This is a genomic window from Microbispora sp. H10885, from assembly GCF_014161415.1.
GTDB classification, from domain to species: Bacteria; Actinomycetota; Actinomycetes; order Streptosporangiales; family Streptosporangiaceae; genus Microbispora; species Microbispora triticiradicis.
Genome location: NZ_JABBWY010000005.1, coordinates 56,918 through 113,765, shown reverse-complemented (window position 1 = coordinate 113,765; position 56,848 = coordinate 56,918). Strand labels below are relative to the sequence as shown.

Sequence of the window (56,848 nt, the reverse complement as noted above, 5' to 3'; positions counted from 1 at the left end):
ATCTCGACGCGTCCACTGATTCTGAGATCGACCATGTGGAGAAGTGGCCTGCCATACGTGCTGCCGTGCTAGACCTTTGCATCAATGAATATCACTCCGTTGTGTGCTTTCTGATGCGGTGCGGAGCAAGTAGGGACGACGCCGAAGATGCGACACAGGAAGTTTTTCTGCAGGCATGGGTCTTGGCACAGCGTCCAGGAGCATGGGAGAAAATACAAGACCCCCGCGGATGGATCCGTGCAGTCGCGCTAAATCTCTACCGTCGACCGCCAGGACCAAGAAAACTACTACCTACATCTCCGCTAACTGACCTTTCGGACGTGCCGGTAGTCGAACTCGACCATGCAGAGTTGACGGTCCAGACAAAATTCGTTCTACAACTACTGCAGGGCTTAGAGTGGGATGCCCAAGCGGTAATGGCGTTCCACTTGGACGGCTTTCCGACTGCCGCGATCGCTCGTCATCTGTGCGTGAGCGATCAGAAGGTACGAGATCTTCTAAAGAAGGCACGTAGAAACCTGACTGCCCGCCTCGTTCAGGCTAAAGAGGAGAAAGGGGTAGTGGGTCGATGAGCAGTTCCGAGCGGAAAGATCCCGCCCGTCAGCTGACCGACGAGGAACTGGACGCCATCCTGCTAGACGCAGATGCTGAACTGCTAGAATTCGTTCGGTGCACGACTAGCCCAACTGGTCTTCTGACTGAGATCATGGCCAGCAATGAGGCAGGCAAGAAGGACCTTCCCCGAGGCGGATGGCCGAAGCCGGCTGACATCTCGGAACCAGATCACGCGATCACAGTGATCATGACTCGCGATCTCGCCCATGATGTCGCCCGCGATATCGACCTTGCCCGTGAAATCGCCACCGGGCTAGATCATGGTCGTGAATGGGATGACGGTCTCGACCTTGCTCATATTCTCGATCTCGCTCTCGACCATGCCCGCGCCCTCACCCGCGCCCTCGCTTCAAAAGGCCCTAATGCTGGGGATCTGTGGCGTGCAGTTGGCTTAGCGGCAAGGCTCACTGCTGCCATCGATCGCGAACGGGATCACGCTCGCGTCTTCGCCCATGCCTCCGGCCTCGCTGCAAGCCTCGCGAGCATTAAGGTTGATAGCTTGATCGAGCACTTAAATTCCATAGAGGTCTACGTGAGCGATACTGACCTGTCTTTTTTGGATTTGAATGATATCGATGTGCTCAATGGTGTCGTATGGACTCAGTTTACAATCTGGCCTCCTAGCTTAATCGAGGAGATTCGTAGGCGCTCGCATGAGATTGGTCCCGGCCTTTATCAGATTGGATGGCGAAGCGAGGACCCTGCCCCGCTGACGCTTGTGTAGAAGTTGACCGCAGGGCGGAGGTGTCCAATTCGAACACCGATTTCCTCGGGTGCTGAGGTGGAGTGGGGGCCAGTCGGTCAGGGGTCTCGGTCAGACTGCACCCCTCAGTATGATGGGAAGGGTCGGGATCATTCCGGTAAGACGGCGAATGCGCTTGCCGGCCTGAAGAAACGTGGACAAGGTTATTTCGGGTATGTTCCGGGTGTGGCCGCCTGGGGCTGCATCCAGTGGTCTCCGGCTGCATCCTCGGCGATAGGCCGATCATAAGAAAACCCGAGGCTGGGAGAGGGGCGCGCCCTGAGGGATTCGAACCCCCGACCGTCGGATTAGAAGTCCGATGCTCTATCCAGCTGAGCTAAGGGCGCCAGTTTTTTGGGGATGACCTGCAAGGTTGGTTACCTTGGCCTAAGGTAGCATAGCCGCACACCGATGAAACAGCATCGGATTTGGAGCTTTCCCCATGGGTAGATCCCCACTCCTGCGAGACCTGGTCCCGTCGTGGCAGCTGGCACTCGAAGGTGAGAAGCTCGCACCCGGCACGATCACGAGCTACCTCCACTCAGCGCGTCTCCTGATCGAGTACCTGGACAAGCATGACATGCCCGGGCAGCTGGAAAAGATCCGTGCTCAGCACGTGCGGGCCTTCTTCTCCGCCCGCCTGCACGGCTGCTGGCTCGACGACGGGCAGACCCGGCCGTGTCCCTGTGGCGAGACGCGGTCACGTAGCGCCGGTGACGCCCACAAGCACTTCCGCAACCTCCGTGTCCTGTTCAAGTGGCTGGTCGACGAGGACGAGCTCGACGCCTCGCCGATGGCCGGAGTCGCCGCGCCGGCCGTCGTGACCCGGCCCGTCGAGCCCCTCACCGAGGACGAACTGCGGCTCATGCTCAAGACGTGCTCGGGCACCGCCTTCAAGGATCGGCGCGATACGGCGATCATGCGGGTGCTGCTCGACAACGGCATGCGCGGATCCGGACTGGCCGGGCTGCGCTACCACCCCGACGACCCCGAACTGTCCGACGTGTTCCTGTCCCAGCATGTCCTGCGCATCCGCCTCAAGGGCGGGCGGACACACCTGGCTCCCATCGGCCGGAAGACCGCCGCGGCGATCGACCGTTATCTCCGTGCGCGGGCGCGGCACGGTCACGCCGGCAGCCCGTGGCTGTGGCTGCCCGAGCGCGGCCGTACGGCGGCCGGCGGGGACCGGCGGCTCACGACGACCGGCATTCTGCAGATGCTGAAACGCCGGGCCGACGAGGCCGGCATCCCCGGTGTCCACACGCACCGCTTCCGTACGACGATGGCGACGTCCTTCCTGGACGCGGGCGGCGATCCACTCGATCTGATGCGCGTGGGGGGCTGGAACTCCCTGGCGATGGTCCAGCGGTACACCGCGGCCACGGCGGAGCGCCGGGCACGCGAGGCGCACGCCCGGCTCTCGCCGGGCGACCGGATCTGACGGAGGAGCGGGCGAACCGCCCGGGGCACACGCGGCCCTTGACGCCCGGTTGGGAGAACACGGAGGTCGCCGCGTCGTTCGTGGTGGTGACATGACGTTCACTCGATCGGCCGCTGTTCGACCCGTGGGTACCGTGAAGACGCTGCCCTGCGGAAGTGGAGGTGTGATGTCTACCTTCTGGGACCTCAAGCACCGGCTGGCCGAAGCGATCAACGCTCACGACATACCGGGAATCCTTTCCTGCTACAGCCCGGACGCCGTATACGTGGCACCGTCGGGTATGGCCGAGGGACATGACCAGATCGCGTGGATATATGAGCAGTTCTTCACGGGGTTCCCGGACTTTCACGCGATGGCCTGGTTCGAGCTCGGCGACTGCGACAACCCGGCCGTCACCGAGTGGACCTATACCGGCACTCACACGGGACCTCTCCTCCTGCCTGACGGGCAGGAGATAGGCGGCACGGGTCACCGCGTCACGCTCCGCGCCACCTGCTCGTCCTTCGTCGAGCGCGACAAGATCCAGACGCATCGTGAGTACTTCGATCAGCTGGAGCTCTACAGCCAGCTCGGCTTCGGGTTGACGAGGCTCCGACCCGGCGCGCGCGACCATTCCGCCGAGAAGCACGGGCCGCCACGGACGGAAGAAATCCGGCGGCTTTCCCCTCGCAACGGAAATGTGGTGGTTAAACTGCGTCGGCATGGCCGTACGTGAGATCCCACTCGTCGGAGACGTCTCCGAGGGACTCGTACGGGTAGGGGCGACGGTACGGCGGCCGATGCGGCCCTCGTCGCCGTCCGTCCACGCGCTGTTGCGGCATCTGGAGGCCGCCGGGTTCGACCGGGCGCCCCGGTTCCTCGGGATCGACGAGCGGGGCAGGGCGATCCTCACCTACATCGAGGGCATGGTGCCCGCGCGCCCGCTTCCGGCGTACGCGGTGAGCGAGGCGGCGCTGACCGCGCTGGCCCTGCTGCTGCGGCGCCTGCACGATGCGGCGGCGTCGTTCGGCCCGCCTCCCGGCGCGACCTGGGAGGAAGGCTCGGAGCCCGAGGGCTCGCCCGAACTCGTGGGCCACTGCGACGTGACCCCGGCCAACGTGGTCTTCCGTGACCGGCCCGGCGCGGGGCCCGTGCCGTACGCGCTGATCGACTTCGACATGGCCAGGCCGACGACGCGGTTGTTCGACGTGGTGACGACGCTGCGGCACTGGGCTCCGCTCGCCGACCCGGTCGACCGGGACCCCGCGCAGCGGTCCCTGGACGCCGCGGCCCGGGTGCGGCTGTTCTGCGACGCGTACGGCCTGCCGGCGCACGACCGGCTGAGGCTGGTGGAGACGGCGCGGACGCGGTTCGGCCGGTCGTACGCGCTGATGCGGGACCGGGCCCGCACGCGGGGCGGCGGCTGGGCGCGCATGTGGGCCGACGGCGCGGGCGGCCGGATCAGGCGCGCCGCCGCCTGGCTGGACGCCAACGAGGAGGCGCTCCAGGACCACCTCCTCGGCGACGCGGAGATCCCGGGTCCGGCCGCCGAACCAGCGTCCTGAGCGCGCCCCACACGCCCGCGTCCTGACCGCCCCAGATGCCCGCGTCCTGAGCGCACCCCGCACACCCGCGTCCTGAACCGCGCCCGGATGCCCGCGTCCTGAAGGCCCCGCACGACGAGGCCCGCCACCCGGCCGCGCGACACACCACCTCGCCGTTCACACCGAGGATCACTCCGGAAGCACGCCGGCCCTGACCCCCGCGCCCCGGCGGGGGCGGAGCGCGAGGGCTGCGGAAGAATGCGTGCGTGATCCGGATCATGGACGGTGCCACGGCGGCGGGGCTGCTGGCCGGGACGGCGATCGACGCCCTCCTCGGCGACCCCCGGCGGGGTCACCCGGTGGCGGTGTTCGGCAGCCGGGCCGCCGCCCTCGAAAAGCTCATATATCGGGATTCGCGGGTGGCGGGGGTCGCTTACACGACCATCTGCGTCGGGGCCGCGACGGCCATCGGAGTGATCGCGGACCGGGCGACCCGGACGAGCCCGGTCGCGCGGGCCGCCGTCACCGCCGCCGCCACCTGGGCGGTCCTCGGCGGCACGACCCTCGCGAAGGAGGGCGCGCTGATGGCCCGCTCGCTGGAGGACGGCGACCTGGCCGCCGCCCGCGCCCGCCTTCCGCACCTGTGCGGGCGCGACCCGTCCGGTCTCGACGCCGCCGAACTGGCGCGGGGCACCGTCGAGTCGATCGCGGAGAACACCTCGGACGCCGTCGTCGCGCCGCTCGTGTGGGGCGCCGTCCTCGGCGTGCCCGGCCTGCTCGGCTACCGCGCGGTGAACACGCTCGACGCGATGGTGGGCCACCGGTCGCCGCGCTACGCGCGGTTCGGCTGGGCCTCGGCCCGGCTGGACGACGTGGCCAACTACCTGCCCGCCCGGCTGACCGCGCTGCTCACCACCGGTCTCGCCGGTCTGGTGGGCGGCTCCCCGCGCCGCGCGGCCGCCGTGCTCCGACGGGACGGGCACCGCCACCCCAGCCCCAACTCCGGGCACTGCGAGGCCGCCTTCGCCGGCGCCCTCGGCGTACGGCTCGGCGGGGCGAACGACTACGGTGGCAGGGTGGAGCACCGCCCGGAGCTGGGCGACGGTCCCCGCCCCGCCGTCGCCGACATCCCCCGGTCCGTACGGCTGGCGCGCGCGGTGTCGTACGCCTCGGCAGGCCTGGCCGTCGCCGCGCGCCTGGCCCGCGCACGGGCCGGTCGAAGGGGCCGGCGATGACGCTGCTCGTCCTGCTGCTGGTCTTCGCGGTCGTCTTCAGCGTCGCGGTCGCGGTGATCGTGGTCGCCGTGCTGGCGGTGCGCGCGTCGCGGCGGCCCGCGCCGCCGCCACCACGCGACCGGAATGATCCGTCCCAGGATTGGTAGGTTCGATCGCATGGGCGGAGAAAGCGGAGACAACCGCATCCTGCTGGTCTTCGACGGCGACTGCGCCTTCTGTCAGACGTGCGTGAACGCCGGGCACCGGTTCCTGCCCTACATGCCCGCCGTACGGGCGTGGCAGGGTCTCGACCTCGGCGCGGCGGGGCTGACCCGCGAGGAGGTCATGACGTCCGTGCAGCTCCTGGGCCCGGGAGGGCTGCGTGCGCACGGCGCGCGGGCCATCGGGGTGATGCTCGCGGTGCAGCCGCACGCCGCTTGGCGCGCGCTCGGCCGCGTGCTGCTCGCGCCTCCGGTGAGCTGGGCGGCCGAGGCGGGCTACCAGCTGGTGTCGCGCTACCGCCACCTCCTGCCCGGCTCCACGACCTGTGGCGTGCCGCACGTCTGACCGTCCTCTGATCGGCGTCGTTGCCGAAGCCGGGAAGGGACGAGATCGCCAGGTGTCCGGAAGAGGGCATACCCCGGCGCCGGGCCGGAGGTCCACCATTGCGGCATGACAGCAGTGGTGGAGACCGAAGGACTGACGAAGTTCTACGGTACGAGACGGGGCCTGGAGGATCTCACCCTCGACATCCGTCCGGGTGAGGTGTTCGGCTACCTGGGCCCGAACGGCGCCGGGAAGACGACGACGATCCGGCTGCTCCTGGACGTGATCCGGCCGACGTCGGGCCGGGCCACGGTCTTCGGCGCGAGCACCAGGGACCCGCGGGTCCGCGCCCGGATCGGTTACCTGCCCGGCGAGCTGGCGCTGGAGGGCGGGGAACGGGCCCGCGACTACCTGCGGTTCCTCGCGGGCGTACGCGGAGGGGTGAGCCGGGGCAGGATCGACGACCTGGCCGAGCGGCTGGACGCCGACCTGTCGGTCAGGATGGGCCGGCTCTCCAAGGGCAACAAGCAGAAGGTCGGGCTCATCCAGGCGTTCATGCACGAGCCCGAGCTGCTCATCCTGGACGAGCCGACGAGCGGCCTCGACCCGCTGGTGCAGCAGGAGTTCCTGGCGATGGTCCGGGAGGCGCGGACGGCGGGCCGCACGATCCTCATGTCGTCGCACGTGCTCGCCGAGGTGGAGCACGTCGCCGACCGGGTGGGCATCGTCCGCGCCGGGCGCCTCGTCGCGGTCGAGGACATCGCCGCGCTGCGCGAGCGGGCCGTACGGCACGTGGAGCTCCACTTCGACGCGCCGGTCCCCAGGGAGGACTTCGAAGGGCTCCCCGGCGTACGGGACGTGACCGTGCAGGGCGCGAGCCTGCGGTGCACGATCGACGGCCGGCCCGACGCGCTGGTCAAGGCGGCGGCCCGCCACACGGTCGTCCACCTGGTCAGCGCGGAGCCGGACCTGGAGGAGATCTTCCTGACCTACTACAGCGAGGAGGAGGCCCGGCATGCCCACGCTGGTGCGTAAGACCCTGGGGGAGTACCGCCGCGCCCTCATCGGGTGGACGGTCGGGCTGTGCGCGTTCCTCGGGATGTACATCTCGATCTACGCGAGCATGATGAAGGACCCCGACACGTTCACCAAGCAGGCGATCGCCAAGTATCCCGGCGCGCTCCGGGACCTGATGGGCGGCTTGTCCGACATCGCGACCGGCACCGGCTACCTGCAGGCGATCGCCTACCAGTTGCTGGGCCCGCTGCTGTTCACCATGTGCGCCGTGATCCTCGGCAACCGGGCCCTGGCCGGCCCCGAAGAGGCCAAGACGCTGGAGCTCACGCTGACGCTGCCGATCGACCGCCGGCGGCTGCTCCTGGAGCGCTGGTCGGCCCTGGCGCTCGGCCTGCTCGGCGTGGCGCTGGTGACGCTGGTGGTCGCCGCCGGGGCCTCGTCCGCCGCCGGCATGGGCGTGCCGTTCGGCCGCATACTCGCCGCCCACACGGGACTGTTCCTGCTCGTGCTGTTCTTCGGGACGCTCACCCTGTGCGTCGGAGCGGCGTTCGGCCGCAAGCAGGTCGCGCTCGCCGTGGCCGGGGTCTGGGGCGTCGCCGGGTACATCGTGGAGACCATGGGCCGGAGCGTCGACGCCCTCGCCTGGCTGCGCTGGCTCACGCCCGTCCACTACTACCTCGATGGCCGCCCCCTTTACCAGGGCTGGCCGTACGGGGACTACCTTGTCCTGCTGGGCGCGACGGCCGTGCTGCTCATGACGGCGCTGCTCGCCTTCGAACGGCGCGACGTAGGGGTCTGATGGACAGCGTTCTCGCTCGCGTGAGCGAGGCGACCGGGGTGCCCGCCGACCTGCTCGGCGGGTTCCTGTCGGTCCTGGCGGCGTCGGCCGCCACCGGCAGGCTGCCCGGCCGCGCCGACATGGACGACCTGCGCGAGTGCGGCGCCCTCGCCGCCGAGCGCGGCATCCCCCTGCGCGTGCTCGCCGACGCCTGCCTGCACGCCGCCGAGATGACCTCCGGTGGCGCCTTCGGCGCCGTACGACGGGGCATTTCCGCCTACATCGACGGATACGAGGAGGCGCAGCGTGCCGCCGTACGGCGGGAGGAGGAGGCGCGCCGCCTGTTCATCGACGACCTGCTGCAGGGCCGGGCCGACGCGGAACGCGCCGAGCACTTCGGCCTGCGTCTGGCCGGCGCGTACGCCGTGAGCGTGGCCAAGCCGGGCACGCCGCTGGAGGCGGGCGACCCGCTGGCCGGGAAGATCGAGCAGGCGCTCGTCGCCAGGTTCGGCTCGCACAACATCCTGGTCGCCGCCCGCGACGGCCTGCTGGTGTGCGCCTTCCCGGCCGGGCTGACCGCGGCGAGCGGGGAGTTCACCCACCACGTGCGGTCCGCGCTCACGACGTGGCGGGTGGGGATCGGCCGCCCGCACCAGGGGCCGGGCGGGATCGTCACCTCCTACCGGGAGGCGGCGGGCGCGATCGACCTCGGCGAGCGGCTCGGCCTGCGGGCCCAGGTGCTGAAGGCGGCCGACCTGCTGGTCTTCCCGGTGCTGCTGCGGGACAGGGACGCGATCGTGGACCTGGTCTCCACCGTGCTCGGCCCGCTGACCTCCGCCCGGGGCGGGCCGGAGCCGCTGCTGGAGACGCTGGAGGCGGTCTTCGCCGCGCAGGGCAACCACACCGCCGCGGCGCGCAGGCTCGGCGTCAGCACGCGGGCGATCACCTACCGGCTGGAGCGGATCCGGAGGCTGACCGGCTTCTCGCCCAGCGACCCCACGCAGCGCTTCACCCTGGAGACGGCCGTGCTCGGCGCCCGCCTCCTGGAGTGGCCCGCCCACCCGCTGAGCTGATCGGAGCGGACGGCCGGGGGCCGCCACTTTCAACGTATAGGGCATGGGGGGACTTGCGGCAAGACCCCGGTGACGGCGCAGAATCGGGGGCCGTGAGCCGGGCCGGTCCAGGCCCGACGCCGTCCGTAAGCATGGACGCGCTCGCGTTTGCCGTGCGGCCGTTCGGCCGTCACCCATGCCCTCACAGAGTCGTCACAGGGGAGTGCCATGCGCGTGCTTCTGTCCACCATCGGAACCCGCGGGGACGTCCAGCCCATGGTGGCGCTGGCCCTGGCGTTGCGGGACCTCGGGCAGGAGGCGCGCCTGTGCGTGCCGCCCGACTTCCGCGAGTGGATCGAGGGGCTCGGCTTCCCCGTCGTGCCGATCGGTCCCGAGTTGCGGCAGACCGCGTCGGCTGCCCCTCGTGTTCAGGCCCCGCCCACGCCCGAGCAGCGCCGGCGGATGCTCGACGGCACGGTCGCCGTCCAGTTCGCCACGATCCCGGCGGCGGCCGAGGGCTGCGACGTCGTCGTGGCGGGCGGAGCCCTGTCGATCGCCGCGCACTCGGTGGCGGAGCGGATGGGGCTCGGCTACGTCTACGCGAGCTACTGCCCGGTCACCCTGCCGTCCCCGCACCACGCGCCGGTGCCCGTCTGGGGGCAGGCGCCGCCGGACGGAACGGCGGGCAACGCCGCGCTCTGGGACGAGGACGCGCGGCGCTGGAACGACAGCGTCGGCGCCGCGCTGAACTCCCACCGGGCCTCGATGGGCCTGGCTCCGGTCGCCGACGCGCGACGGCACATGTTCACCGACCGGCCCTGGCTGGCCGCCGACCCGGCGCTCGGGCCCTGGCCCGATCCCGCCGGACAAGAAGTGGTGCAGACGGGCGCCTGGGTCCTGCCGGACCGGCGCCCGCTGCCTCCGGAACTCGAGAAGTTCCTCGACGACGGCGAACCGCCCGTCTGCGTCGGCTTCGGCAGCATCCGGGCTCCCCAGGGCGTCGCCCAGGCGGCCGTCGACGCGGCCCGCGCGCTCGGACGCCGCGTGATCGTGATGCGCGGCTGGGCCGGCCTGTCCCCGGAGGACGACGGTCCCGACTGCCTCTCGATCGGCGAGGTCAACCAGCGGGCGCTCTTTCCCCGGGTCGCGGCCGTCGTCCACCACGGCGGCGCGGGCACCACGACCACCGCGGCGCTCGCCGGGGCGCCACAGGTCGTCGTGCCGCAGCAGTACGACCAGCACTACTGGGCGCGGCGCGTCGGCGATCTCGGCATCGGGGCGGCGCACCCGCCCGCCGCGCCTACCGCCGGGTCGCTGACGGCGGCTCTCGGCGAGGTCCTCCGGCCCGGCGTGCGGGACCGGGCCGAAGCCGTCGCGGGCGAGGTGCGCGACGACGGTGCCATGGTCGCCGCGCGGCGTCTGATCGGCACACCGGCCGGAGAAGCGCCGCCGCGGTAGAGGAGCGCCCCCCGGGGTCAGGGGACCAGCAGCAGCTTGCCGGTCGTACGGCGGCCTTCGAGGTCGTCGTGCGCCCGGCGGGCCTCGGCCAGCGGGTAGCGCTCGGAGACGCGCACCTTCAGTGCGCCGGAGGCGACCCAGCCGAGCACGTCGTCCGCCCGGGACAGCAACTCCTCCCGGGTGGCCGTGTAGTGCCCGAGTGTGGGCCGGGTGAGGAACAGCGAACCGCCCGCGTTGAGCCGCTGGGGGTCGAAGGACGGGACCGGCCCGCTGGCCGCGCCGTACAGCGCCATCATGCCGCGCGGGCGGAGCGACGCGAGCGACCCCTCGAAGGTTGCGGCCCCCACCCCGTCGTAGACGACGTGCACGCCCGAGCCGGTGATCTCCCTGACGGCCTCCGGGAAGTCCTCGTAGCCGATGACGTCGTCGGCGCCGGCCTGCCGGGCGAGCTTCTCCTTCTCGGCGCTGGAGACCGTGCCGATCACGCGGGCGCCGCGCAGCTTGGCCATCTGCACCAGCAGCAGGCCCATGCCGCCCGCCGCGGCGTGGACGAGCACGTCGTCACCCGTGCGGACCGCGTACGTGGAGTGGGTCAGGTAGTGCGCGGTGAGCCCCTGGAGCAGCACCGCCGCCGCGAGGTCGGGGGCCAGCCCGTCGGGCAGCCGGACCACCTTGTCCGCCGGGATGAGGGCCTTCGTCGCGTACGCGCCGACCACGCTGGCCGAGACGACGCGGTCGCCGGGCACGACGTCGGTGACGTCCGGGCCCACGGCCGTGACCGTCCCGGCCGCCTCGGATCCGGGGACCAGCGGGAGCGGCAGCGGGTAGCGCCCCTCACGGTGGTAGACGTCGATGAAGTTGACCCCGGCCGCCGCCACCTCGATCAGCACCTCACCCGGGCCGGGCACCGGGTCGGGCCGCTCGGCGTACTCCAGCACCGAGGAATCACCGTACGCGGAGACGACGATGGCACGCATGCGCAACTCCTGTCTGAGGCCTCTTCTGATCTTCCTCAACCCGCCGGCCCCCGCCCGTTGTTCCCGGTCCGGTACGGCGGGCCTCAGAAGCCCGTCAAAGTGATCTTGCCGATCGCGGTGCCCGATTCGAGGATCCGGTGGGCCTCGCGCAGGTTGGCGGCGTTCACCGGGCCGAGGTCCCGGTTGGCGGTGGTGGTGAGGACCCCGGCGTCGACGAGCCGCGCGACCCGGTCGAGGATGCGGTGCTGGTTCACCTGGTCCCGGGTCTGGAACAGCGAGTGGGTGAACATCAGCTCCCAGTGGAACGCGATGCTCTTCGGCTTGAGCACGCCGATGTCGAGGGAGTCGTGGTCGTCGATGGCGACGATCCGGCCGAAGGGGGTGAGCGCCTCGGCGTAGGCCGCGAGGTTGCGGTCGGTGCCGGTCGTGCTGAAGACGTGGGTCACGCCGTCCGGCGCGACCTCGGCCAGCTGCTTCGCCAGCGGCCCGCGGTGGTCCACGACGTGGTGGGCGCCCATCCGGCGGGCGAACTCCACCGTCTCGGGCCGGGAGGCCGTGCCGATCACGGTCAGCCCGGTCAGGGCGCGAGCGAGCTGCACGACGACGGAGCCGACGCCGCCCGCGGCCGCGGTCACCAGCAGCGTCCCGGTCTGATCGAGCGCGTCGCCGCGCAGGCCCAGGCGTTCGAACAGGCCCTCCCAGGCCGTGAGGGAGGTCAGCGGCAGCGCGGCGGCCTCGGTGAAGGAGAGCGTGGCGGGCTTGTGCCCCACGATGCGCTCGTCGACGACGTGGAAGAGGGAGTTCGCGCCGGGCCGGTCGATCGCGCCGGCGTAGTAGACCTCGTCGCCGGCCTCGAACAGCTCCACCTCGCCGCCCACGGCGACCACGGTGCCGGCGGCGTCCCAGCCGAGCACCTTGGGCTCGCCGCCCGGATCGCTGTTCCGCCGCACCTTGTAGTCCACCGGGTTCACGGCGACGGCCTCGACCCGGACCAGCAGGTCGCGCGGGCCGGGTTCGGGCACCGGCAGCTCGACGTCCAGGAGGCTTTCGGGGTCGTCGACGGGAAGGCTGCGCCGGTAGGCGACGGCGGGCATGGTCCCGTTCCGGTTCTCGGTCATGTCTGTCCCCTCGCTCATGATGGAGATTCCGCCGGTCGCACGGCCCGGCGGCGTGACCGGCACGGTATCCGCCGGTGCCTGGTTACCCGCAAGGGACACGAGTATCCGTCGGGAAACCATCGAGGTGAGAGCAGCCTATGCCCCTGGAGGAACCCGCCCCGAGACCAGGCGGCGCAGCATCGGCAGGTCGACGCTCTCCAGCGTCGGCACGGCCGGCACGCCGTCCGGCGGCGCCGGGCCGACCGCGATGACGGCGCACCCGGCCGACCGGGCCGAGGCGACGCCGGCCGGGCTGTCCTCGATCACCACGCACGCTGCCGGGTCGGCCCCGAGCCGCGCGGCGGCGGCCAGGTACGGATCGGGCGCGGGCTTGTTCCTGGCGCCGTCTCCGGCGGCCACCGACAGCCGGAAGCGATGCCTGCCGACGGTCTCGAGCACCAGGTCCACGACCGGCCGGGGGGACGCGCTGACCAGCCCGGCCGGGATCCCGGCCGCGCGCAGCGCCTCCAGCAGCGCGGCCGCGCCGGGGAGCATGGTCACCCCGCCCTCGATCCGCCGGATGAAGGCGCCGGTCAGCATGGCCTCGACGGCGCTCCGCCCCGGACCACCGTTCACCCGGCCGAGGACGTGCGCCGCGGCGTCCTCGACCGGCAGGCCGAACAGCGCCTCCCGGTCGGCCTCCCCGAGAGGGGAGCCCAGGCCGTCCGCGACCTCCGTACAGGCGTCCCACCACAGGCCCTCGGTGTCCACGAGCGTGCCGTCCATGTCGAACAGCACCGCCGCCAGATGGTCACCGGACGACATCGGGTTCGGGGACCGCCGCCGTGACTCCGATCTCCGTACGGGCCGACACGAGCACGGGCCGTTCGACCAGGCGGACCCGTACGGCGGTGCCGGGCGCCAGGCGCGCGGAGTCGTGGCCGGGGACGTCGGCGAGCACCTCGGCGCCGTCGCCCAGCCGGACCCGCAGGCGGGCGGTGGAACCGCGGAAGGAGGAGACCGTCACCACCCCCTCCCCTTCGCCGTCGGGGGTGACCAGCACGGCCTCGGGCCGGACGAGCACGTCGGCCTCGGGCCCGGCGGGCCGGGGGCCCTCCACCGGCAGCGTCTGGCCGAGCACCGTCACCCGGTCGCCCGACAACAGGCCGGGCAGGTGGTTCATCGCGCCGACGAACTCGGCGACGAACGGGGTCGCCGGCCGGTCGTACAGGATGGCGGGGGCGGCGACCTGCTCCAGGCGGCCGTCGCGCAGTACGGCGACCCGGTCGGCCATCGAGAGCGCCTCCTCCTGGTCGTGCGTCACGAAGATCGTCGTGATGCCGAGAGAGAGCTGGAGGCGGCGGATCTCCTCGCGCAGCGTGACGCGCACCTTGGCGTCGAGCGCCGACAGCGGCTCGTCCAGCAGCAGCACCCGGGGTTCGAGCGCGAGCGCGCGGGCCAGCGCCACCCGCTGCTGCTGGCCGCCGGACAGCTGGTGGGGATACCGGCCGCCCACGTCGGGCAGGCCGACCAGCTCCAGCAGTTCCTGCGCGCGGGCGTGCCGCCGGGCGGCCGGCGCCTTGCGCACCCGCATGCCGAAGCCGACGTTGTCGCGGGCGTTGAGGTTGGGGAAGAGCGAGTAGGACTGGAAGACCATCCCGGCGTCGCGGCGGTTGGCCGGCACCCGGGTGATGTCGGCGCCGTCCACCAGCACCTCGCCCTCGTCGGGCCGCTCGAAGCCGGCCAGGCAGCGCAGCGCGGTGGTCTTGCCGCACCCGGACGGGCCGAGCAGCGCGATCAGCTCGCCGGGCTCCACCGTCAGGTCGAGCCCGTCCAGCGCCACCGTGCCGCCGAACCTCCGGCGCAGCCCGCGGAACTCCACCCGGGCGCCGTTCATGATCCGCTCCTTTGCCGTGCGCCGGCTGACGACAGGGCGAGCAGCAGCAGCCAGGTGATCAGCAGGCTGAACACGGAGACGGCCACCGACACCTGGGCGTGCGCGCCGGAGATCGTGTAGATCCAGACGGGGAAGGTCTGGAAGGAGAGCAGCCGGGCGATGGTGAACTCCCCGAGCACCAGCGCCAGCGTGAGGAAGGACGCGCCGGCCATCGCCGACCGCATGTTGGGGATGATCACCCGCAGCAGCACGTGGGGCCACGACGCGCCGAGGTTCCTGGCCGCCTCCGACAGCGTGCGCACGTCGATCGCCCCGAGGCCCGCGTCGAGCGAGCGGTAGGCGAACGGCAGCGCCAGCACGACGTAGGCGAGCACCAGCACGACCGGGAAGCCGGGGTCCTGCACCGCGATGATCGTCTGGTAGAAGGGCGTGCTCGCGAGGTAGTCGGGCCCCCATCGCAGCACCGTGCTGATCCCGGCCACGAACGTGATCGGGGGCACGACCAGCGGCAGTGTGCAGACCACCTCCAGCACCGGCCGCCACCGCGGCGCGCCGAGCCGTACGGCCACGACGGCGGGCAGCGTCAGCAGCAGCACGATCACGATCGTCGCCGCCCCGAGCCCGAGCGACAGCAGCAGGCTCCCGGCGAAGCCCTCGGCCGAGAAGATCTCCCCGTACGCGTCGAGCGAGAAGCCCTGGTCCGGCACCTTCACCGTGAAGACGAACGACGCGATCAGCGGGACGAGGAAGTACACGGCGGCGAGGAGGAGGACCACGCCGCGCCAGACCCGGGGACGGCGCGGACGGCCGCCGCGACCGGGCGCCGCTTCGAGGGCGGCGGGCGTGGTGACCTGGGGAGTCAGCGGAGCCATCGGGCGCTCCTTCGCCGCAGTGGGAGGTAGACGGCCATCACCAGGCCCGCGACCACGATCATGTCGAGGCTGAGGGCCAGCGCGACGTTCTCGTGCCCGATGAGGACGTTGCCGGTGAGGGCGTCGGCGATCTTGAGGGTGACCAGCGGGACGCTGGAGCCCACCATGGCCTGGGCCGTCGCGTAGGCCGCGAACGCGCCGCCGAACAGCAGCACGACCCCGCCGAGCAGCGCCGGGGTCAGCACCGGGACGCCGACGTACCGCCAGAACTGCCAGGTGCTCGCGCCGTTGTTCTGCGCGGCCTCGCGCCACTGCGGGCGCAGCCCGTCGAGGGCGGGCACGACCGTGAGCACCATGAGCGGGATGGAGAAGTAGAGGTAGACCAGGGTGAGGCCCCAGAAGTTGTACAGGCTCCACCCGTGGTCGCCGAGGCCCAGGGTCGTGGTCACGACGCCCGAGTTGCCGAGCGTGGCGATCCAGGCGAAGGCCAGCGGCACGCCGCCGAAGTTGGCCAGCACGCCGGAGGCGGTCAGCACCCCCTCCCGCAGGGCCCGGAACCGGGAGGTCACCACGGCCTGGGCGAGGAACGTGCCGAGCACCCCGCCCAGCACCGCCACGAGCGCCGAGATCTCCACGCTCCCGATCAGCGAGGTGAGGTACGCCCCCTGGAGCGACTCGGTGAGGTTGGCGGCACTGGGCGTGCCCTCCCTGGTGAACGTGCCGCCGAGGAGGACCAGCATCGGCACGCCGAAGACGATGACGACGAAGACCAGCAGCGGCAGGACCGCCCACCCGCTCTTCGACCCCGTACGGCTGTCGCCCACGACGTCAGCCGGAGACCGCCGCGCCCCACCCGCTCGCCAGGACCTCCTTGGCCTTGTTGACCTGGTCCGGCGTGGGGAAGGCGGGGGTGCCCTCGACCTTGGGAAGCTGGGCGACCAGGGCCGCGTCCGCGCTGCCGTCCTGCTGCATGGAGGGCAGCAGCACCGGCCGGGCGTAGCCCTTCAGCCACAGGTTCTGGCCCTCGGCGCTGTAGAGGAACTCCTGCCACAGGCGGGCGGCGGCGGGGTGCGGCGCCCACTTGTTGATCGCCTGGGCGTAGAAGTTCGCGTACCGGCCGTCGGAGGGGATGGCGATCTTCCAGTCCACGCCCTTGGACGCGAACTCCTTGGCGTAGCTCGCCTGCAGGTAGTCCCAGTCGATGGTGATCGGGGTCTCGCCCTTCTCGACGGTGGCGGGAGTGGCCTCGACGGGGGTGAAGTTGCCGTTCTGCTTGAGCTTTTTGAAGAAGTCGATGCCGGGCTGGATGTCGTCGAAGGAGCCCTGGTTGGCCAGGGAGGCGGCGTACACGCCGGCGAACGCCGCGCCGGCCTTGGTCGGGTCGCCGTTCAGCGCGACCTTGCCCTTGTACTCGGGCTTGAGCAGGTCGGCGAACGTCTCCGGGCAGGTCTTGACCCGCTTGGCGTCGCAGCCGATGGAGATGTAGCCGCCGTAGTCGTAGGACCAGGCGCCGCCGGGCTCCTTCTGCCCGTCGGGGATCTTGTCCCAGCTCTGCACCTTGTACGGCGCGAACAGGCCCTCCTGCGCGCCGCTCAGCGCGAAGGCGCTGCCGAGGTCGAGCACGTCGGGGGCGCGGCCCTGGCCCTTCAGGGTCTTGACCGCGTTGATCTCGTCCTGGCTGGAGCCGTCCGGGTTGTCGTTGGTGACCTTGATGCCGTACTTCGCCTCGAACGCCTTGATGATCTCGCCGTAGTTCGCCCAGTCGGGCGGCAGCGCGATGGTGTTGAGCTGCCCCTCCTTCTTGGCGGCGTCGACGAGCTTGTCCAGGCCGCCGAGGTCCTGGGCCGAGGTAGCGGAGGCGGCCTTGGAGTCACCGGACCCCGAAGCGCCGCCGGCGGTCGTGGGGGCGGCCCCGCAGGCCGCGATCACCGATGTGGTCATTGCGAGCGCGGCCACGAGACCGGCGGTGCGTGCGGACAAGAGTCCCTCCCATAGGGTTCGTGCAACGAACGTAGGCGAACTTGTACAAACAAGCCAGACCAAGTACGTCGCACATCGATGTCGGTCGCGTGAACGGGAGGGCTCGACACGATGGCCCGTTATGAACAGATCGCCGGTGACCTGCGGGACGCCATCGTGCGGGGGGATTATCCGATCGGCGGCCGGCTCCCCTCGGAGGCCGATCTGGCCCTGCGCCACTCCGCCTCGCGGGGGACCGTACGCCAGGCGGTCGCCCTGCTTGCCGCCGAAGGGCTGGTCGGATCCCGGCAGGGCGCCCGGCGCATCGTGCTGGGCAGCGAGCGCAGCCAGAGCTTCACCGAACTGCACAGCTTCGCCCAGTGGGCGCGGTCCATGGGTTACCGCGCCAGCGGGAGCGTGCTGTCCTCCCGCCGCCGCCCGTGCGCGCCCGACGAGGCCGTACGGCTGTCGGTGGAGCCGGGGGAGGAGGTGCTCGACGTGCGGCGGCTGCGCCACCTCGACGGCGAGCCCGTGCTGGTCGAGCACACCGTCTACGCGGGCTGGATCGCCCCCGCCGTCGAGAGGCTCGACCCGGAGTGCGAGTCGGTGACCCAGGAGCTGTACGACTCGGTCGGCCTGGTCTTCGCGTACGGCGAGCACCTGATCGACGCGGTGGCGGCCGGGGCCGGGGAAGCCCGGCTGCTCGGCGTCCGCCGCGGCAGCCCCCTGTTGCGCCAGCGCCGGACCACCACCAGCCAGGAGGGCCGGCCCGTCGAATGGTCCGACGACCGCTACCGCGCCGGCAGCGTCACTTTCAGCATCCGCAACTCCACCGCCGCCAACCCCCTCGGCCGCCGCGCCGGCGAGCCCGGCTGACGGCCGTCACGAAGCTGCTGTCACGAAGCTGCCGTCACGAAGCGGCCGCGAGGCGCCGGTTCCGCGTCTCGTAGGCGAGGGCGCCGGCGACCACGAGGGCGACCACGACGCCGTAGACCAGCGACGTTCCCCGCAGGCCCTGCGTGGTGATGGCCAGCCCGGCGACCAGAGCCGGGATGCTGAAGGCCAGGTAGCTGACCACGTAGATCGCCGAGATCAGCGCGGCCCGCTCGTGCGGCGCCGCGAGCTGGCTGACCATCCGGAAGGCGCCCAGGTAGGCCGGCCCCCATCCGACGCCGGCGACGACCGCGGCCGCGACGAAGACGCTCAGCGAGGACGACGCCACGGCGACCACCAGCAGGATCGTGCCGAGGAGGAGCAGCAGCGTGCCCTCCCGCTGCATGCGCTCCGGGGTGTGCCGCCTGAGCAGCACGGACGCCAGCGCCGAGGATGCGGCGAGCGCACCGAGCGTGACGCCGATCGCCGCGTGGTTGCGCTCGGCGAAGACCGTGGCGAGCAGCGAGCCCCCGACGGAGAAGATCAGCCCGCCGAGCATCCAGGTGGAGATCAGGACGGGGGCCGCGCGCAGGAACGCGCGCCTGGCCGGCGCGGGGACGGACACCTTCGGGAGCAGCGCGGCCACGGCGCCGGGCGTCCGCGTGACCGTCTCCGGAAGCACCGCCGTCGCGGCGGCGAGGACGGCGAACGCCGCGGTCAGGACCACGAAGATCAGCCGGGTCGGGTGCGGGGCGTACTGGATCAGGACGCCGCTCCCGATCGTGCCGAGGCCGAGACCTCCGGTGGCCGCCGCGCCGTTGACGAGCGAGCCCAGCCGCGAGCCGTCGTCCGGCTGCAGGTCGAGCAGGTACGCGCCGACCACGCCGACGGCCGCGCCGGTCGCCAGGCCCTGGACGACACGGGCGGCGAAGAGGGCGGCGACGCCGTGCGCGCCGAGGAAGACGGCCATCGCGGCCGCCTCGACGACCAGCGCCGCGGCGAGTACCGGGCGGCGGCCGAGGAAGTCGGAGAGCCGTCCCACGGTGAGCAGGCTGACCAGCAGCGCCAGCACGTAGACGGAAAAGATCGCCGTCAGTGTGAGGGCGTTGAAGCCGAACTCGGCCTGGTACACGGGGTAGAGGGGGCTCGGCGCGCTCGACGCGGCCAGCAGGATGGCGGTGGTGCCCGCCACCAGCCAGAAGGCCGCGGCGCGCGGCAGCACCGGAAAGCGGCGGCGTTCCGGCGCCGGGCTGTCGAGGGAGGACCGTGATCCGTGCAGCAGACTTGTCATCGTGGGCTCCAACCTGCCTACTGTTCGATTTCTATCGAACCGTTGGAACCACACCGTCACGCCGATAGTTCCAAGAAGGTCGAACTGTGAGCAACGCCACAACGCGCCGGCTCCCGCATCCCGAGCTGAAGGACGTCGAGCTTCCCGCCGTCCTGTTCGCGCTCAGCGACCCGGCCCGGCTCGACCTCGTACGGCAGCTCGCGGCGCAGGGGCCGCTGACGGTGGCGCAGTGCCAGGCGACGGAGCCCGGCGTGCCCAAGTCGACCTTCTCCCACCACCTGAAGACGCTGCGCGAGGCCGGGCTGATCCGCAACGATCCGGCCGGCCGGCAGCGGATCGTCACGCTGCGCAAGGCGGAGGTCGACGCGCGCTTCCCGGCGCTGCTGGACGCCGTCCTGTCGTCGGCCCCCGCACATCGCCCCGCGTAGGTCAGGTGGCCCCTCCGCCCGGCCCCGCGAGGCGCGGAACGCGAGGGTGGAACTAACGCGACAGCTCGAAGAACTCCGCGACCAGGTCGGCGGTGTTCACGTCCTGGCTGGTCCTGCCGAGAACGGCCGGCGCTCTGCGGGGGCCGGGGATGGTGTGCCCGCCGCCGTGCACCGTGAGCAGCGTCACCGGCGGCCGGCCCTGCTGCCGGTAGTCCGTGCGCTCGGCGGACGTCCCGTCGGCCGAGCCCGCCCGCTTCGGCAGCGTCCTGCTGACCGGCCTGCCGGTGATGCCGTTGCGGGCCGCGAAGTAGGCCGCGGTCTCCGGTATCGACAGGCTCCGCCCGCCGATCTTGAACAGCTTCCGCGCCCACCAGCTCAGCTCGCCGCCCGCGTAGCCGATGATCGGGTCCTTCGTGCCGTGGACCAGCAGCACCGGCATCGGCACGGAGGGCGCGCCCGCCACCAGGAAGTTCTCCGGCGCCGGCATCGTCGCCGCGAGCACCGCCGCCCCCGCGATCAGCTCCGGCGCCTCGTGGGCCAGGCGCATCACCATCTGCCCGCCGTTGGAGTAACCGATCGCGAACACCCGTCCCGGGTCGATCCGGTGGCTCGCCACCAGCTTCTCTGTCACCGCCCGGGTGAAGCCGACGTCGTCGATGTTCTCTTTTCGGGCCGGGAACCGGCTCTCCCGGCGCCCGTCGTTCCAATTCCCCTTGTGACCGTCCAGGTACACGACCACCGCCGCGCCGCCGTCCGCCAGTGCGTCGAACGCCTTCCCGGTGAACCTCCGGTGCTTCGCCCCGGTCTGCCGTGACCCGTGGAAGACGAGAACCAGAGCACGCGAAGGCCTGCCGTCCGCCGGCCCCACCACCGTGTACGTACGCGGCCTGCCGCCCACCTCGACGCTGTCCCGCATCACCGTCTGTCCCTTCCCGTTCATCCGAAGAAGCCGATGAGGGTGCGGGCGGTCCACTCCGGGGCCTCCTCGGGCAGGAAGTGTCCCGCGCCGGGCGCGACCACCCCGGTCACGTCGGCGGCGACCTTCCGCATGACCTGCTCGACCGCCTCGCCCGAGGCCCGCTCGCCGCCCGCGGCCAGCACCGGGATGGTCAGCGGCCCGGCCGCCGCCCACGCGGCGATCTGCGCCGCTCCCTCTCCCGCCCGGTAGAACTCGAAGCTCGCGTGCAGCGCCGCCGGATCGCGCAGCGCCTCGACGTACACCTCCACCGCGTGCGGCGGGATCGCGTCAGGCGTGGCGGCCTTCGAGGCGAACTGGTGCCCGAAGTAGATCTCCTCCCGCCCGGCCACCATCCGCTCGTTGACGTCCCGGAGCCGGTTGAAGGCGAAGTGCCAGAGGTACTCGTTCAGCGCCGGTTCCATCAGCAGTGGCGGCACCGGGGAGAGCCCCGGCAGGATCGCCTCCGCGACGGCGAGCCGGGTGACCCGGTCGCCATGGGCTGCGGCGAGCGCGTACCCGACGATCATGCCGAGGTCGTGGCCGGCCACGGCGAAGCGCTCATGGCCGAGGCCGGTCATCAGGGCGGCCATGTCCCCGGCGAGGGTGGCCGTGTCGTAGCCGGTGGCGGGCTTGTCGCTGGCTCCGACCCCGCGTACGTCGGCGGCGACGACCGTGAAGTGCTCGGCGAGGGCGGGCATCACCAGGCGCCAGCCGTACCAGAACTGCGGCCACGCGGGGAGCAGCAGCAGCGCCGGGCCGTTCCCGCCGGTCACGGCGTGCAGGGCGAGCCCGTCCACGTCGACGGTACGGCTGGTGAAGGTGCCGGTGAAGCCGTCCGGCAGGTGCGGAACATCGGACACGGTGAAAGGCACAGAGATCTCCCAGGGGGAATGGTCGCAAAAGCGGATGACTCATCCGTTTCACTGTACACAATCCGGATGAGTCATCCGGTTATGCTTGGGGGCATGTCCACCGCCCCGCTCCGCAAGGACGCCGCCCGCAACTGGCAACGCATCGTCGAGGTGGGCCGCCGGCTCGTGGACGAGGGAACGCCGATCCAGCTCAACGACGTGGCGCGGGCCGCCTCGGTCGGGGTGGCCACGGTCTACCGGCACTTCCCCACACCGGAGGCGCTGCTCGAAACCGTCGCCACCCCCGGGCTCGAAGCCCTGGCCGCGCACGCCGAGCGGGCGCTCTCCGGCGGCGACCCCTGGGCGGCGCTGCGCGACTTCCTGTTCGCGGCCGCCGACGCCCAGATCACCGACGCGTCGATCTCCCCGGTGTTCGCCGCGCCGGTGAACGTCCTCCCGCATGTCGGCGACCTGAAGGAACGGCTCGCCGTACTGTTCGGGAGGCTTCTCGAAAGGGCACACGCGGCCGGCGTGATCGACCCGGGCGTGACCCAGGCCGACGTGCTGCCGCTGATGTGCGGGGTGGCCTTCGCGGCGACCGTCCACCCGGCCACCGGCACCGAGGACCGCGCGGCGACGGCCCGCCGCTACCTCACCTTCCTCCTCGAAGGTCTCCGCACCCGCGCATGATCAGCCCTGTCCAGATCATCCGAGGAGGAGCAGGGGGCCGACGCGCCCGGTGTCTTCCACGGGGATCTGGCAGAGGAACGGGTTTACGACGAGGCGCGGTGGCGCACGTGGACCGAGGACGGTGTCAAGGTGGCCGCGTTCGACGCCGGCGTGCCGGTCGGTGTCGCCGCGGGACGTACCCCGACAGAACGGACCGGGGCCGTGGAACTCTTCGGCATGTGGGTGCGTCCCGAGGCCAGAGGCGGCCGGATCGCCGAGCGCCTCGCACTGGAAGTGGTCGCCTGGGCCCGGGAGGCAGGGCGCTCCCAGGTGGAGCTGTGGGTCGTCTGCGGCAACGATTCCGCCGAACGGGTGTGCCGGCGGCTCGGATTCGAGCGCACGGGCGCGTACGAAGTCCATCCGCACGACCCGGACCTGCGCAAGTACGTCATGACCAGAGGAACCGGCGAACGGTAAAGCCTGATCCGACCCGTGGCACGCATGGGACGGTGGCGACGTCGGCAATGCTGCCTTTGGCGTGTCGTGAGGCGATCATCATGAGCAAGCAGACCGCGATCGGAACGAAGGTCCAGCCGCGCTTCCAGTGCCGCTTGGCGCCCTCCTATTCCGAGCGGGCCGCACGCCGGAGGCGACGCGATGAATTATCAGAAGAATCCGTACAAGTGATCCGTCGAGCCGGTGAGGCTGGGTCGGGCGTACTGATTCCTGGAAAGGCCGACTCCGGTGGCTCGTGAAGCCAGGGCGAGGGCGCTTGGGACGAGGTCGCCGCTTGCATCGAAGAGATCGAGTGCGCGCACGTCGTCAAGGAACCGGTCGGGGTCGTCGCCCTCGCGGAAGCGGTAACTGAAAAGACTGAAGGTGGTGATCAGCCTGTTGTTCACCTCGAATGTGAACTCCGCATCCTTGATGTCCACCTGCACGGTGGCCGCCTTCGTGCGCGCTGACAAAGGGTCGTGCTGCCTGCCGTTTCCGGTTGCCCATCCGGTTTCGGCGAGGACGGTGCCTCCCGTGGCCTCGTACGCCGCGATGGTGAACTCGCCGGACGTGTCAGGGGTCACGCCGAACCGTCGCAGGGCCTCATCGGGGGAGAGGCTGGCGACGAAGTTGATACACAAGGTGGTGGTGCCGACTCCGTCGGTCCATCGGTCACGCAACCAGGCGTAGTCGGCTGCGGTCGCACCGCCCATCTTCCCTCCCTTGATCCGACCGGTCGCCGCACTCTAATGGATCTTGCGCGGTGCGGGTGAGGAGCTGAGGTCCGGGCGGTTCAGGCCGTCCGCGGGGCGGCCGCCGGGCCGAAGAGATGGTCGAGGTGGTAGTCGATGATCGCGGCGGCGGCCTCGTGGCTGCGCTGCCGGCTGAGGACGCTGGAGGTCAGGCCGTTGGCGAGCGCCAGAAGGGCGGCGACCTCGGTGCGCGGGTCGCGGTCGGAGGTGATCTCCCCGGCCTGCTGCGCGGTGGTGAGCCGGGTGGTGAGGAAGTCTTCCAGCGCGTTGGGGAGCGTGAGCCCGGCCGCGGCGAGCGCGGGGTCGGTGAGGGCGGCGGTGTAGTAGGCGGTCCAGGCCAGGGAGTCCAGCCGGCTCTGCTCGTCGGAGGGAAGGATCGCGCCGAGGACGGCGGCGAAGAGACCTCGAGTGGACAGCTCGCCCGTGGCGACGGCGGCCCGCTGCCGGACCCGGCGGTCCATGCGGGCGCCCAGTTCGGTGAGGCCGGAGTCGAGCAGGGCCTGCTTGTTCGTGAAGTAGTACTGGACGACGCGTAGCGAGACCCCGGCCTCGGCGGCGATCTCACGCATCGACACGGCCTGCAGGCCGCGGGTGCCGGCGATGCGTAGCAGCGCCTCGGTCAACCGGCGCCGCCGCTCGTCATGGTCCACCTGTTTCGGCATGCCGGTTTCCTAGTCGCGGTCCGTGCTGTGCTTCGGTGGTGAACTCTCGGCCCGGGCTCGGCCGGGGAAGGTGAGGATCCGCTCGACGACCAGGTCCGGAGCCTCGACGGGCAGCGCGTGTCCGGCACCGGGCACGATCTCCACGCGCCAGGACGGCGCGATGCCGGTCAGCCGCGCGGCCACCGCCTCCGCGTCGAGCAGCGCGCTGCGGGCGCCCAGCAGCACCTGCACGGGTACGGACACCTCGCGTATCTGCTCGTCGGTGTAGGCGGGCGGGACGGGCATACGCCGGCGGAAGGACCAGCCGGCCCGCATCAGCTCCACCAGCCCATCCTCGCGCAGCACCCCGTTGTCGACCACGCCGGCCATGCGGTGTCGCAACGTACGAGGAAGCGTGGAGGCGACGGCTCCGGCAAGGGCCCACCGGATGAACCGCCTGGGCAACGGCGCGAAGCCGCCCGGGTCCACCAGCGTCAGCGCGGCCACCCGGCCGCCCCCGCCACGCTGCTGTTCCATCGCGGTCCAGCCGCCGTACGAGGACCCCACCACATGCGCGCGCTCGGCACCGGTCGCGGCCAGGACGTCGGTGAGCCAGCCGCCGACCTCGGCTCCGGTCGTGAGCGGCCGCGTCTGGACCGAGCGGCCGGGCTCGCCGAGCGGATCGACGGCGAGGACCGGGCGCGTGCGCGCCAGCGGCTCCATGTAGCGGTACCAGGCCAGCGCGTTTCCCCCGGCGCCGGCCAGGAGGACCACGGGATCTGCCGTGGTGGGCCCGGCCCGGAGGATCCGCACACGGCCGGCGCGGGTCTCGACGTCGGCGGCGTCCACCGGCGCCGGCCACAACTCGCCGAGCACCCGGTCATAGGCGGCGTGGTACCTGTCACGCGCGGAGTCGCCGGTGAAAGCCGACGGCCGGTCAGGTGTACGCATGGCGTGCCCCGTCCCCTCTGAATGGATACAGTCGTATCCTAACGCCGCGGGACTCGGCAGAACCGGATGCCGGATGGGGGCGTCCTATGGGGTGTGCGGACGCGGATGAGGTGCGTGACGGCGGCGCTGGCCGCGATGGTGCTGGCGGCGTGCGGGTCGACCCTGCCGCGCGATCTCGAGACCTGGAACGAGGCCGACGCCCGGGGCGACACGCCCGCCGAGCGCCCGTCGCCCCCCTGCCTGACCGGTTCGCCGACGCCTCGGTCCGGCCCGGGCGAAGACGGCGGGCGGGCCGGAGAGTGGCGGGGCGCGTACTACGACTACCGCGACCGCCTCATGGGCCTGGCCGTCACCCGGGAGAAGACCGTGTGGGCGGCCGGCACCCGGGTGCCCCACGCCTGTGGGCCCGAGACGAGTGCGCCGCTGCTGCTGCGCGGAGACGGCGGACGGTGGCGGGAGGTCGCGGCTCCGCCGGTGACCGAGCCGCGTGCCGTGGCCGCCGCCTCCGACCGCGACGTGTGGCTGTTCGGGGAGACGACCGCCGCGCGCTGGGACGGGCGGAGGTGGACCACGGCGCCCGGCCCGGGTGGGAAACCGGATCGGGTGCACGCGGCGGCTCCCGGCGACGTGTGGGCGGTCGTGAACGCCAACTTCCTGGACGGAGCCGGGGGAGCCGAGGGGCCCTGGGGCTCCCGAGCCGATCTGCGGCGCTGGGACGGCAGGGCCTGGCGCACGGCACGGCCGCCGCTGGTCGCGAAAGACGTGGACGGCCTGCCCGGCGGTGAGGTCTGGGTGGCCGGTTCGAGCCGCGGCCGGGCGGCCGTCGCCCGGTGGAACGGCTGGTCCTGGAGCACGGTCCCGCTCCCCGCGGTTCCCGCGCTGCACCGGAACCAGCTCTCCGAGCTCGTGGACCTCGCGGTGGACGAGTCGGGCCGGGTGGCGGCCGTCGGCTGGGTCGCGTGGGTCTGCGGCACCGAGGAGGAGGACGTGACCTTCTGCGGCCGCACACTTCTTCTCCGGCGGGAGAACGGACGGTGGGGCTACAGCCTGGTCCCCGAGCCCGAGCTCGACCCCCACCTGCGGCTGGAGGCCGACGGCCGGGGCGGGTTCTGGCTGTTCTACGCGAAGAACGAGTGGAACACGGCGGTCGGTCACCTGTCGGGCGGCGAGTGGACGCACGGGACGTTTCCGGCAGGTCCGCTCGGGCACACCGGGGTGGGGTCCGTCGTCAGGGAGCCGGGGACGGCCCGCGTCTGGGCGGTGGCGGCGGACGGCACCGAGCGTGAGGAGCCGCCGTACCGGGGGAGCGGGATCTGGGTGGCCGGATGACCGGCCGGTGACCGCTGCTCGGGCGTGAGACGCGGGTGTGGCGAACACCTCCCGAAACGGACAGCCGAAGGCGCCGCGTCGACTTGCGCTCGGCCCTCTGTGAACGTATGTTCGAAGTAGCGGCGATTCTGCCCGAATCATCCGCCCGTCTTCCCCCGGGTGGCCACGAAGCCACAGGGAGAAGGAGTCTTGAGCAGACTTTACGGCGATCCGATCGAGGTGTGGGTGCGGGACGGGCAGCCTGTGCAGTTCGTCTGGCGTGACCGGCTCTACACCGTCCGCGAAATCCAGGATCACTGGGTGGTCGCCCGTGAATGGTGGAAGACCTCGGACGCCGATCCCGGGGAGCGGCGCTTCTGGCGGGTGGGGGCGGCGGCCGGCAGGGAGGTGGGGACCTATGAGCTGCGCTTCGACACCGCGAGCGACGGCTGGCTCCTCCTGAGGGCCTGGGACTGATGGGCCTGGGATCGATGGGAACGCTCCAGGAGCGGCCCTTCGCTCACCTGCACGTGGCGTCGGCCTTCTCCCTGAGGTACGGCACCGCGTTCCCGGACGCCCTCGTCCGGCGGGCCGCCGAGCAGGGCACGGACACGCTGGCGCTGACCGACCGAGACGGCCTCTACGGCGCGATCAAGCACGTCAGGGCGTGTCACGAGCGGGGCGTCCGCCCGATCGCCGGAGTGGACCTCGCTCTCGGCGCGGGCCCGCCGGCGGCGGGCGGCTCCGCCCCGCCCGCCGCCGAAGGCCCGTTCGCGGCCGAAGGGTCGTTCCCGGGCGGAGGGTCGTTCCCAAGTGAAGGGCTGTTCCCGGCGCCGGGCCGGCGGGCCGTACGGAGGACACCGGGCGAGCCGGCGCGGGTCGTCGTGCTCGCGCGCACCGACGGCTGGGCCTCGCTGTGCCGTCTCGTCACCACCGCGCACGGGGCGGGGGAGCGCGGCGAGCCGTACGTCACGCCGGGGATGATCGCCGAGCACGCGACCGGCCCGGACGGCGGGCCGCGCCTGACCGTGCTGCTCGGGCCCCGCTCCGGCTTCGGCCGCGCGGTGGCCGAACGGCGCGACGACCAGGCCCGCGCCCTGCTGACCGCCTGGCGCGCGGTGCTCCCCGATCTGGTCGTCGAGGTCTCCGACCTGTACGGCTACCGCGACGCGAACGTCGCCGCCCGCATGATCGGGCTGGCCGACTCGATGGGCGTGCCGGTCGTGCTGACCAACGCGGTCCGCTACCTGGACGCCGCCGATCACCAGGTCGGCAACGTGCTCGACGCGGCGCGCAAGCTCGTGTCCCTCGACGGGCGGCACATCGACGACCCCACGGCCCATGCGTACCTGAAGGACGGCGCGGAGATGGCGCGGGTGGCCGCGCGGATCTGCGGCGGCGACCCCGGCCGGGCCGGGCGGCTGCTGGCCGAGACGCGACGGGTGGCCGAGCGGTGCGTGCTCGACCCCGTCGAGATCGTGCCCATGCTCGAACCCGAACGGCCCCGGCTGCACCTGCCGGAGGTCGGCGAGGACCCGGTCCCCCTGCTGCGCCGCCGGTGCGAGGAGGGGCTGGCCCGGCGGGGCCTGGACCGCTCGGCGGAGGCCCGCGACCGCCTGGCGGCCGAGCTGGGGATCATCGAGCGGAAGCGGCTGTCGGGATACTTCACCGCGGTCGTCGGCATCACCGACATGATCCGGGCGATGGGCGTGCGGTGCGCGATCCGCGGTTCGGGGGCCGGCAGCCTGGTCAACTACCTGATCGGCGTCGGCGAGGTGAACCCGCTCGAACACGGCCTGCTGATGGAGCGCTTCCTGTCCGAGGGCCGTCCGGGCCTGCCCGACATCGACCTCGACGTGGAGTCCGCCCGCCGCCTCGACTGCTACCGGGCGATCCTCGGCCGGTACGGCGAGGACCGGGTGGCCTGCGTGTCGATGATGGAGACCTACCGCGCCCGCAGCGCGATCAGGGACGTCGGGGCGGCCATGGGCCTGCCGCCGCACGAGATCGACGTCATCGCCAAGGCGTTCCCGCAGGTGCGGGCCAGGCAGATCAGGGCCGCGCTGTCCGACCTGCCCGAGTTGCGGGACAGCGGGCTGAACGACCGGTCGCTCCAGGCCGTGTTCCGGCTGGCCGAGCGGCTCGACGGGCTGCCCCGGCACATCGCGCTGCACCCCTGCGGCGTGCTGATCGGCAACTCCACGCTGCGCGACCGCACCCCGGTCGAGCGCAGCCTGCTGGAGTTCCCCATGTCGCAGTTCGACAAGGACGACGTCGAGGACGCCGGCCTGCTCAAGCTCGACGTGCTCGGCGTGCGCATGCAGTCGGCGCTCGCCTACGCCCTCCAGGAGGTCGAGCGGGTGGAGGGCCGGCGGATCGACCTGGAGGCCGTTCCCCGCGACGACCGCGACACCTACGACATGATCCGCCTCAGCCGTACGATCGGGTGCTTCCAGATCGAGTCGCCGGGGCAGCGCGAGCTGGTCGCCAAGCTGGAGCCGCGCACCATGCACGACCTGATCGTGGACATCTCGCTGTTCCGCCCGGGACCGGTCAACTCCGACATGGTCACGCCGTACCTGGAGACCCGGCACGGTTTCCGGGAGGCGCGTTATCCGCACGAGTCGCTGCGCGAGGCGCTCCGGGAGACCAACGGGGTGGTCGTCTTCCACGAGCAGGTCATGAAGGTCATCGACGTCATGACCGGGGCGGGGCTGGCCGAGGCGGACCGGGCCCGCCGCGCCCTCGGGACGCCGGAGGGCCGCGAGGCCGTGCGGGCGTGGTTCGTGCCGCTCGCCCGGGAGAGGGGGTACGCCCCCGACGTCGTCGAGCGGGCGTGGAGGGTGCTCGACGCGTTCGGCGGGTTCGGGTTCTGCAAGGCGCACGCGGCGGCGTTCGCGCTGCCCACCTACCAGTCGGCCTGGCTCAAGCGGCACCACACCGCCGCGTTCCTCGCGGGCGTGCTCACCCACGACCCCGGCATGTACCCGAGCCGGGTGATCCTCGACGAGGCCCGCCAGTGCGGCGTGGACGTCCTGCCCCTCGACGTCAACCACTCCGGGAAGACCTGGCTGGTCGAGCGTACGGGTCCGGTGGAGGACGGGCCCGGGGGGTTCGGCCGCGGGTACGGCCTGCGGGTGCCGTTCTCGGCCGTACGGGGGGTGAGCGAGGCCGAGGTGGACCGCATGGTCGCCGGCCGGCCGTACACCTCGCTCGCGGACTTCTGGGAGCGGGCCCGGCCCTCACGGCCGGTCGCCGAGCGGATCGTGGAGGTCGGCGGGTTCGACGCGCTGCACGGCCTGCGGCCGGGGGAGCCGCGCTGGCGTCCCGGACGGCTGACCAGGCGCGACCTGATCGCCCAGGTCGGCGCGCTCGACCGCGGCGCCGCCGGCGCGGCGGGGCAGCTGCCGATGGGGTTCACCGAGCGGGTCGCGCCCGGCGAATTGCCGGAGATGACCGAGGCCGAGGCCGTCGAGGCCGAGCTGGCGATCCTCGGCATGGACGTCAGCCACCACGTCATGGACTTCTACCACGACCTGCTCGACGCGCTCGGCGTGACGAGGTCCGCCGACCTGCTGCGGCAGCGCAACGGCGCGGAGATCCTGGTCGCGGGGGTCAAGGTCGCCACCCAGACGCCCGCGGTGCGCTCGGGGCAGCGGGTCATCTTCACCACCCTGGACGACTCCACCGGCCCGATCGACCTGACCTTCTTCGAGTCGGTGCAGGCGCACACGGCCGCGACGGTGTTCGGTTCGTGGCTGCTGGCCGCCCGGGGAGTGGTGCGGCGCACCGGGATCAGGGCCGTCTCGCTGCGCGCCGTGCACTGCTGGAACCTCGCCGACCTCGACCACGTGTGGCGCACCCGGGGGCTCGACGCCGTACGCGCCGTGCTCGGCGAGGTGCCCGTGCCGGGCGCCGGAGTGGGCGGGCGGCCCATCGAGTACGGCAACGGCTTCCGGGTGTCGCCCTACTCCGACAACGGGGCCCCGCCCGCCGCGCGGGAGGGACGGCTCCCCGGCCATCCGGGAGAGCCCCAGCGGCGGCTCTGGCACGCCAGCTCCGGCAGTTCGGGGCCCCCGCCCGGCCGCTGACGGGCCGTGCCGTCACCTGCTGCGGCGCGCCGCGCGCCGGCGCCCTTCATCGCGCCCTCCATGGCACTGTCCATGGCGCTGTCCATGGCGCTGTCCATGGCGCCGTCCGCCGCGATGCGCACCGGGCCGCTCGGCGTGCCGGTCGCTCCGCCGGGCGCTTCGAAGAGCGCTCCGGTCTGCTTGAGGCGGGCCGGCGGGCGGGCGGCGCCCCGCCTGTCGCGCCCGCGGTCGGCCACGCCCGCGTGCCGGTCGGTGACCTCGCGGACGGCGGCGCCGCAGAGGATCGCCGCGACGGTCACCGCGGCGACCTGCGGCAGGCCGAGGCCGGTCAGCCCGTCCCGCGCCGGGCCGGCGAACACCAGGCCGAGCGCGGCCAGCCAGCTCAGCCACCAGCAGGCGAGCGTCGCCCGCCACCGGACGCGGCCGGGCCCGTCGCCCGGAGCGCCGGGCGCCCCGGTAGTCGCGCCGTAGGCGGGATCGCGGTCGTCCCCGTCGGCGCGCCGCGCGTGTCCCGGACCCCTGCGCCCGGGCGCCGGCGTCTCACGCCACGCCAGGTCGGCCAGGATCGGCGGCATCACCAGGTTGATCCCGGGCACGAGGCAGGCCACCGCGAGCACCGCGGGCGGGGTGGCCGGCCGTACGAGACGCAGCCAGGCCAGATAGGCGAACGCGGCCGCCACGGTGGCGGTCAGCAGCACCAGGACGAGCACGGCGAACGCCGTCGCCGCGCCGCTGACGGCCCGTGCGGCGGGGGAGGCGGGGTCGCCGCCGAAGGCCGCGATCTGGGCGGCCAGCCGCCTGCCCCTGGCCTGCTCGAACACCGCCAGCGCGGCCAGCGAGACGACCTGGGCGGCGAGGCCCGCGTACACGCCCGCGGCCGCCCGGCTCACCGGTGACGACGTGGACCGCATCTAGGTTCTCCCCTCGGCGCCGCTGTGACCTTCCTCACTCTTATCCCGTCCGCGACGCCCCTAATCAGGCCCCGCCCCGCTCGCCGATAAGGGAGGGTTACGTCGTTTGCGGTTCCGGGGGCGGAACATCCTGGGCCGGGGTCGACGGGAGCGTTCTGAGGCGGAGACCGTAGGCCTTCTCCAGCGACGTGTGCCGCCGGACCCGCCACACGAAATCCTCGAAACACTGGCATAGCGGTCGCTCGACTCCCGGATTTCCCGTTCCCTCCTGATGAACGGCTCCAGCGCGTCCCACGCCCTGCTCGCCCGATAGCCGAGAAGCGGGACGACCAGCCCCTCGTCCGCCATCTTCCGCGCCATGAAGGCGCCGCATCCGCTGTAGAAGCCGACGACCTTCGTGACGGCGAGAAAGGCCTCCTCGGGCAGCAGCATGCAGCCCGTTCCCGGATCGTGCTCGTCCCGCAGCCGCTGGACGACGTACCGCTCGGCGAGCTGGAACTCCGATGACCGGAATTCTTGAAACAGTTCGACCAGAACGGGGAGCTGGTTCGTGTGGTGCATTATCCGTATCTGCCGCAGCGCCGTCGCGACGGACACGGCGAGCGCGAGCAGAGAGACCGCCAAAGTGGCGGCGCCGAGCAGATCCATCCATTCCCTCGCAGCATCGATCCGCCTGTTTTCCGGGAAAACGACCGAGTTCGGGGAATCGTTCACGAGGAGAATCGGGCGGTCCTCGCGGTTTCGGGCCTCAGGCCGCGGCCACCACGACGTTCTCGCAGGAACCGTAGACGGATCGGGTGAAGACGCCCTCGTTTCCCTCGGTCAGGAACCGGGCCCAGAGCCCGCCGGGACGGTCGCCGAAAAGGAAGGGGCCGAGGACGGGGTAGGTCTCGACGACGCCGGCGTCGTTGTCGCTCCAGCTCAGGTCGACCTCGCAGGCGACGGGCTCGACGTACTCCTGCGCGACGCTGTCGCCGAGCCGTACGGCCTCGTCCAAGGCGCGCCGCCAGGTCGCGGCGGTGCATCCCCGGCCCACGAGGACGGCCTCGCCCTTCATGCCGATGCCGCGCTTCAGCACCATCGCCCGCTGGCCGGCCTCCAGGTGCTTGACCAGGTCTACCCGCTCGCCACGCCAGTCGACGGCTCGGTCGGCCACGATCCGGGTCCACGGCACGTAGCGCTCGACGAAGGCGCGTTCGGCCGCGCTCATCCAGGGCTGCCCCTCGGAGAGGAGGCCGAGCGCCTTCTTGTTGTCGAGCAGCCCGCACGTCTGCGTGGGCAGCAGCAGGCAGCCGGCGTCCAGAGCCTGGCGCACCGGCTCGATGTCGATGCCGAGTTCCCGCCACTCCGGCACCGTGAAGCAGCGGACCCCGATCGGGAACGCCAGGCGGTCGCCGTCCATCAGTCCGTGCGGCAGGTCCTCGGGGGTGAACAGCTCGGCGGAGATCCCCCGGTGGTGCAGGCGTTCGAGTTCGAGGTGGAAGTACTTGACCGCGATCCGGCTCGGCAGATCCCGCATGCTGGTCACCCAGGCGGCCCTCGGCTCCACGCCGAGACGGTCGCAGGCGTCGGCGACGAAGTCCGCCCGGGCGTGCACGGGGTCGGAACTGCGGAAGGGCGCCGTGCCGTACCGGTGGTAGGCGGCCCGCCAGGCCCTCAGCCAGGAATGGGTCTCGATGACGCCGCCGGGGGTGCCGCAGGGGTTGAACTCGATGAAGCGCGGCCCGTCGGCGCCGATGATGACGTCCGGCCTCGCCATGGCGGCGGCGAACTCCTCTTCGACGAACGGGTCGCCGACCACGAGGGGATAGTCCGCGGCGCTCGTGCCGAGCCCGTCGAGCCTGCCCCGCAGCGTCGGCGCGAGCCCGAGAACGGTGCGGCGCAGGAGGTCGAGCAGCACGCGGCCGGCGCGGAAGACCTCGGCGTAGGAGCGGCGCGGGATGACGATGGGCGAGAGGGGCAGCACCGAGGTCGGCATGAGGTGCGTGTCCGCCATGTAGTAGCGGACCAGGTCGCGGATCTGCCGGGGGCGCAGGCCCCGCGGGCGGATCGTCTGCCGGTCGCCGAACCAGTCGTGCGGCCGCGTCCGCTCCGCCGATCCGTTCATGGTGTTCACGAGCCGCCCACCGGTCCTCCCTGTGACGCGAGGGCATGGCCGGACGCCCCCTGGCAAACCGAACGCGAACCCGCATTCCGCGACTCGGAAACGAACGGGGCGAACACCTGTGGTTCCGGGTTCGCCATGCCGACGCTAGGAGCGCCGCGGCCGCCTGGCAATGAGATTCGGCGGTGGGGAAAAGTCCCTGATGGTCGGCCCGCCTCTGCCGCTATTCGCGCACAGGCGAATCTTCGGACTTGTTATGAGGGGATTGGCCGGGCGATTTCCGGGAAACGGCTCTGGGTATCCGCGAGGCTCCGGCGTCGCGCGAGAGTGGAGGAGAGTTGGGCGGCATCACCCTCAGCGAGACCGATCTTTCCCGGATAAGTGTGGCGTCCATGCCGTCGCTGGCGCTCGAAGTGTCGCTCAGCCTCCAGATCCTCGACAGGCGTTCCGCCGGCTCGTACGCGAGGTGGCGGTCGCGGACCCGCGCCCGGCTGAGGCTCGGCCACGGCGGCGGCAGGGCCGTCGGACACGGGACGACGGAACACGGCGCGATCGGACACGGCGCGTTCGAACACGGCGCGCTGAGGATCGTACGGCGCGTGATCGGCGGCGCGGGCACCCTGGCCGACCAGGTGCGCGTGGTCTCGTGGGCGGTCGGAAAGCACGATCCCCTCACGCTCCGCGCCGAGGCCGGCGCGGACGCCGGTGCCGAGGCCGGCGCCGGGGTCTCCGGCCACGGAACCCGCCGGCCGACGGCACCGCCTGAGTCCGTTCCCGCACAACCCGTGGTGTCCGCGCTGCTCTGGTACTGCGAGACGGTGATCGCGCCGTACTGGAACCGCTTCAGGGCGGCCGTCGAGTCGGAGCGGGCCGTCCACGCGCGGGCGCTGCTCAGCGGCGGCCCGGACGAACTGCTGCGGTCCCTGGGGCACGGCCTCGCGTGGAGACGGCCGAGGCTGTGGGTCGAGGGTGACGGGGAGGCCGGTCCGCGGCTCCGGGACGGCGGCGGCCTCGTCGTGGTCCCGTCCGTATTCTGCGAGCGCAGCGAGATCCTGTTGCCGGACGCCGACCGGCCCCTCCTGGTGCATCCCATGGGGACGTCCGCACGTGATCTGGCGCTGGGCCTGCGCAGCGGGCCGGGCGAGGGCGTGAACGGCCGGCGGGCCCTCAGGAACCTTCTCGGCGGCACCCGCGCGGCGATCCTCGCCGAACTCCACAGTCCGTACACGACCACGGAGGTCGCCCGCCGCCACGACCTGGCGCCCGGCACGGTCAGCAGGCACCTGTCGGTCCTCCGCGACGCCGGCCTGGTGGGCAGCCGCCGCCGGGCCAACGAGGTGCTGTACGTCGCCACGCCGCTGGGCCGCGCCCTCGTCGACTCCGTGTCGGGCGCCGGGTGAAGCTCCCCGATGCGCGCGTCCCGCAGCCTGAACCCGGCGGACCACTCAGACCGCCGGGTTGAGATCCGGTACGGCGCCGCCCCGGGCGGCGCGCCAGCGTGGCCCGACGTGCGCGATCAGGGCGAGCGTCAGCACCAGGGAACCGGCGCCGGCCAGGGCCATGGCGGTGCCCGTGCTCGTGAGCTCGGCCGCCGTCCCCGTCAGGGACGCGGCGACCGCCTGCATCGTCATCATGCCGCTCATGGCCAGGCCGAGGCCCTGCCCGCACAGCCGCTCGGGCATGGCCAGCACGAGCCGTTCCTGAACGCCGAGCGTGGAGCCGAACCCGAACGACGCCACGGCGACCGCGACCAGGGCGCCCGGCCCGGGAGGGATCACGAGGAACGCCAGATAGGGCACCGCGAGCAGAAGGGACAGGGGCAGGATCAGCCGGCCTCTGAGCTCCGGCGTGAGACGCCCGACGACGACGTCGCCGAGGAGCATGCCGGCCCCCGCCGCCACGAACAGCGCGCCGGCCATGTCCCCGGCGTACGGCACGTAGAGCGCCTCGGCGCCGACGACGAGACCGTTGGGCAGCCAGTGCGCCAGGAGCAGGCCGCGGGTGCGCCGGTCCGCGAAGAGCGTCCGGTTGCCCGCCCACGTGGCTCGCACGGCGCCTCCGGCGGGGCCGCGCGAGGGCCTCGGCCGCAGCCCGGACCAGCTCACCGCGGCGGCGCCCAGCGCGGCGAGGGCCGCGACCCAGAGAGCTCCCGAGACACCGACGGAGGTGACCAGGATGCCGCCGGCGGCGAATCCGAGTATCTGCATCACGCCGACGACGACGTTCAGCAGCGCCCGGCCCGGCACGTACTGCTCCCGGCCGAGGACGTCGGTGAGGAGGGCCTGCCGGACGGCGACGGCGACGGCGTCGCCGGAGCCGAGGAGCAGGATCGTCAGCAGCACGGCCCAGACCGGGAGCACGCCGAAGGCCAGGCCGCACAGCGTCACCGCCCTGACGGCCTCCCAGACCGTGAGGGCGAGGCGAGGCGGAAGCCGGTCGGCCAGGGACATCACCGTCAGGGCGACGATCGCCTGCGGCAACAACCCGGCCAGAAAGGCGACCGCCGACAGGAGAGGCGAGCGGGTCGCCGCGAAGACGAGCGACGCCAGAGCCAGCTGCTGCATGGTCTTTCCGGCGATCGTCAGGCTGTGCCCGCAGAAAAGCGCCCGGAATTCGGGCACCTTCAGCACGTCACCATAACTCACCACGTCGACATCATGCGGCAGGCCTGATTATGCGGGCCATCTTTACGCCTGGAGGCGAAACATGGTCGTGCTCCGCGTCTCGGCGGACGATCTGGTGGGAATTCGATTCGCGCTGTCGCCGATCGGCGAGACCATCGCGGCGCTGCAGATTCTCGCGGGCCGCAGGCGCCCGGTGGAACTGCGTCCCTGGCGCGAGTACGGCCGCGCCGTCTACGCCGGTCTCTGCCGCCGCGATCCCACCGTCGCCGCCATAGCCGAGCTCGTGGCGACCACCTCCTGGCTGCCCGACTTCATCTGCGCGCCGCCGCCGGACCTGCGGACGACCGTCACCCGGGAACTGACCCGCATCGCCGAGACCCCGGACGCGCGGGCCCGGCACGACCTGGAGGTGAGCAGCGGCGGCCGTCCACTGGGTGAGGGCCTCGCCGGCTCGGGAGTCGCGGAGCGCGTCGCCGGCAGCCTGCTCTCCGTCTGGAGCGAACTGGTCGAGCCGATGTGGCCCCGCCTCCAGGCGATCGCCGAGCAGGACGTGCTCTACCGTACGGGCCTGCTGACCACGCACGGCTGGTCGGGAGCCCTGTCCGGGATGAACCTCGGGGTCCGCTGGCTCACCAGCGACCGCCTCGAGATCGCCGGTATCAGCGGACCCGACCTTGCGCTCGACGGCGCGGGCCTGACCCTGGTGCCCTGCACACTCGGCGGACGATGGCTGGCCACGGCTCCTCCGGAGGCCTGTGCGCTGATCTACCCGGCCCGCGGCGCCGGGCGGCTCTGGGGCGGCGGCCGGGTCGCGACGGACGGCGCCGACCGCCTGATCGGCCAGACCCGGGCCGCCCTCCTCCGCGCCCTCGACCAGCCGTCCACGACCACGCTGCTCTCCCGCAGGCTCGGCCTCAGCACGGGCGGGGTGGGCGATCACCTGGCGGTCCTGTACGACGCCGGCGCGGTGACGAAAACCCGCGACGGCCGGAGCGTCCTGTATCGGAGGACACCCCTGGGAGACGCTCTCGTCGAGCCCGGAGCCGCGGAATAGGAAATCACCCGGACCGGCCTGGCCGGCCATTTTCCGGGGGTTTTCTTCGCAGCGGAGAACCGCCTGGCCACCCCTTTTCAGAGGGGAAAAGAGAAGCGCGATTCAGGTGGCGCGTGCTGTCTGCCCTGCCCTGCCTTCGGCAAACAGACTACTTTGGGTCACGTCCTCCGCCGGGGTCCGGGCGTCGATACGCAGGCATTGTCACGTATGGTCGGCCCGATTAACCCGGCCGGTTCGTCACTTTAAGTGAATTGTTGCGAGCGCTTGACAATGCCGAAAGTTCATTTGTTATGGTGGAAAACGTTCGATGATCCACGGAAGTAGATCCCAGTGGATCTTTTATTACGGCATCTCGCCCGCGCGATCTCCGGCACCCTCGAATTGTGTGGTTCGAATCATGCCGTCATGTCCGGCAAAAGCCCAGGAGGAGTAATGTCGCATTCTCCGATCAGCATCCTTTCGCAGGTCGACTTCAACGGGCAACCGCTGGCCGAGGAACTGCTGATGAGAACGTTCCGCCAGCTCATGGACGAGCACGGATACGTCCTCATGTGCAACGTCCCCGACCGGTTCGACCCCGTGCGGTTCTGCCGCGCGCAGGGGACGTTCGTGCCGAACTACACCGGAGCAGTGGTCGGGGACGTCCGGCCGGAGCCAGGCATGGACGACGTCTACCACGCCGGCAACACGCGGCCCCTCACCCCGCACACCGAGGGCTACGACTTCGCGATCGCGCCGCCGCGCTACATCGCCCTGTGGTGTGTGACGCCGGCCGGCGGTCCGGGCGGGGAGACCACGCTCGCGGACACGCGTCCCTGGGTCGACGCGCTGTCGGAGGAGGAGCGCAAGATGCTCGAAGCCACCGACTACGACTGGAAGACCACCGAAGGGGTGCAGCGCCTCGGCCTGGACCTCAAGACGCGTCACCCGATCCTCGAGGACACCGAGGACGGACTGATCGTCCGATTCAGCTGCAACAACCTCCTGCGGGACGACCACGACCCGGTCGTCGAGATCCAGGAACGCTGGAAGGCCGCGTTCGACGACGACCACGTGGCGATCCACTACCACAGGAACGACATGCTCGTGTGGGACAACTGGCGGCTCCTGCACGCGCGCAACGCCTTCAGCGACCGCAGCCGCCACCTGCGCCGAATCCAGATCGCCGCCTGATCCCCCCACCCGACGAAGGGCCCCCACGTGTACCGGACCATGCTGCACAGCAAAATCCACCGCGCCACCGTGACCCAGGCCGACCTGCACTACGTCGGCTCCCTGACACTCGACCGGGACCTGCTCGACGCCGCCGACCTCCTGCCGGGCGAGAAGGTGGACATCGTCGACATCGACAACGGCAACCGCCTGAGCACCTACGTCATCGAGGGCGAGCGGGGCAGCGGGATCATCGGGATCAACGGCGCGGCGGCCAGGCTCATCTCGCCGGGCGACCTGGTGATCATCATCGCCTACAAGACCGTGGGCGAGGAGGCCGCGCGTCTCCTGCAGCCGAGGATCGTGTTCGTCGACCGGGACAACAGGCCCGTCGACGTCGGCCCCGACCCGGCCCGGGTGCCCGCGACGGCCGCGGCGGCCGGAATGTCCCGGCTCGTCCGGGGCGACCTGCTCGCGAAGGGATCCCCCCGATGACCGTCACCGCCGCCGCCCCGGTCGCGTCCGCGAGCGCGCCCGCCGCGGCCCGTCCCGCACTGGTCCGCTACTACGACGAACTGTCGCGGATACTCGCGCACGCCGAGACCCGCGCGCGGTCCGGGGCGCCGGACGGCGGCGCGTTCACCCCCGGCTGGAGCCTTCCCCCGCTCACGCCCGAACTCGAGGCGTTCTTCGCGCCCAGCCTGATCACCGCGCACGAGCTGGAGCCGTACAGGGACACCCGGCTGACTCTGCTGAACCTGATGCACAACCCCCGGACGCGTACGACCAAGACCTTCGCGTCCCTGATGATCGTCGCCCGGGCGGTCGCGCACATCCGGCGCACCGGCGAAGCAGTCATGATCATCACTCCGTCCAGCGCGAACAAGGCCACCGCGCTCCGGGACGCGGTCCAGCGGGCGCACGAGACCGGGCTGGCCGGCGAGGACGAACTCGGCATCGTCTGCGTCGTGCCCTCGGCGTCCCGCCACAAGCTGTGGCGTTCCGCCCTCGTCGAGGATCCTCAATCGCGCCGCCGCAACCCCCTCGCCGTCCTCGACTCCGGCGAGGCGGGACAGGTCAAGACGCTGGCGCGCGCGGTCGCCGACGAGGAGGCGCACGCCGTCTTCGACCGTCACGGCGTACGGCTCTGGCACTCGCTCGACCTGGCCAACTACGCGGTCGCGGACGCCGCCCGCGCTCTGTTCGAACGCGACCGCCTGCCGGCCGCGGCCCGGGTGCACGCGCACTCCGTGTCGAGCGCTTTCGGCCTGCTGGGCCACTTCTACGGCCAGCAGTGGCACACCGGCCGGGAGTGGCCCGGGACCGGCGCGCGATACTTCCTCGTCCAGCACCTGGGCACGCCCGACATGGTCGCCAGCCTCTACCACGGGACGTTCGGCTACCGGCCCGAGTGGACGTCACACGACGGGCTGCTCACGCAGCACGCCGACCCGCACTTCCCGCGCGTCGCCTACGCCTCCGACGAGGACCTCGACCCCACGTTCTACACCCGTACGCCGGTCACCTCGCCCCGCATGAACGAGATCATCAAGACCCAGGGCGGGGGCGGGATCGTCGTGTCGCTGGCCGAGTGCCTCGACCGCTACCCGTCGATCCGGCGCCTGCTGGAACCCGCGGGCGTCGACCTGCCGGCCGATCCGCGACAGGTCCGCGAATGGTCGCTGATCATGGCGGTCACCGGCGTCCTGAACGCGGCCGACCGCGGGCTGCTGGACCTGCGGGACGTCCTCGTCCACGGCTCGGGCTCCTACCACACCGGCGACTACCGGCCGCCCGAGGCCCACCACCTGTCCTCGATCGGCTCCCTCGGCGACCTGCGGGACGTCGTCCACGCGGCGGCCGCCCGGTAACGGCCCGGTCCTCCCAGGAGACACCCATGCCCGTCCACATCACCGATGCCGCACCCGCCTCCGTACCCCCGGAGCCCACCCCGAGCCCGCCCGGGGCGCCGGGCCTGACGCCCGCGCTCGCCCGGCTCGCCTACACGTGGAACAACACGCCCCGGCCGGTGTGGCGGGCCGCCCGCCGTCTGACCGACACCCTGGCCTCCTCCGTGCCGGTCGTCCTCTCCCACGCCGAAGGCGACGGCCCCGGCATCGCCTACGCCGGCCTGCCCGTCGGGCAGACGAACATCCTGCAACTCATGGAGCACCAGCGCGCCCAGCTGGGCTGGAAGACGGCGGGCCGGGACACCGGTTCGACCGGCTGGCGGGACGTCGCGGCGGGCCGCTGGCCGGACGCCGACCTGGTCGTCATCGGCGCGGAGGAACAGCGGATGAGCACGCTGCCCTCGCTCGGCGGTCTGACGGCGCCCTTCCGCATCCACCTCGTGGTCGACATCCCGGACGGCGAGGAGGAACTCCAGCAGCGGATATCCCGGCGTGAACGGTGGCAGTTCCGCCGCAACCAGCGGGAACACGACTGGAGGCTGGAGGAGGACTCCTCACCCGGGGCGCTCGACTTCTTCTACCACCGGATGCATGTGCCGACCATGGGTCACCGGCACGGCGACCGCAGCCGTACGGAGCGGCTCGCCGTCGCCCGGCACGCGATCCTCCCGCGTGGCACGCTCTTCTTCGTCGCCGACCGCGCGGGGACCCGCGTCGCCGGCGTCCTGTGCCAGTGGTCCGCGGACAGACGGACCCTGACCACCCGCCTCCTCGGCGTCCTGGACGGCCGGGACGAGCACTACCAGAGTGGTGCCTTCAAGGCCGTCTATCACCTGCTCCTGCTGTGGGCCTGCGCCCACCGTGTGCCACGGGTCGACTTCTTCGGCACCGAGGCCTTCGTCAGCAAGGGCATCTTCCAGTGGAAACGCAAGTTCGCGCCTCGCCTGGAACTGCCGCCGAACCACTTCTCGACGAAACGGATGCGGATCTACGTACGCCGCGACACCCCCGCGGTCAGGGACTTCCTCGTCGCCAACCCGTTGCTGCGGATCGACGACCGGCAGACCCTCACCCCGGTGTACTTCACCGACGCGCGGCGGCCACCGCGGCTGGATGTCAGCGCGCGGTGCCCGGGAGTCCCGGAACCCGAGATCGTCGACCTGGACGCGTTCCTGGGGTCCTGCCCGACGCCGCCGGGAAGCACGGCACCATGACCGGCACCACGACCGGCGCAGTGACCGGCGCCCGCGGCGTGGTCGTCATGGGCACCGGCGCCTTCGCCGGTGCCCTGGTGCGGTCGTTCGCCCACCTGGCGTCCGGCCCGGCCACCGTCCACGTCGTCAGCCGCGACCTGGGCCGGGCCCGTGACCTCTGCGCCGTCGCCGGCGCCCACGCGGCACTCGCGGGAACCGCCGTCGGGTTCTCGCCCCACGCGCTCGACGTGCCGGGGGGAGACGACCTCCGTCCTCTCCTCGCCCGGGTCCGGCCCGCGGCCCTCGTGCTCTGCGCCTCGGACCAGTCCCCCGCGGAGATGCGGTCCACACCCTCGGCCTGGACGGACCTGGTACGCGCCGCCGGGTTCGGCGTCACCCTGCCGCTCCAGGCGGCCGTGGTCCTGCGCTGCGCGCGGGCGAGCGCGGAGGCCGGCGGGGACACGGCCGTGATCAACGCCTGCTTCCCCGACGCGGTCAACGGCATGGTGTGCGCCGCGGGCGTGCCCGTGCTGTGCGGCCTGGGCAACGTGTCCAGCCTCGCCATGGCGCTCCGCGCCCATCTGGGCGTACGCGAGGCGTCACGGCTCAGGCTCCTCGCCCACCACGCACATCTCCACCCCCCGCCGAGCCCCGCCGAGGAGGCGCTCGCCTGGCTCGACGACCGGTCACTCGGCGACGTCGCCGACATTCTCGGCCGGATCCGGGCACGGCCCCGCGAACATCTCAACGAGATGGGAGCCGCGGAGGGCGCTGCGGTGCTGGACGCCGTCCTCCACGAGGAGCGCGGCTACGCCGGGCACGTGCCCGGGCCCCGGGGGCTGCCCGGCGGTTACCCGGTCACGATCACCGGCCGCGACGTGAGTCTCCGTCTCCCCCCGGAGACGGCGGAAGGAGAGGCCGTCGCGTGGAACACCGCCCGCGCGGAACTCGACGGCCTCGTGGTGGACCGGCACGGCACCGCCCGTCCGACTCCCCGCGCGCTGCGGGCGCTCCGGCGGCACTGGCCCGACGCCCCCGCCGCCTTCGGCCCGCGGGACCTCGACGACCTCCGTGCCGAGCAGTTGCGGCTGCGTCGCCGGCTGCGCGGCCTCCCGTCCCACCACTCCGGTGAAGGGCCGGACGCTGCGGCCCGCTGATCAGTTCGCTCACCCCAGGAAGGAAACCCGATGTGCGGCATTGTGGGATGGATCGACTTCACGCGTGATCTGCGGCAGGAGACGCCGGCGCTGCGGCGCATGACCCGGACCATGTCCCTGCGCGGGCCCGACGCCGAAGGCATGTGGACGGGCCCGCACACGGCGCTCGGTCACCGCCGGCTGTCGATCATCGACCTCGAGGGCGGCACCCAGCCGGCCATCGCCCGCCACGGGCCGTACGACGAACCGGTCGTGCTCGTCTACAGCGGCGAGGTCTACAACTTCCAGGAGCTCCGCGGCACGCTCATGGCCCGCGGCCACCGCTTCACGACACGCTCGGACACGGAGGTGGTCCTGCGCGCCTACCTCGAATGGGGCGCGAGCTGCGTCGAGCGCTTCAACGGCATGTTCGCCTTCGCGATCTGGGACGCCTCCCGGGAGGAGCTTCTCCTCGCCCGCGACCGCATCGGCGTCAAGCCGCTCTACTACCACGCCTATCCGGGCGGCCTGCTGTTCGCCTCCGAGCCCAAGGGCATCATGGCCAGCCCGCTCTTCACCCCCGTCGTGGGCGAGGAGAGCCTCCCGATCCTCTTCAACGCCCGCCTCTCGCTGCCCGGCGAGACCCCGCTGCGGGGACTGCGGGAGGTGCGCCCGGGACACCTCGTCCGGTTCTCGCGCGCCGGCGCCAGCGAGTTCCCCTACTGGCGCCTGGTCAGCCGGGAGCACCGCGACGACCTGAAGACGACCGTGGGAACCGTGCGGGAGCTCTTCGAAGACGTCGTCGACCGGCAGCTCGTCGCGGACGTGCCGCGCTCCGCCATGCTCTCCGGCGGGCTGGACTCGACCATCATGTCCGCCCTGGCCCACCGCAGCCTCACCAAGGCCGGCGAGGGACCTCTCAACACCTTCTCGGTCGAGTTCGCGGGCGACGACAGCGACTTCAGGCCCACGGAGCTGCGGCCCGAACCCGACGGCCCGTACGCCCGGCTGGCCGCCCGTCACCTCGGCACCCGGCACCATGACATCGTCCTGGAGACCGCGGACGTCATCGGCGCCCTTCCCGCGGCGCGCCGCGCCCGTGACCTGCCGTCGCTGGGACAGTTCGACACGTCCATGTACCTGCTGTTCAAGGAGATCCGGCGGCACTCCACCGTGGCCCTTTCGGGGGAGGCCGCCGACGAGGTGTTCGGCGGATACCCGTGGTTCCACGACGAGCGCCTGGTCCGGCGGGACCGCTTCCCCTGGATCGGGGACGCCCCGCGCCTGGCCGACTGCTTCGCGCCGGACCTGCACCGCCGGGTCCGGCCGGCGGACGCGGAGCACGACCGTTACCTGACGCTGAAGGCGGAGGTTCCGCGCCTCCCCGGCGAGACGGGCCTGAACGCGCGTATGCGCGAGGTCATGTACTTCAGCCTGAAGGGCCCGCTCACCTATCTCCTCGACCGGAAGGACCGGATGAGCATGGCGGTCGGCCTGGAGGTCCGGGTGCCGTACTGCGACCACCGGCTGATCGAGTACGTCTGGAACGTGCCCTGGGAGATGAAGAACGCGGACGGCCACTGGAAGAGCCTGCTGCGGCTTGCCTTCGCCGACATCCTGCCTCAGGCGACGCTGGACCGCGCGAAGAGCGGATATCCCGGGACGCACGACCCCGCCTACGAGGCCGAGGTCATGCGGTCGATCGACAAGATCCTCACCGATCGGAGCTCCCCACTGTTCGGCGTGTTCGATCCCCAGCGGGTGGAGGACCTCACCCGGGCCGGGTCCAAGACCATGACCTGGCTCAACGCCAGCCACCTGCTGCTGCCGATCCTCGAGGTGGACGCCTGGATGCGGGCGTACGGCGTGACGCTGGCCTGAGCGGGGCGGCCTCCGCCGCCCGTGGCGTCCGCGTGGCGCAGCGCCCGGTTCCGCATGCCGGAACATCCCGGCCATCGTGTGTGCCGGCCCCGCCGGAAGGAAGTAAGCACGGTATGTTCGATGGATTCACGCTTGATCGAGTCGACCTGACCGAGGTGACGCTGCGGGTCCGGCACGGCGGCTCGGGGCCGCCGGTGCTTCTCGTCCACGGGCATCCCCGGACGCACATGACCTGGCACCGCGTGGCCCCGCTGCTCGCCGCCGACTACACGCTCGTCTGCCCCGACCTGCGGGGGTACGGCCAGTCGTCGAAGCCCGCCACGACCCCCGACCACTCGTCCTATTCCAAGCGCAGCATGGCGAACGACTGCCTGGAACTGATGCGCGCGCTCGGGCACGACACCTTCCACGTCGTCGGACACGACCGCGGGGGCTACGTCGCGACCCGGCTCGCCCTCGACCATCCGCACGCGGTGACGCACCTGACCGCGCTCGACGTCGTGCCGATCGGCGCGGCGCTCGCGCGGTGCGACGCGAACTTCGCCACCCGCTGGTGGCACTGGTTCTTCCGCGCCCAGCCCAGCCCGGAACCGGAGACCGTCATCGGGTCGAACCTGAGCCTCTGGTACCAGGAAGGGCCCGAACAACTGGGGCAGGAGTCCTGGGAGGACCTGCAGGAGTCGCTGAGCGACCCCGAGAGGATCCACGCGATGTGCGAGGACTACCGGGCCGGGCTCGGCGTGGACCGGCGGCACGACGACGCGGACATGGAGGCGGGCCGCCGCGTCAAGTGCCCGACCCTCGTCCTCTGGGGAACGCGCGACGACCTGCCCGTCCTCTACGACGACATCATCGGTGTCTGGCAGGAGTGGGTGGAGCCCGAGGTCGTCGGCAGGGGAGTCGACAGCGGTCACCACATCGCCGAGGACGCTCCGGAACGCCTGAGCCGGGAGCTGCGCGCCGCGTGGCGGGAGGTCTCCGGCTGAGACGGCGGACCGGGACGGGCGCCTGAGGCGGCCGGACCGTCCGGCTGGTCCCCCGGCCGCCCCCGGGCGGCCGGATACGGACCAGGAGGTATGGTCTGACCGTATCCGGTCCGAACCCGGTCCGGCCGTACACGCCGGGAGGGCACGTGCGGGTCGCCCTGTTCGTCACCTGCGTCAACGACACGCTCTTCCCGGGCACCGGGCGGGCGGTCGTGACGCTGCTGCGCAGGCTCGGCGTCGACGTCGAGTTCCCGCGCGGCCAGACCTGCTGCGGCCAGATGCACGCCAACACCGGCTACCGGGACGAGGCGGTACGGCTGGCCCGGCGCAGCGTGGCGGTCCTGCGCGGTTACGACGCGGTGGTCGTGCCCTCCGGCTCGTGCGCGGCGATGATCCGCGAGCAGTACCCGAAGCTGGCCGGGCCTTCCGGGCCCTTCGCGGACGCGGTGGATCGGGTCGTGGCCGTGACGTACGAGCTGACCGAGTTCCTCGTCGACGTGCTGGGCGTGACCGACGTGGGGGCGAGCTTCCCGCACCGGGTCACCTACCACCCGACCTGTCACTCGCTGCGCGGCATCCACCTCGGCGACCGGCCGCTGACCCTGTTACGCCAGGTGAAGGGGCTGGACCTGGTGCCGCTGCCGGGCGCGGAGGAGTGCTGCGGCTTCGGCGGCACCTTCGCGCTGAAGAACGCCGACGTGTCGGCGGCGATGTGCGCCGACAAGGTGCGGGCGGTCCTCGACACCGGCGCCGAGGTGCTGTGCGCGGCCGACAACTCGTGCCTCATGCACATCGGCGGCATGCTCGCCCGGCAGAAGTCGGGCGTACGGGTGATGCATCTGGCCGAGATCCTCGGCGCGGCCGAGCCGGCGGGGGCCGCCGGGCGTCCGGTGGGCGCCCGATGAGGTCCGGTGAGCCCGGTGAGCGCCCGGTGAGCCCGGTGAACGTCACCTTCCTCGGGATGCCGGCGACCCGGCCCTTCCCCCGGAACGCCGCGAGAGCCGTACGCGACTCGCAGTTGCGGTTCAACCTCCGCAAGGCGACCCGGACGATCAGGGCCAGGCGGGCGAGCGTGGTCGCGGAGGTGCCCGACTGGGCCGCGCTGCGCGACGCCGGGCGGGCGATCAAGGAGCACACCCTCCGCAACCTCGACCGGTATCTGCTTCAGTTGGAGGAGGCCGTCACGGCGGCCGGGGGTCACGTGCACTGGGCCGCCGACGCGGCCGAGGCCAACGAGATCGTCGCGGGCCTGGTGAAGGCCACGGGCGAGACCGAGGTCGTGAAGGTCAAGTCGATGGCCACCCAGGAGATCGGCCTCAACGAGGCGCTGCTCGAACACGGCATCACGGCGTACGAGACCGACCTGGCCGAGCTCATCGTGCAACTCGGCGACGACCGGCCCTCGCACATCCTCGTCCCGGCGATCCACCGCAACCGCGCGGAGATCCGGGAGATCTTCGCCGGGCGCATGGCGGGCTGGGGCCGCCCCGCCCCGGAGGACCTGACCGACGACCCCGCGGCCCTTGCCGAGGCGGCCCGGCTGCACCTGCGCGAGCGCTTCCTGAAGACGAAGGTGGCGATCTCGGGGGCCAACTTCGCGGTCGCCGAGACCGGCACCCTGGTCGTGCTGGAGTCGGAGGGCAACGGGCGGATGTGTCTCACCCTGCCGACCACCCTGATCAGCGTGGTCGGCATCGAGAAGGTGCTGCCGTCCTGGCGCGACCTGGAGGTCTTCCTGCAGCTCCTGCCCCGCAGCTCGACCGGCGAGCGGATGAACCCGTACACCTCGATGTGGACGGGCGCGACGGAGGGCCAGGAGTTCCATCTCGTGCTGCTCGACAACGGCCGCACCCGCGTCCTCGCCGACGAGGTGGGACGCCAGGCGCTGCGCTGCATCCGCTGCTCGGCCTGCCTGAACGTCTGCCCGGTGTACGAGCGGACGGGCGGCCACGCGTACGGGTCGGTCTACCCGGGGCCGATCGGGGCGATCCTCACGCCGCAGCTGCGCGGCATGAGCTCCGAGCTGGACCGCTCGCTGCCCTACGCCTCCTCGCTGTGCGGGGCCTGTTACGACGTCTGCCCGGTGGCCATCGACATCCCGTCGGTGCTGGTCGACCTGCGTGCCCGGAGCCCGCATCCCTGGCCGGAACGCGCCGGGATGGCCGCCGCCGGCTGGGTGCTCCGGCGGTCGGGACGGCTGGCGCGGATGCAGCGGATCGGGGGACGGCTGCGGAACCTGGCGCCCCGGCGGCTCCCCGGGCCGCTGGCGGCCTGGACGGACACCAGGGACCTGCCCGAGATCCCCCGGGAGTCCTTCCGCGACTGGTGGGACCGCACGGACGGAGGCCGCCGATGAGCCGCTCCCGCGACCTGATCCTCGCCCGGGTGCGCGGCGCCCTCGCGGGCGTGCCCGACGTCGAGATCCCGCGGGCCTATCGCGGCCCGTCCGAGACGCCGGGTGAGATCCGGCTGTTCGAGGAACGGCTCCGCGACTATCGCGCCGTCGTGCACGTCGTGGCCGAGGCGGCCGTGCCGGAGCGGGTCGCGCGGTCCCTCGCCGAACGCGGGGCGCGGCGGGTCGCCGTGCCCGGGGGGTTCCCCGCGGCGTGGCCGGCCGCCGCCCAAGCCGAGCTCGTGGCCGACGAGCCGCCGCTGACCGCCGCCGATCTCGACGCGCTGGACGGCGTGCTGACCACGTGCGCGGTGGCCGTGGCGGATACCGGCACGATCGTGCTGGACGCCGGGCCCGGCCAGGGGCGGCGGGCGCTGTCGCTGGTGCCCGACTATCACCTGTGCGTGGTGCGGGCGGACCAGATCGTCGCCGGGGTGCCGGACGCGGTCGCCAGGCTGGACCCCGTCCGGCCCCTGACGTGGATCAGCGGCCCCTCCGCCACCAGCGACATCGAGCTGAACCGGGTGGAGGGCGTGCACGGCCCTCGTACGCTAGAAGTGCTGATCGTCACCTGACGCGGGCCGTCAGAAGCGGAGCAGGGCGCCGATGCCGTCCGGCGAGTCGATGTGATCGACGAACCACAACTCCGCGTCCGTCGCGGCCACCGCCCGCGCGAGGGCGGCGTCGGCCCGTTCCCGCACCGGCTCCTCGACTCCCCACGCGGCCAGTTCGGCCGGGTCGGTGGACAGGTGGGTGGGCTCGGGCCCGATCCACATCGTCGCGGTGGAGGACGGGTCGTCGCGCACCAGCACGGTACTCACCCGCCGGTCGCGCAGCGCGCGGGCCGTCTCCTGCAGGCCGGCCACGGCCGGTCCGGCCGCGAACGCCCCCAGCAGCTCCGCGCACCGGCGGTCGACCCAGGCCCGGCAGGCGGCGTCGGTCTCCTGCCGGAAATGGTGCAGGTCGGCGCCGGGAGCGCGGCTGCCGTGCTCGGCCACCGTCAGCCGCCGTACGACGTCCTTGGCGAGGTGGTCGGTCACCAGGGCCCTCGCCTTGGGATCCCCGGCCAGGACGACGACCTCGGCGCCGATGCCGTGCGCCTCCTTCTCCACGACCTCCGCGACGGCCACGGCGTTGCGGCGCCAGGTCTCCTCGACCTCCCGCTCGAAGTTCCGCTGCGACCAGCCGCCCGCTCCGGTCTTCTGGATCGGCCCTTCCGCGACCTCCACGGTCAGCTCGCGCCGCTGTCCGTCGGCCACGACGGCGACGTCGCCTCCGGCCCGGTCGGCCAGCACCTCGATGTGCGGGACGTGCTCGCCGCGCTGCGCCAGCAGCGGCACGACGTGCGGGAGCGGCGACCACCGCGCGGTCTGCCGGCGAGGGCGGCAGGCGAGCGGCTCGGTGAGCACGACCTCGCCCCGCCGCGCGAAGACCGCGCGGCCGGGCGCCGCCCAGACGGGATCGAGCATCAGCTCCCCGATGGGATCGAGGGCCTCCGGCGGCGCTCCCTCCGCGGCCAGAAGCTCGCGAAGGTGGGCCCATCGCCGCTGGACGACGTTGGCCGCTCCCTCGGACGACCGGTCGGTGTCCAGGTAGACCGAGGCGTACGGCCCGCCCGGCTCGTACAGTCCGCGAATGAAGTCGAGTCTCACCGGGTCTCCCTACCAGCGCTGGCGTTCCACTCCGAGCCCGAGTGCCTCCGCCACCTCCCCGATGTTGTGGAACTTCATCTCGGGCAGCCGCCGTACGGCGTCGATCACGGCGTCGGGGGCGTTCTTGCGCTCGGCGTGGCCGAGCAGCTTGGCGGGGTCGGCGGGGAAGCCCGCGTCGCTGAGCCAGGTGGCGAGGTGGCTGCGGCGCTCCACATCGGCGGGGGTGATGCCGAGCGGCGTCCCCGGCTCGCGGCCGGGCGGCTGGCGGCGCGGTGGCGACATGTCCTGTTCGGGCTGCTGCGTCGGCTCGGTCTCCCGCCATTCCTCGGCCCGGCTGGTCCCGGAGCCCTGTACGAGGCCCTGCGTCTCGTGCTTCTGCTGTTCGTCGAGGCGGCGGCCGTGCTTGTCGCTGCCGCGTTGGATACTCATGACCTCACCTCCCGATTAGGGTCACTGTCGTGCCTCGTACCCGAACCGCCTGCCCCAAACATCGTGAGCGGTGAGGACATGCCCTACTTAACCGGCGACGGGCGAAAAATCCCTGTATGTGATGGAGCGATGCGTTGTTCGACGAACGGCTGACGATCAACACCGAGCGGCTGATCCTGCGGCCGTTCGGCCCGGGTGACGCGGGCCAGGTTCGGGCGATCGTCGAGGACGGCGCCCACACCACCGCGCTGCCGCCCGGCGCGCCGGGGCACGCCTCCGGGATCGGCCAGTGGCTGACACAGGGCGTGCACGAGCTGTGGCGCTCGGGACAGGGCATCCACCTGGCGATGCACGCCAGGGACGGGGTGGTCGGATCGATCAGCATGTTCAAGGCCCAGTGGGGCGCGGGCATCGCCGAGGTGGGGTACGGCGTGCACCCCGCGTACCGCCGCCGGGGATACGCGACCGAGGCGGTGCGGGGGCTCGCCGGCCGCCTGCTGGGGTCGGGGGTGCTGCGCCGCGTCGAACTCCGGGCCAACGCCGACAACCTGGCGTCGATCCGGGTCGCCGAGAAGGCCGGTTTCGTCCGTGAGGGCCTGCTGCGCGGCGCCGGGTTCGAGGACGACGGCCCGCACGACCTGGTGGTCTTCGGCAGGCTCCGCGGGGACGAGCGGCAGGCGCCACGCCGCCGGATCGAGAGCGAGCGGCTGGTCCTGCGGCCCTTCGTCCGGCAGGACGCCTTCGACATGGTCGACGCGGTCAGAGGCGACACGGAGATCGCCCGCTGGATGCCGTGGGCTGAGGGCTACACGCTGGAGCGCGCGCTGGAGTGGTGCACCCGCCTCGCGCACGCGCCGGGCCCCGGCTATGGTGGCAACTTCGCGATACAGCCGCGGGACGGGGGACGGCTGGCCGGCGCCGTCGGCGTGCAGCGCGAGGACCACGAGCGCGGCGACGCGGAGCTGGGGTACTGGATCGCGCCGTGGGCCAGGCGCCAGGGGTACGCCGTGGAGGCGGCCCGCATGGCCACCGCGCACCTGTTCGACCTGGGGTTCCACCGGGTTCACCTGCTGGTGGCGACGGGCAACCGGGCCAGTCAGGGGGTCGCGAGGAAGGCCGGGTTCATCGAGGAGGGGATCATGCGGCAGGCGCTGCCCGTGCCGGGGGGCTGGGCCGACGCCGTCCTCTTCAGCATCCTTAACGGGGAAATTTCATGGCAATAGGTAAAGAATCGCTCTAGACCCTGGGCCCTCCGGTCAAGAGACCTCCATGATTGGGGCCGAAAGGTTATTCTCGCCTGCCAGAGCGTCCCGCCGGCCGGCGGGAGGCGACGGAGCGGCCCGGCCGGGTCGCCGGCCGTCCGGAGCGGACCGGCAGTGACTGGAGGCGAGAAGCGAGCGACTCCACACGACGAGGACTCCACACGACGAGGAAGCGCCTGCCGTCACGCGCGTGCCCGGCACCCCGCCCACGGCACGCCCGGCACGACCGGCCGGCGCGCGGGCGCTCCGGTGGGAGCGGAGGATTGTGAACGACACGCAGGTCAACGCAGGGGAGATCAGCTAAATGAAACCGCCGCTGCTGCTCATCGGCCATGGCACCCACGATGAGACCGGCGTGGCCGAGTTCGGCAGGTTCGTCCATCGGCTCCGCTGCCGCCTCGACGGGCTTCCCGCCGAAGTGAGCGGCGGCTTCATCACGAACGCGCGCCCCCAGCTCGGCCAGTCCATCGCCTCCCTGGTGGCCCGGGGCCACCACCACCTGGTCGCCGTGCCGCTCAGCCTGACCGGCGACCGGCGCGCGCTCGGGGACATCCCCGGCACCATGGCCCTGGAGCAGGAACGGCATCCGACGCTTGAGTACGACCTCGGCCGTCCGCTCGGGCCCGATCCCCGCGTGCTCAGGCTGCTCGCGGAGCGACTCGCCGACGCCCGCGCCGAGATGCCCCGGTTCGTCACCGAGGAGCCGCCCGCCGAGATCACGCCGGGCGAGACCGCGGTCGTCCTCGTCGGGCACGGCTCCACCGATCCCGCCGTGAACGCCGAGGTCCATCGGGTCTCGCGACTGTTCTGGGAGACCCACGCCGCCGACCTGCTGACCGTGGAGACCGCCTACGTCTCGCACACCCGTCCCGGTGTGCCCGGCGGCCTGGAGCGCTGCCGCAGGCTCGGCGCGAAGCGCGTGATCGTCCTCCCGTACGTCCTGTTCGCGGGTGCCGTCCTCGAACGCATCTGGGCGCAGGCGCTCGCCTACGGCGCGAACCACGAGGGGCTCGACATCCGCTGCGCCGAGGTGATCGGCGACTGCGAGGGACTCGCCGACGTGGTCATCGACCGGTACGAGGAGGCGCTCGCGGGAGCCGGGCACTCCCCGGTGCCGGTCACCGTCCCCGCCGCGACGCGGCCGGCCCCGGCGGCCCCGGGCCGTCCGTCCGTCGTGCCGGTCGCCGTGCCCGCGATCGGGACGGCGGGGCCGGACATGCCGGTGATCGAGACGCTGGACGCCGCAGCCCTCGACGTGGACGCCCTCGACGTGGAGTTCGACGTGGACGCTCTCGAAGTGGAGACGTTCGAGGCGGAGGTCCTCTCGCCGGAGGTCTTCGACGCCGACGCCTTCGACTCCGAGGCATTCGACGCTGAGGCGTTCGGTGCCGAGGCGTTCGACGGGAGGACGGAGGCCGCCGCCGAGACCGATACCATGATCGGCGCGACCGGCCACGCCGAGGCCGTCACGGAGATCCGCGGCGGTTCACCGGACGGGCCGCTCGCCCAGCCCGGAGTGGCCAGCGCGGTGTAGCCCGGCCTCGTCCGGCACGGTGATCCCGCACGGTGGTCCCGCGCGGCGATCGGCCGCGTGATCGGTCGCGGCGGGAGCCACGCGCGGGCGCGGGCGGGTGTGACGAGTGGGTGCGGCGGGCCGGACCGGAGTGCCGGGCCGGGATCGCTGGCCGACTCGGCAGGCTGACGTGGCGGGCCGGCTCGGTGAGCCGGCCCGGCGGGCTGACACGGCGGAACCGTGACGAAGGAGAGAGCATGACGTCCCTCGGCGAGACGCTCGGCGCGGTCCGGCCGGTCGAGCCCGGCCCGATGGCGGAGGCCCGGGCGCACCAGGACCGGCTCACGAAGCCGAGCGGCTCTCTGGGAGTCCTGGAAGACGTCGCGGCCCGGCTGGCCGGCATCGCGGGCGCCTGCCCGCCGCCGCTCCCGGCCCCGGCCGCCCTGGCGATCTTCGCGGCGGACCACGGCGTGCACGCGCAGGGGGTGAGCCCCTGGCCGCAGGAGGTCACCGCGCAGATGGTGGCCAACTTCGCCGCCGGAGGAGCGGTCGCCAACGCCTTCGCCGCGCAGGTCGGCGCGTCGGTGACGGTGGTGGACGTGGGTGTCGCGGCCGACCTGCCTCCCGCCGACGGACTGCTCGTCCGCAAGGTCGCGTACGGCACGGCCGACCTGTCCCAGGGCCCGGCGATGACGCGGGAGCAGGCGACCGCGGCCCTGACGGCCGGGGTCGAGGTCGCCCGGGATCTCGTCGCCGCCGGCGCGCGCTGCCTGGTGACCGGCGACATGGGCATCGCGAACACCACCGCCTCGGCCGCCCTGATCTGCGCCTTCACGGGCAGGGAGGCCGCCGGGGTCACCGGGCGGGGCACCGGCGTCGACGACGCCATGTATCAGCACAAGATCGAGATTGTCCGGCGCGGCCTGCGGGCCAACGGGATCGCCGAGGCGGAGGCCGTACCGGGCGGCCCGGACTCCGCGCTGCGCGTGCTCGCGGCGGTCGGCGGGCTGGAGCACGCGGCGATCGCGGGTTTCGTGATCGGCGCCGCCGCGGCCCGGGTGCCGGTGATCCTCGACGGAGTGATCGCCGGAGCCGCGGCCCTGGCCGCGAGCGCGCTCGCCCCGGACACCGTCGGATACTGCCTGGCCGGGCACCGGTCGGCGGAGCCCGGACACGCGGTGGCGCTGACGCATCTGGGCCTGGAGCCCCTCGTCGACCTGCGGCTCCGTCTCGGGGAGGGCACCGGTGGCCTGCTCGCCCACCCTCTGGTGAGCGCCGCCGCGCGGGTGATGCACGAGGTCGCCACCTTCGACTCCGCCGGCGTGACGGACAAGGGCGATTGAGACGGTGGGACACCCGCCCGCGGCCGTCTGGCCTCGTCGGGTGAATGCGGCCGGAGCCCAGCGGGTAGGTTTGCCTCCTAACTATGCACCCTTGACGCAACAGGGAGACTGAGGTCATGGCGCCCTACCTGCTCGGCCTGCGCCTCGACGGGCGGCGTGTGCTCGTGGTCGGCGGCGGACGCGTCGCCCAGCGGCGGATCCCCGCGCTGCTCGACGCGGGAGCCTCCGTCACTCTGATCTCGCCCAGCGTGACCCCCGCGCTGGACGATCTCATCGCCACCGGGCGGGTGACCTGGGAACAGCGTCCGTACCAGGTCGGCGACTGCGACGGCGCGTGGCTCGTGCACGTCTGCACCGACCACCGCGAGGTCAACACCGCGGTCGCCGCCGAGGCCGAGGCCAAGCGCATCTGGTGTGTCAGGGCGGACGACAAGGACGCCTCCGCCGCCTGGACCCCCGCGCACGGCCGGGTGGACGAGATCGGCGTGGCGGTCACCGCGGGCGGAGACCCCCGGCGTGCGGCGGGGATCCGGGACGCCATCGTCGGCGCGCTCAGGGACGGGACCGTCGACGCCCGGCGGCACCGCACCAGGCCGGTCGGGGTGGCCCTGGTCGGCGGCGGCCCCGGCGACCCCGGCCTGATCACGGTGCGCGGCCGCCAGCTTCTGGCCCAGGCCGACGTGGTGGTGGCCGACCGCCTGGCGCCGCGAGCCCTCCTGGACGAGCTGTCCCCGGACGTCGAGCTGATCGACGCCGCGAAGGTCCCGTACGGCCGGTCGCTGTCCCAGGAGAAGATCAACGAACTGCTCGTCGAGCACGCCCGGATGGGCAAGTTCGTCGTACGGCTGAAGGGCGGCGACCCCTTCGTCTTCGGGCGGGGCGGCGAGGAGATGATCGCCTGCGCCCGCGCGGGGATCCCGGTGACCGTGGTGCCCGGCATCACCAGCGCGGTCGCGGTCCCCAGCGCGGCCGGCGTCCCGGTCACCCATCGCGGTGTGAGCCAGGAGTTCCACGTCGTCTCGGTGCACGTCGCGCCCGGCGACCCGAGGTCCACCGTCGACTGGCCGGGACTGGCGAGATCAGCGGGAACCCTGATACTTCTGATGGCGGTCGAAAGGATCAAGGAGATCGCCGAGGCCCTGCTTCGAGACGGACGTTCGCCGGAAACTCCCGTGATGGTGGTACAGGACGGTACTCTTCCGACCCAGCGAGCCGTTTCCGCCACCCTGTCGACGGTGGCGGAACGGGTGACCGCGGCCGGAGTTCGGCCTCCGGCGATCGTGATCGTCGGCGAGGTCGTCAAGGTCGGCCAGGAGATCGAAATGGTGCGAGCGGAGCGGGTCCCGTGAGATCGGCAGCCAGGAAGACGCCCGACCACGGGACCGGTGCGGGTTCGGGCGAGGCCGTCACCGACGAGCCGGACGCCGGGGATCCGCCGCCCGAGTCGCCCGGGGAGCGTACTGTCGCGTTTCCCCAGATCCGCGACGACGTTCCCGTCCTGCGGCCCGGCGCCCCGGAGCCCACGGCCCACGACGACGTCCTGCCCGAGACCTCCGGCCCCGAGGCCGAGGCCGGGGCCGGTTCCGTGGCCGTACCCGGGACGGACGAGGCAGTGCCCGGCGCGGCGGACGACGGGACCGTCCCGGGCCAGGACGGGCCGGACGGCGCGCCCGGAGACGTACGCGACGACGGCCGGGACGACGCCGGGGACGATGCCGGGGACGATGCGGAGAACGACGCCGGGGACGAGGCGGACGGAACGGACCCGGCGGGCGCGGCCGAAGAGGCGGCGGCGGTAGACGCCGCCGGCGCGGAGGACCCGGCGGACCCTGTGGAGGCGGAGGGCGACTCCGGCGAGGCAGACCCGGCGGACGCGGCGGACCCTGTGGACGTGGAGGATCCGGAAGCCGGGGCGGCCGCGGCAGTCGCAGAAGACGGCGAGAACGCGGAGGACGGGGAGGACGCGCCGGGCGAGGACCGGATGCGCGAGATCCCGATGCCGGAGCCGGTCTCCGCCGCGCTGACGGAGGCGCTCAACCAGCTTCGCACGGCGGTCAAGGACCTGCACTTCGGCCTCGACGTGCCGGGGGCGGAGGAGGCGCGCAAGGCGCAGGCGGCCGTGCTGGCCCAGCTCGACGACTACGTCATCCCGCGTATCCACCTGAGCACCGCGCCCGCGATGATCGTCGTGGCGGGGTCCACGGGGGCGGGCAAGTCCACCATCGTCAACTCGCTCGCGGGCCGCCGGGTCACGGCCACGGGAGTGCGCCGCCCGACCACGGGCACGCCTGTGCTCGCCGTCCACCCCGGCGACCTCGAGTGGTACGCGCGAGGCGATCTCCTCGGCGGCCTGGAGAGGCTCGACGAGCCCCCGGCGGAGGCCGCGCCCGGCGGCGTCGTCCTGGTGCCGAGCCCGTCGATGCCCACGGGGGTGGCCCTGCTCGACACGCCCGACATCGACTCGGTCGTGGAGGAGCACCACGAGATCGCGCACCGCATGCTGGACGCCGCCGACCTGTGGGTGTTCGTCACCACGGCGTCCCGGTACGCCGACGCGCCGTCCTGGGGCCTGCTGCGGCGGGCCAAGGAGCGCAGGGCGCGCCTGGTCATCGTGCTGTCCCGGGTGCCGCCCCGGTCCCGCGACGTCATCATGAAGCACTTCGGCCGGATGCTGAAGGAGTACGGCCTCGGCGACGTCGAGCGCTTCGTCATCAACGAGACGACCGTCCAGGAAGGGCGGCTGCCCGAGATCGAGATCGCCGAGCTGCGGATGTGGCTGACCGGGCTGTCCGTCGACGACGAACGGCGGG

53 protein-coding genes and 1 tRNA gene (1 of these 54 only partly in view) are annotated in these 56,848 nt (G+C 72.3%); 35 read left to right on the top strand and 19 right to left on the bottom strand.

The features are described from left to right. The first annotated feature begins 568 nt into the window (after positions 1-568). Entirely contained in the window at positions 569-1,339 is a 771-nt protein-coding gene (locus HHX37_RS14650) for a hypothetical protein (RefSeq protein WP_182885745.1), read from the top strand. A 291-nt stretch (positions 1,340-1,630) separates the two neighbouring features. On the opposite strand, the gene HHX37_RS14645 is transcribed toward HHX37_RS14650, so the two are convergent. Further along, positions 1,631-1,704: transfer RNA gene (locus tag HHX37_RS14645), tRNA-Arg, on the bottom strand. Between the two features lie 95 nt (positions 1,705-1,799). Between HHX37_RS14645 and HHX37_RS14640 the strand changes: the two genes are divergently transcribed. From HHX37_RS14640 to HHX37_RS14595, 10 genes are all read left to right on the top strand, one after another. After that, positions 1,800-2,798 carry a tyrosine-type recombinase/integrase gene (locus HHX37_RS14640; RefSeq protein ID WP_182881581.1) on the top strand — a complete coding sequence of 333 codons (999 nt, stop codon included), beginning with the start codon at positions 1,800-1,802 and terminating at the stop codon, positions 2,796-2,798. A gap of 166 nt (positions 2,799-2,964) precedes the next feature. Further along, a complete protein-coding gene (locus tag HHX37_RS14635; RefSeq protein WP_182885744.1) occupies positions 2,965-3,513 on the top strand; it encodes an ester cyclase in 549 nt (182 codons plus the stop codon). Next, complete coding sequence (locus HHX37_RS14630; RefSeq protein WP_182885743.1) at positions 3,500-4,342, top strand: phosphotransferase; 843 nt, start codon at positions 3,500-3,502, stop codon at positions 4,340-4,342. The genes HHX37_RS14635 and HHX37_RS14630 overlap by 14 nt, the downstream gene beginning before the upstream one ends. 257 nt (positions 4,343-4,599) lie before the next feature. Beyond that, positions 4,600-5,556: a cobalamin biosynthesis protein gene (locus HHX37_RS14625; RefSeq protein ID WP_182885973.1), complete on the top strand. Its 957-nt coding sequence runs from the start codon at positions 4,600-4,602 to the stop codon at positions 5,554-5,556. Beyond that, positions 5,553-5,702: a hypothetical protein gene (locus HHX37_RS14620; protein ID WP_165900685.1), complete on the top strand. Its 150-nt coding sequence runs from the start codon at positions 5,553-5,555 to the stop codon at positions 5,700-5,702. Before HHX37_RS14625 ends, HHX37_RS14620 begins: the two co-directional genes overlap by 4 nt. 10 nt (positions 5,703-5,712) lie before the next feature. Beyond that, entirely contained in the window at positions 5,713-6,102 is a 390-nt protein-coding gene (locus HHX37_RS14615) for a thiol-disulfide oxidoreductase DCC family protein (protein ID WP_182885742.1), read from the top strand. Positions 6,103-6,207: 105 nt separating this feature from the next. After that, positions 6,208-7,116, top strand: a complete 909-nt coding sequence (locus tag HHX37_RS14610) for an ABC transporter ATP-binding protein (protein ID WP_111700868.1) — start codon at positions 6,208-6,210, stop codon at positions 7,114-7,116. Beyond that, entirely contained in the window at positions 7,097-7,897 is an 801-nt protein-coding gene (locus HHX37_RS14605) for an ABC transporter permease subunit (RefSeq protein ID WP_182881585.1), read from the top strand. Before HHX37_RS14610 ends, HHX37_RS14605 begins: the two co-directional genes overlap by 20 nt. A gap of 20 nt (positions 7,898-7,917) precedes the next feature. Next, positions 7,918-8,949, top strand: coding sequence for a PucR family transcriptional regulator (locus tag HHX37_RS14600; RefSeq protein ID WP_310740373.1), 1,032 nt, complete (start codon positions 7,918-7,920; stop codon positions 8,947-8,949). 207 nt (positions 8,950-9,156) lie between these two features. Continuing rightward, entirely contained in the window at positions 9,157-10,386 is a 1,230-nt protein-coding gene (locus HHX37_RS14595; protein ID WP_182885740.1) for a glycosyltransferase, read from the top strand. A 17-nt stretch (positions 10,387-10,403) separates the two neighbouring features. On the opposite strand, the gene HHX37_RS14590 is transcribed toward HHX37_RS14595, so the two are convergent. From HHX37_RS14590 to HHX37_RS14560, 7 genes are all read right to left on the bottom strand, one after another. Then, the gene (locus HHX37_RS14590) at positions 10,404-11,363 is read right to left on the bottom strand and encodes a quinone oxidoreductase family protein (protein ID WP_182885739.1); all 960 of its coding nucleotides are present in this window, start codon (positions 11,361-11,363) and stop codon (positions 10,404-10,406) included. An 83-nt stretch (positions 11,364-11,446) separates the two neighbouring features. Further along, positions 11,447-12,481 carry a zinc-binding alcohol dehydrogenase family protein gene (locus HHX37_RS14585; protein WP_220499251.1) on the bottom strand — a complete coding sequence of 345 codons (1,035 nt, stop codon included), beginning with the start codon at positions 12,479-12,481 and terminating at the stop codon, positions 11,447-11,449. Positions 12,482-12,616: 135 nt separating this feature from the next. Continuing rightward, the gene (locus HHX37_RS14580; RefSeq protein ID WP_182885738.1) at positions 12,617-13,285 is read right to left on the bottom strand and encodes an HAD family hydrolase; all 669 of its coding nucleotides are present in this window, start codon (positions 13,283-13,285) and stop codon (positions 12,617-12,619) included. Beyond that, positions 13,272-14,357 (bottom strand): ABC transporter ATP-binding protein, encoded by a 1,086-nt coding sequence (locus tag HHX37_RS14575; RefSeq protein WP_182885737.1) that lies wholly within the window; start codon positions 14,355-14,357, stop codon positions 13,272-13,274. Before HHX37_RS14575 ends, HHX37_RS14580 begins: the two co-directional genes overlap by 14 nt. Continuing rightward, positions 14,354-15,229: an ABC transporter permease gene (locus HHX37_RS14570; protein WP_220502885.1), complete on the bottom strand. Its 876-nt coding sequence runs from the start codon at positions 15,227-15,229 to the stop codon at positions 14,354-14,356. Before HHX37_RS14570 ends, HHX37_RS14575 begins: the two co-directional genes overlap by 4 nt. Next, complete coding sequence (locus tag HHX37_RS14565; RefSeq protein WP_182873743.1) at positions 15,217-16,053, bottom strand: ABC transporter permease; 837 nt, start codon at positions 16,051-16,053, stop codon at positions 15,217-15,219. Before HHX37_RS14565 ends, HHX37_RS14570 begins: the two co-directional genes overlap by 13 nt. Positions 16,054-16,057: 4 nt before the next feature. Then, the gene (locus HHX37_RS14560) at positions 16,058-17,209 is read right to left on the bottom strand and encodes an ABC transporter substrate-binding protein (protein ID WP_259406461.1); all 1,152 of its coding nucleotides are present in this window, start codon (positions 17,207-17,209) and stop codon (positions 16,058-16,060) included. A gap of 111 nt (positions 17,210-17,320) precedes the next feature. Between HHX37_RS14560 and HHX37_RS14555 the strand changes: the two genes are divergently transcribed. Next, positions 17,321-18,064 (top strand): GntR family transcriptional regulator, encoded by a 744-nt coding sequence (locus HHX37_RS14555; protein ID WP_182885736.1) that lies wholly within the window; start codon positions 17,321-17,323, stop codon positions 18,062-18,064. A 34-nt stretch (positions 18,065-18,098) separates the two neighbouring features. Here HHX37_RS14555 and HHX37_RS14550 read toward each other — a convergent pair whose 3' ends face one another. Further along, a complete protein-coding gene (locus HHX37_RS14550; protein WP_220502884.1) occupies positions 18,099-19,352 on the bottom strand; it encodes an MFS transporter in 1,254 nt (417 codons plus the stop codon). Between the two features lie 86 nt (positions 19,353-19,438). On the opposite strand from HHX37_RS14550, the gene HHX37_RS14545 reads away from it, so the two are divergent. Then, entirely contained in the window at positions 19,439-19,780 is a 342-nt protein-coding gene (locus HHX37_RS14545; protein WP_182881593.1) for an ArsR/SmtB family transcription factor, read from the top strand. A gap of 52 nt (positions 19,781-19,832) precedes the next feature. Here HHX37_RS14545 and HHX37_RS14540 read toward each other — a convergent pair whose 3' ends face one another. Both HHX37_RS14540 and HHX37_RS14535 read right to left on the bottom strand, forming a co-directional pair. After that, positions 19,833-20,720 carry an alpha/beta hydrolase family esterase gene (locus HHX37_RS14540; RefSeq protein WP_220502883.1) on the bottom strand — a complete coding sequence of 296 codons (888 nt, stop codon included), beginning with the start codon at positions 20,718-20,720 and terminating at the stop codon, positions 19,833-19,835. Then, the gene (locus tag HHX37_RS14535; protein ID WP_182885734.1) at positions 20,717-21,610 is read right to left on the bottom strand and encodes an alpha/beta fold hydrolase; all 894 of its coding nucleotides are present in this window, start codon (positions 21,608-21,610) and stop codon (positions 20,717-20,719) included. The genes HHX37_RS14540 and HHX37_RS14535 overlap by 4 nt, the downstream gene beginning before the upstream one ends. Positions 21,611-21,703: 93 nt before the next feature. Between HHX37_RS14535 and HHX37_RS14530 the strand changes: the two genes are divergently transcribed. Both HHX37_RS14530 and HHX37_RS14525 read left to right on the top strand, forming a co-directional pair. Continuing rightward, entirely contained in the window at positions 21,704-22,279 is a 576-nt protein-coding gene (locus tag HHX37_RS14530; protein WP_182885733.1) for a TetR/AcrR family transcriptional regulator, read from the top strand. 6 nt (positions 22,280-22,285) lie between these two features. Then, positions 22,286-22,735, top strand: a complete 450-nt coding sequence (locus HHX37_RS14525; RefSeq protein ID WP_182885970.1) for a GNAT family N-acetyltransferase — start codon at positions 22,286-22,288, stop codon at positions 22,733-22,735. A 188-nt stretch (positions 22,736-22,923) separates the two neighbouring features. On the opposite strand, the gene HHX37_RS14520 is transcribed toward HHX37_RS14525, so the two are convergent. The 3 genes from HHX37_RS14520 to HHX37_RS14510 all read right to left on the bottom strand — a co-directional run bounded on the left by HHX37_RS14520 (position 22,924) and on the right by HHX37_RS14510 (position 25,097). Beyond that, a complete protein-coding gene (locus tag HHX37_RS14520) occupies positions 22,924-23,466 on the bottom strand; it encodes a DUF6461 domain-containing protein (protein ID WP_182885732.1) in 543 nt (180 codons plus the stop codon). Between the two features lie 80 nt (positions 23,467-23,546). Beyond that, on the bottom strand, positions 23,547-24,167 hold the full coding sequence (locus tag HHX37_RS14515; RefSeq protein ID WP_182885731.1) for a TetR/AcrR family transcriptional regulator: 621 nt from the start codon (positions 24,165-24,167) through the stop codon (positions 23,547-23,549). A 9-nt stretch (positions 24,168-24,176) separates the two neighbouring features. Then, positions 24,177-25,097, bottom strand: a complete 921-nt coding sequence (locus HHX37_RS14510) for an alpha/beta fold hydrolase (protein ID WP_182885730.1) — start codon at positions 25,095-25,097, stop codon at positions 24,177-24,179. 114 nt (positions 25,098-25,211) lie between these two features. On the opposite strand from HHX37_RS14510, the gene HHX37_RS14505 reads away from it, so the two are divergent. The 3 genes from HHX37_RS14505 (at position 25,212) to HHX37_RS14495 (ending at position 30,496) form a co-directional block, all read left to right on the top strand. Next, complete coding sequence (locus HHX37_RS14505) at positions 25,212-26,426, top strand: hypothetical protein (RefSeq protein ID WP_182885729.1); 1,215 nt, start codon at positions 25,212-25,214, stop codon at positions 26,424-26,426. A 189-nt stretch (positions 26,427-26,615) separates the two neighbouring features. Further along, positions 26,616-26,882 carry a DUF6504 family protein gene (locus tag HHX37_RS14500; RefSeq protein WP_138462006.1) on the top strand — a complete coding sequence of 89 codons (267 nt, stop codon included), beginning with the start codon at positions 26,616-26,618 and terminating at the stop codon, positions 26,880-26,882. A 14-nt stretch (positions 26,883-26,896) separates the two neighbouring features. After that, entirely contained in the window at positions 26,897-30,496 is a 3,600-nt protein-coding gene (locus tag HHX37_RS14495; RefSeq protein WP_182885728.1) for a DNA polymerase III subunit alpha, read from the top strand. A gap of 971 nt (positions 30,497-31,467) precedes the next feature. Here the strand turns inward: HHX37_RS14495 and HHX37_RS14490 are convergent. Together HHX37_RS14490 and HHX37_RS14485 are read right to left on the bottom strand one after the other, a co-directional pair. Continuing rightward, positions 31,468-32,121 carry a hypothetical protein gene (locus HHX37_RS14490; protein WP_182885727.1) on the bottom strand — a complete coding sequence of 218 codons (654 nt, stop codon included), beginning with the start codon at positions 32,119-32,121 and terminating at the stop codon, positions 31,468-31,470. Between the two features lie 34 nt (positions 32,122-32,155). Further along, on the bottom strand, positions 32,156-33,514 hold the full coding sequence (locus tag HHX37_RS14485) for a hypothetical protein (protein WP_182873733.1): 1,359 nt from the start codon (positions 33,512-33,514) through the stop codon (positions 32,156-32,158). A 335-nt stretch (positions 33,515-33,849) separates the two neighbouring features. Between HHX37_RS14485 and HHX37_RS14480 the strand changes: the two genes are divergently transcribed. Next, the gene (locus HHX37_RS14480; RefSeq protein ID WP_182885726.1) at positions 33,850-34,911 is read left to right on the top strand and encodes an ArsR/SmtB family transcription factor; all 1,062 of its coding nucleotides are present in this window, start codon (positions 33,850-33,852) and stop codon (positions 34,909-34,911) included. A gap of 45 nt (positions 34,912-34,956) precedes the next feature. On the opposite strand, the gene HHX37_RS14475 is transcribed toward HHX37_RS14480, so the two are convergent. After that, a complete protein-coding gene (locus HHX37_RS14475; RefSeq protein ID WP_182881604.1) occupies positions 34,957-36,159 on the bottom strand; it encodes an MFS transporter in 1,203 nt (400 codons plus the stop codon). 58 nt (positions 36,160-36,217) lie between these two features. On the opposite strand from HHX37_RS14475, the gene HHX37_RS14470 reads away from it, so the two are divergent. From HHX37_RS14470 to HHX37_RS14420, 11 genes are all read left to right on the top strand, one after another. Continuing rightward, positions 36,218-37,189, top strand: coding sequence for an ArsR/SmtB family transcription factor (locus tag HHX37_RS14470; protein WP_182881605.1), 972 nt, complete (start codon positions 36,218-36,220; stop codon positions 37,187-37,189). Positions 37,190-37,621: 432 nt separating this feature from the next. Next, on the top strand, positions 37,622-38,362 hold the full coding sequence (locus HHX37_RS14465) for a TauD/TfdA dioxygenase family protein (protein ID WP_138462000.1): 741 nt from the start codon (positions 37,622-37,624) through the stop codon (positions 38,360-38,362). Positions 38,363-38,389: 27 nt separating this feature from the next. After that, positions 38,390-38,836: an aspartate 1-decarboxylase gene (gene panD / locus HHX37_RS14460; RefSeq protein WP_138461999.1), complete on the top strand. Its 447-nt coding sequence runs from the start codon at positions 38,390-38,392 to the stop codon at positions 38,834-38,836. Next, positions 38,833-40,212, top strand: a complete 1,380-nt coding sequence (locus HHX37_RS14455; RefSeq protein ID WP_182885725.1) for a DUF6002 family protein — start codon at positions 38,833-38,835, stop codon at positions 40,210-40,212. The genes panD and HHX37_RS14455 overlap by 4 nt, the downstream gene beginning before the upstream one ends. A 26-nt stretch (positions 40,213-40,238) precedes the next feature. Next, complete coding sequence (locus tag HHX37_RS14450; protein ID WP_182885724.1) at positions 40,239-41,465, top strand: hypothetical protein; 1,227 nt, start codon at positions 40,239-40,241, stop codon at positions 41,463-41,465. Further along, a complete protein-coding gene (locus HHX37_RS14445; protein ID WP_182885723.1) occupies positions 41,462-42,601 on the top strand; it encodes a potassium transporter TrkA in 1,140 nt (379 codons plus the stop codon). The genes HHX37_RS14450 and HHX37_RS14445 overlap by 4 nt, the downstream gene beginning before the upstream one ends. A 30-nt stretch (positions 42,602-42,631) precedes the next feature. Continuing rightward, positions 42,632-44,461, top strand: coding sequence for an asparagine synthase (glutamine-hydrolyzing) (asnB, locus tag HHX37_RS14440; protein ID WP_182873726.1), 1,830 nt, complete (start codon positions 42,632-42,634; stop codon positions 44,459-44,461). A gap of 113 nt (positions 44,462-44,574) precedes the next feature. Then, positions 44,575-45,447 (top strand): alpha/beta fold hydrolase, encoded by an 873-nt coding sequence (locus HHX37_RS14435; RefSeq protein ID WP_182885722.1) that lies wholly within the window; start codon positions 44,575-44,577, stop codon positions 45,445-45,447. A gap of 146 nt (positions 45,448-45,593) precedes the next feature. Further along, positions 45,594-46,352 carry a (Fe-S)-binding protein gene (locus HHX37_RS14430; protein WP_182885721.1) on the top strand — a complete coding sequence of 253 codons (759 nt, stop codon included), beginning with the start codon at positions 45,594-45,596 and terminating at the stop codon, positions 46,350-46,352. Next, on the top strand, positions 46,349-47,803 hold the full coding sequence (locus tag HHX37_RS14425; protein ID WP_259406459.1) for a lactate utilization protein B: 1,455 nt from the start codon (positions 46,349-46,351) through the stop codon (positions 47,801-47,803). The genes HHX37_RS14430 and HHX37_RS14425 overlap by 4 nt, the downstream gene beginning before the upstream one ends. Next, positions 47,800-48,414, top strand: coding sequence for a LutC/YkgG family protein (locus tag HHX37_RS14420; RefSeq protein ID WP_182885720.1), 615 nt, complete (start codon positions 47,800-47,802; stop codon positions 48,412-48,414). The genes HHX37_RS14425 and HHX37_RS14420 overlap by 4 nt, the downstream gene beginning before the upstream one ends. A gap of 9 nt (positions 48,415-48,423) precedes the next feature. Here HHX37_RS14420 and HHX37_RS14415 read toward each other — a convergent pair whose 3' ends face one another. Beyond that, complete coding sequence (locus tag HHX37_RS14415) at positions 48,424-49,491, bottom strand: Vms1/Ankzf1 family peptidyl-tRNA hydrolase (RefSeq protein ID WP_182881613.1); 1,068 nt, start codon at positions 49,489-49,491, stop codon at positions 48,424-48,426. Positions 49,492-49,500: 9 nt separating this feature from the next. After that, positions 49,501-49,920 carry a DUF2795 domain-containing protein gene (locus HHX37_RS14410; RefSeq protein WP_111700858.1) on the bottom strand — a complete coding sequence of 140 codons (420 nt, stop codon included), beginning with the start codon at positions 49,918-49,920 and terminating at the stop codon, positions 49,501-49,503. Positions 49,921-50,054: 134 nt separating this feature from the next. Between HHX37_RS14410 and HHX37_RS14405 the strand changes: the two genes are divergently transcribed. From HHX37_RS14405 to HHX37_RS14385, 5 genes are all read left to right on the top strand, one after another. After that, positions 50,055-51,143: a GNAT family N-acetyltransferase gene (locus HHX37_RS14405; RefSeq protein WP_182885719.1), complete on the top strand. Its 1,089-nt coding sequence runs from the start codon at positions 50,055-50,057 to the stop codon at positions 51,141-51,143. Between the two features lie 343 nt (positions 51,144-51,486). Next, on the top strand, positions 51,487-52,716 hold the full coding sequence (locus HHX37_RS36680; protein ID WP_259403702.1) for a sirohydrochlorin chelatase: 1,230 nt from the start codon (positions 51,487-51,489) through the stop codon (positions 52,714-52,716). A gap of 236 nt (positions 52,717-52,952) precedes the next feature. Continuing rightward, complete coding sequence (gene cobT, locus HHX37_RS14395) at positions 52,953-54,038, top strand: nicotinate-nucleotide--dimethylbenzimidazole phosphoribosyltransferase (protein WP_182881614.1); 1,086 nt, start codon at positions 52,953-52,955, stop codon at positions 54,036-54,038. A gap of 116 nt (positions 54,039-54,154) precedes the next feature. After that, complete coding sequence (gene cobA / locus HHX37_RS14390; RefSeq protein ID WP_111700855.1) at positions 54,155-55,387, top strand: uroporphyrinogen-III C-methyltransferase; 1,233 nt, start codon at positions 54,155-54,157, stop codon at positions 55,385-55,387. Continuing rightward, positions 55,384-56,848, top strand: the 5' portion of a protein-coding gene (locus HHX37_RS14385; protein WP_310740372.1) for a GTPase. The gene runs 857 nt beyond the window's last position; 1,465 of the gene's 2,322 nt are visible here — the first part of the coding sequence; its start codon is at positions 55,384-55,386; its stop codon lies beyond the right edge, outside the window. Before cobA ends, HHX37_RS14385 begins: the two co-directional genes overlap by 4 nt.

Bases quoted from the DNA above. Each gene is read 5' to 3' on its own strand.
- HHX37_RS14650 (WP_182885745.1), top strand. From the start codon at position 569: ATGAGCAGTTCCGAGCGGAAAGATCCCGCCCGTCAGCTGACCGACGAG.
- HHX37_RS14640 (WP_182881581.1), top strand. From the start codon at position 1,800: ATGGGTAGATCCCCACTCCTGCGAGACCTGGTCCCGTCGTGGCAGCTG.
- HHX37_RS14635 (WP_182885744.1), top strand. From the start codon at position 2,965: ATGTCTACCTTCTGGGACCTCAAGCACCGGCTGGCCGAAGCGATCAAC.
- HHX37_RS14630 (WP_182885743.1), top strand. From the start codon at position 3,500: ATGGCCGTACGTGAGATCCCACTCGTCGGAGACGTCTCCGAGGGACTC.
- HHX37_RS14625 (WP_182885973.1), top strand. From the start codon at position 4,600: ATGGACGGTGCCACGGCGGCGGGGCTGCTGGCCGGGACGGCGATCGAC.
- HHX37_RS14620 (WP_165900685.1), top strand. From the start codon at position 5,553: ATGACGCTGCTCGTCCTGCTGCTGGTCTTCGCGGTCGTCTTCAGCGTC.
- HHX37_RS14615 (WP_182885742.1), top strand. From the start codon at position 5,713: ATGGGCGGAGAAAGCGGAGACAACCGCATCCTGCTGGTCTTCGACGGC.
- HHX37_RS14610 (WP_111700868.1), top strand. From the start codon at position 6,208: ATGACAGCAGTGGTGGAGACCGAAGGACTGACGAAGTTCTACGGTACG.
- HHX37_RS14605 (WP_182881585.1), top strand. From the start codon at position 7,097: ATGCCCACGCTGGTGCGTAAGACCCTGGGGGAGTACCGCCGCGCCCTC.
- HHX37_RS14595 (WP_182885740.1), top strand. From the start codon at position 9,157: ATGCGCGTGCTTCTGTCCACCATCGGAACCCGCGGGGACGTCCAGCCC.
- HHX37_RS14590 (WP_182885739.1), bottom strand. From the start codon at position 11,363: ATGCGTGCCATCGTCGTCTCCGCGTACGGTGATTCCTCGGTGCTGGAG.
- HHX37_RS14585 (WP_220499251.1), bottom strand. From the start codon at position 12,481: ATGACCGAGAACCGGAACGGGACCATGCCCGCCGTCGCCTACCGGCGC.
- HHX37_RS14580 (WP_182885738.1), bottom strand. From the start codon at position 13,285: ATGTCGTCCGGTGACCATCTGGCGGCGGTGCTGTTCGACATGGACGGC.
- HHX37_RS14575 (WP_182885737.1), bottom strand. From the start codon at position 14,357: ATGAACGGCGCCCGGGTGGAGTTCCGCGGGCTGCGCCGGAGGTTCGGC.
- HHX37_RS14570 (WP_220502885.1), bottom strand. From the start codon at position 15,229: ATGGCTCCGCTGACTCCCCAGGTCACCACGCCCGCCGCCCTCGAAGCG.
- HHX37_RS14555 (WP_182885736.1), top strand. From the start codon at position 17,321: ATGGCCCGTTATGAACAGATCGCCGGTGACCTGCGGGACGCCATCGTG.
- HHX37_RS14550 (WP_220502884.1), bottom strand. From the start codon at position 19,352: ATGACAAGTCTGCTGCACGGATCACGGTCCTCCCTCGACAGCCCGGCG.
- HHX37_RS14540 (WP_220502883.1), bottom strand. From the start codon at position 20,720: ATGAACGGGAAGGGACAGACGGTGATGCGGGACAGCGTCGAGGTGGGC.
- HHX37_RS14530 (WP_182885733.1), top strand. From the start codon at position 21,704: ATGTCCACCGCCCCGCTCCGCAAGGACGCCGCCCGCAACTGGCAACGC.
- HHX37_RS14520 (WP_182885732.1), bottom strand. From the start codon at position 23,466: ATGGGCGGTGCGACCGCAGCCGACTACGCCTGGTTGCGTGACCGATGG.
- HHX37_RS14515 (WP_182885731.1), bottom strand. From the start codon at position 24,167: ATGCCGAAACAGGTGGACCATGACGAGCGGCGGCGCCGGTTGACCGAG.
- HHX37_RS14510 (WP_182885730.1), bottom strand. From the start codon at position 25,097: ATGCGTACACCTGACCGGCCGTCGGCTTTCACCGGCGACTCCGCGCGT.
- HHX37_RS14495 (WP_182885728.1), top strand. From the start codon at position 26,897: ATGGGAACGCTCCAGGAGCGGCCCTTCGCTCACCTGCACGTGGCGTCG.
- HHX37_RS14485 (WP_182873733.1), bottom strand. From the start codon at position 33,514: ATGAACGGATCGGCGGAGCGGACGCGGCCGCACGACTGGTTCGGCGAC.
- HHX37_RS14470 (WP_182881605.1), top strand. From the start codon at position 36,218: ATGGTCGTGCTCCGCGTCTCGGCGGACGATCTGGTGGGAATTCGATTC.
- HHX37_RS14465 (WP_138462000.1), top strand. From the start codon at position 37,622: ATGTCGCATTCTCCGATCAGCATCCTTTCGCAGGTCGACTTCAACGGG.
- HHX37_RS14455 (WP_182885725.1), top strand. From the start codon at position 38,833: ATGACCGTCACCGCCGCCGCCCCGGTCGCGTCCGCGAGCGCGCCCGCC.
- HHX37_RS14450 (WP_182885724.1), top strand. From the start codon at position 40,239: ATGCCCGTCCACATCACCGATGCCGCACCCGCCTCCGTACCCCCGGAG.
- HHX37_RS14445 (WP_182885723.1), top strand. From the start codon at position 41,462: ATGACCGGCACCACGACCGGCGCAGTGACCGGCGCCCGCGGCGTGGTC.
- asnB (WP_182873726.1), top strand. From the start codon at position 42,632: ATGTGCGGCATTGTGGGATGGATCGACTTCACGCGTGATCTGCGGCAG.
- HHX37_RS14435 (WP_182885722.1), top strand. From the start codon at position 44,575: ATGTTCGATGGATTCACGCTTGATCGAGTCGACCTGACCGAGGTGACG.
- HHX37_RS14425 (WP_259406459.1), top strand. From the start codon at position 46,349: ATGAGGTCCGGTGAGCCCGGTGAGCGCCCGGTGAGCCCGGTGAACGTC.
- HHX37_RS14420 (WP_182885720.1), top strand. From the start codon at position 47,800: ATGAGCCGCTCCCGCGACCTGATCCTCGCCCGGGTGCGCGGCGCCCTC.
- HHX37_RS14410 (WP_111700858.1), bottom strand. From the start codon at position 49,920: ATGAGTATCCAACGCGGCAGCGACAAGCACGGCCGCCGCCTCGACGAA.
- HHX37_RS36680 (WP_259403702.1), top strand. From the start codon at position 51,487: ATGAAACCGCCGCTGCTGCTCATCGGCCATGGCACCCACGATGAGACC.
- cobT (WP_182881614.1), top strand. From the start codon at position 52,953: ATGACGTCCCTCGGCGAGACGCTCGGCGCGGTCCGGCCGGTCGAGCCC.
- cobA (WP_111700855.1), top strand. From the start codon at position 54,155: ATGGCGCCCTACCTGCTCGGCCTGCGCCTCGACGGGCGGCGTGTGCTC.